The sequence below is a fragment of the Alkalihalobacillus sp. NPDC127517 genome (genome assembly GCF_050276055.1).
In the GTDB taxonomy this organism is placed as follows: Bacteria; Bacillota; Bacilli; order Bacillales; family Bacillaceae_D; genus Alkalicoccobacillus.
In genome coordinates, this window is the sequence record NZ_JBNNQX010000020.1 from 1 (window position 1) to 43580 (window position 43580).

43 protein-coding genes and 1 pseudogene are annotated in these 43580 nt (G+C 41.5%); 41 read left to right on the top strand and 3 right to left on the bottom strand.

Translation table 11 applies throughout. The features are described from left to right. Positions 1-236: 236 nt before the first annotated feature. Positions 237-1952, bottom strand: a complete 1716-nt coding sequence (locus ACQKKO_RS19435; RefSeq protein ID WP_498650131.1) for an Rqc2 family fibronectin-binding protein — start codon at positions 1950-1952, stop codon at positions 237-239. A gap of 123 nt (positions 1953-2075) precedes the next feature. On the opposite strand from ACQKKO_RS19435, the gene ACQKKO_RS19440 reads away from it, so the two are divergent. The 13 genes from ACQKKO_RS19440 to spoVM all read left to right on the top strand — a co-directional run bounded on the left by ACQKKO_RS19440 (position 2076) and on the right by spoVM (position 17393). Next, complete coding sequence (locus ACQKKO_RS19440) at positions 2076-4781, top strand: calcium-translocating P-type ATPase, SERCA-type (protein ID WP_498650133.1); 2706 nt, start codon at positions 2076-2078, stop codon at positions 4779-4781. Between the two features lie 458 nt (positions 4782-5239). Then, positions 5240-5503, top strand: a complete 264-nt coding sequence (gene remA / locus ACQKKO_RS19445; RefSeq protein ID WP_203087297.1) for an extracellular matrix/biofilm regulator RemA — start codon at positions 5240-5242, stop codon at positions 5501-5503. Between the two features lie 31 nt (positions 5504-5534). Then, a complete protein-coding gene (gene gmk, locus ACQKKO_RS19450; protein WP_498650135.1) occupies positions 5535-6149 on the top strand; it encodes a guanylate kinase in 615 nt (204 codons plus the stop codon). After that, positions 6150-6371 (top strand): DNA-directed RNA polymerase subunit omega, encoded by a 222-nt coding sequence (rpoZ, locus tag ACQKKO_RS19455; protein ID WP_203087295.1) that lies wholly within the window; start codon positions 6150-6152, stop codon positions 6369-6371. A gap of 80 nt (positions 6372-6451) precedes the next feature. After that, positions 6452-7666 (top strand): bifunctional phosphopantothenoylcysteine decarboxylase/phosphopantothenate--cysteine ligase CoaBC, encoded by a 1215-nt coding sequence (coaBC, locus tag ACQKKO_RS19460; protein ID WP_498650137.1) that lies wholly within the window; start codon positions 6452-6454, stop codon positions 7664-7666. Next, the gene (gene priA, locus ACQKKO_RS19465; RefSeq protein ID WP_498650139.1) at positions 7663-10059 is read left to right on the top strand and encodes a primosomal protein N'; all 2397 of its coding nucleotides are present in this window, start codon (positions 7663-7665) and stop codon (positions 10057-10059) included. The genes coaBC and priA overlap by 4 nt, the downstream gene beginning before the upstream one ends. Positions 10060-10084: 25 nt before the next feature. Beyond that, complete coding sequence (gene fmt / locus ACQKKO_RS19470; protein WP_498650141.1) at positions 10085-11020, top strand: methionyl-tRNA formyltransferase; 936 nt, start codon at positions 10085-10087, stop codon at positions 11018-11020. 1 nt (position 11021) lies between these two features. Then, the gene (gene rsmB, locus ACQKKO_RS19475) at positions 11022-12362 is read left to right on the top strand and encodes a 16S rRNA (cytosine(967)-C(5))-methyltransferase RsmB (RefSeq protein ID WP_498650143.1); all 1341 of its coding nucleotides are present in this window, start codon (positions 11022-11024) and stop codon (positions 12360-12362) included. Positions 12363-12396: 34 nt separating this feature from the next. Beyond that, positions 12397-13158: a Stp1/IreP family PP2C-type Ser/Thr phosphatase gene (locus ACQKKO_RS19480; RefSeq protein ID WP_498650145.1), complete on the top strand. Its 762-nt coding sequence runs from the start codon at positions 12397-12399 to the stop codon at positions 13156-13158. 5 nt (positions 13159-13163) lie between these two features. After that, the gene (gene pknB / locus ACQKKO_RS19485; RefSeq protein ID WP_498650147.1) at positions 13164-15218 is read left to right on the top strand and encodes a Stk1 family PASTA domain-containing Ser/Thr kinase; all 2055 of its coding nucleotides are present in this window, start codon (positions 13164-13166) and stop codon (positions 15216-15218) included. Between the two features lie 343 nt (positions 15219-15561). Beyond that, positions 15562-16443 carry a ribosome small subunit-dependent GTPase A gene (rsgA, locus tag ACQKKO_RS19490; RefSeq protein ID WP_498650148.1) on the top strand — a complete coding sequence of 294 codons (882 nt, stop codon included), beginning with the start codon at positions 15562-15564 and terminating at the stop codon, positions 16441-16443. A gap of 1 nt (position 16444) precedes the next feature. Next, positions 16445-17107, top strand: a complete 663-nt coding sequence (gene rpe / locus ACQKKO_RS19495) for a ribulose-phosphate 3-epimerase (protein WP_498650150.1) — start codon at positions 16445-16447, stop codon at positions 17105-17107. 205 nt (positions 17108-17312) lie between these two features. Next, on the top strand, positions 17313-17393 hold the full coding sequence (spoVM, locus tag ACQKKO_RS19500) for a stage V sporulation protein SpoVM (protein ID WP_203087528.1): 81 nt from the start codon (positions 17313-17315) through the stop codon (positions 17391-17393). A 42-nt stretch (positions 17394-17435) separates the two neighbouring features. On the opposite strand, the gene rpmB is transcribed toward spoVM, so the two are convergent. Then, entirely contained in the window at positions 17436-17624 is a 189-nt protein-coding gene (rpmB, locus tag ACQKKO_RS19505; RefSeq protein WP_143848813.1) for a 50S ribosomal protein L28, read from the bottom strand. A gap of 198 nt (positions 17625-17822) precedes the next feature. On the opposite strand from rpmB, the gene ACQKKO_RS19510 reads away from it, so the two are divergent. From ACQKKO_RS19510 to rnc, 12 genes are all read left to right on the top strand, one after another. Continuing rightward, a complete protein-coding gene (locus ACQKKO_RS19510) occupies positions 17823-18185 on the top strand; it encodes an Asp23/Gls24 family envelope stress response protein (RefSeq protein WP_203087286.1) in 363 nt (120 codons plus the stop codon). 21 nt (positions 18186-18206) lie between these two features. Continuing rightward, the gene (locus ACQKKO_RS19515; protein ID WP_498650153.1) at positions 18207-19901 is read left to right on the top strand and encodes a DAK2 domain-containing protein; all 1695 of its coding nucleotides are present in this window, start codon (positions 18207-18209) and stop codon (positions 19899-19901) included. Between the two features lie 29 nt (positions 19902-19930). Next, a complete protein-coding gene (locus ACQKKO_RS19520; RefSeq protein ID WP_498650155.1) occupies positions 19931-20794 on the top strand; it encodes a DegV family protein in 864 nt (287 codons plus the stop codon). A gap of 67 nt (positions 20795-20861) precedes the next feature. After that, positions 20862-21524: an L-serine ammonia-lyase, iron-sulfur-dependent subunit beta gene (gene sdaAB, locus ACQKKO_RS19525; protein WP_498650157.1), complete on the top strand. Its 663-nt coding sequence runs from the start codon at positions 20862-20864 to the stop codon at positions 21522-21524. A gap of 16 nt (positions 21525-21540) precedes the next feature. Further along, the gene (gene sdaAA / locus ACQKKO_RS19530; protein WP_498650159.1) at positions 21541-22425 is read left to right on the top strand and encodes an L-serine ammonia-lyase, iron-sulfur-dependent, subunit alpha; all 885 of its coding nucleotides are present in this window, start codon (positions 21541-21543) and stop codon (positions 22423-22425) included. Then, on the top strand, positions 22422-24473 hold the full coding sequence (gene recG, locus ACQKKO_RS19535; RefSeq protein ID WP_498650161.1) for an ATP-dependent DNA helicase RecG: 2052 nt from the start codon (positions 22422-22424) through the stop codon (positions 24471-24473). Before sdaAA ends, recG begins: the two co-directional genes overlap by 4 nt. A gap of 91 nt (positions 24474-24564) precedes the next feature. Then, complete coding sequence (gene fapR, locus ACQKKO_RS19540) at positions 24565-25131, top strand: transcription factor FapR (protein WP_498650163.1); 567 nt, start codon at positions 24565-24567, stop codon at positions 25129-25131. Between the two features lie 19 nt (positions 25132-25150). Further along, entirely contained in the window at positions 25151-26164 is a 1014-nt protein-coding gene (gene plsX, locus ACQKKO_RS19545) for a phosphate acyltransferase PlsX (protein ID WP_498650165.1), read from the top strand. Next, positions 26164-27111, top strand: a complete 948-nt coding sequence (fabD, locus tag ACQKKO_RS19550) for an ACP S-malonyltransferase (RefSeq protein WP_498650167.1) — start codon at positions 26164-26166, stop codon at positions 27109-27111. Before plsX ends, fabD begins: the two co-directional genes overlap by 1 nt. Further along, positions 27111-27854: a 3-oxoacyl-[acyl-carrier-protein] reductase gene (fabG, locus tag ACQKKO_RS19555; RefSeq protein ID WP_498650169.1), complete on the top strand. Its 744-nt coding sequence runs from the start codon at positions 27111-27113 to the stop codon at positions 27852-27854. The genes fabD and fabG overlap by 1 nt, the downstream gene beginning before the upstream one ends. Positions 27855-27954: 100 nt before the next feature. After that, positions 27955-28188: an acyl carrier protein gene (gene acpP, locus ACQKKO_RS19560; RefSeq protein ID WP_203087276.1), complete on the top strand. Its 234-nt coding sequence runs from the start codon at positions 27955-27957 to the stop codon at positions 28186-28188. Between the two features lie 139 nt (positions 28189-28327). Next, positions 28328-29116: a ribonuclease III gene (gene rnc / locus ACQKKO_RS19565; RefSeq protein WP_498650171.1), complete on the top strand. Its 789-nt coding sequence runs from the start codon at positions 28328-28330 to the stop codon at positions 29114-29116. A gap of 60 nt (positions 29117-29176) precedes the next feature. On the opposite strand, the gene ACQKKO_RS19570 is transcribed toward rnc, so the two are convergent. Next, positions 29177-29401: a DUF1128 domain-containing protein gene (locus ACQKKO_RS19570; RefSeq protein WP_498650173.1), complete on the bottom strand. Its 225-nt coding sequence runs from the start codon at positions 29399-29401 to the stop codon at positions 29177-29179. Positions 29402-29539: 138 nt separating this feature from the next. Here ACQKKO_RS19570 and smc point away from each other — a divergent pair, with 138 nt between their 5' ends. The 16 genes and pseudogenes from smc (at position 29540) to ACQKKO_RS19650 (ending at position 43369) form a co-directional block, all read left to right on the top strand. Beyond that, positions 29540-33106 carry a chromosome segregation protein SMC gene (gene smc / locus ACQKKO_RS19575; RefSeq protein ID WP_498650175.1) on the top strand — a complete coding sequence of 1189 codons (3567 nt, stop codon included), beginning with the start codon at positions 29540-29542 and terminating at the stop codon, positions 33104-33106. Positions 33107-33117: 11 nt separating this feature from the next. After that, positions 33118-34116 carry a signal recognition particle-docking protein FtsY gene (gene ftsY / locus ACQKKO_RS19580; RefSeq protein ID WP_498650179.1) on the top strand — a complete coding sequence of 333 codons (999 nt, stop codon included), beginning with the start codon at positions 33118-33120 and terminating at the stop codon, positions 34114-34116. Between the two features lie 94 nt (positions 34117-34210). After that, the gene (locus ACQKKO_RS19585) at positions 34211-34540 is read left to right on the top strand and encodes a putative DNA-binding protein (protein WP_203087271.1); all 330 of its coding nucleotides are present in this window, start codon (positions 34211-34213) and stop codon (positions 34538-34540) included. Between the two features lie 11 nt (positions 34541-34551). Further along, complete coding sequence (gene ffh, locus ACQKKO_RS19590; RefSeq protein WP_498650180.1) at positions 34552-35910, top strand: signal recognition particle protein; 1359 nt, start codon at positions 34552-34554, stop codon at positions 35908-35910. A gap of 97 nt (positions 35911-36007) precedes the next feature. Next, on the top strand, positions 36008-36280 hold the full coding sequence (rpsP, locus tag ACQKKO_RS19595; RefSeq protein WP_498650182.1) for a 30S ribosomal protein S16: 273 nt from the start codon (positions 36008-36010) through the stop codon (positions 36278-36280). A gap of 21 nt (positions 36281-36301) precedes the next feature. Continuing rightward, the gene (locus ACQKKO_RS19600; RefSeq protein ID WP_203087268.1) at positions 36302-36532 is read left to right on the top strand and encodes a KH domain-containing protein; all 231 of its coding nucleotides are present in this window, start codon (positions 36302-36304) and stop codon (positions 36530-36532) included. Between the two features lie 82 nt (positions 36533-36614). Next, entirely contained in the window at positions 36615-37037 is a 423-nt protein-coding gene (locus ACQKKO_RS19605; RefSeq protein WP_498650185.1) for a YlqD family protein, read from the top strand. Beyond that, a complete protein-coding gene (rimM, locus tag ACQKKO_RS19610) occupies positions 37021-37536 on the top strand; it encodes a ribosome maturation factor RimM (RefSeq protein WP_498650188.1) in 516 nt (171 codons plus the stop codon). The genes ACQKKO_RS19605 and rimM overlap by 17 nt, the downstream gene beginning before the upstream one ends. Beyond that, on the top strand, positions 37533-38264 hold the full coding sequence (gene trmD / locus ACQKKO_RS19615; protein ID WP_498650190.1) for a tRNA (guanosine(37)-N1)-methyltransferase TrmD: 732 nt from the start codon (positions 37533-37535) through the stop codon (positions 38262-38264). The genes rimM and trmD overlap by 4 nt, the downstream gene beginning before the upstream one ends. Before the next feature lie 149 nt (positions 38265-38413). Then, positions 38414-38767 carry a 50S ribosomal protein L19 gene (rplS, locus tag ACQKKO_RS19620; RefSeq protein ID WP_479821518.1) on the top strand — a complete coding sequence of 118 codons (354 nt, stop codon included), beginning with the start codon at positions 38414-38416 and terminating at the stop codon, positions 38765-38767. Between the two features lie 264 nt (positions 38768-39031). After that, a pseudogene (locus tag ACQKKO_RS19625) lies at positions 39032-39253 on the top strand (DUF3888 domain-containing protein); the annotation flags it as partial. Between the two features lie 267 nt (positions 39254-39520). After that, positions 39521-41008 (top strand): SNIPE associated domain-containing protein, encoded by a 1488-nt coding sequence (locus ACQKKO_RS19630; protein ID WP_498650192.1) that lies wholly within the window; start codon positions 39521-39523, stop codon positions 41006-41008. 152 nt (positions 41009-41160) lie between these two features. Beyond that, positions 41161-41385, top strand: a complete 225-nt coding sequence (locus tag ACQKKO_RS19635) for a hypothetical protein (protein WP_498650195.1) — start codon at positions 41161-41163, stop codon at positions 41383-41385. A 44-nt stretch (positions 41386-41429) separates the two neighbouring features. After that, the gene (locus ACQKKO_RS19640) at positions 41430-41876 is read left to right on the top strand and encodes a DUF4871 domain-containing protein (RefSeq protein WP_498650197.1); all 447 of its coding nucleotides are present in this window, start codon (positions 41430-41432) and stop codon (positions 41874-41876) included. A gap of 233 nt (positions 41877-42109) precedes the next feature. After that, the gene (locus ACQKKO_RS19645) at positions 42110-42574 is read left to right on the top strand and encodes a hypothetical protein (RefSeq protein ID WP_498650199.1); all 465 of its coding nucleotides are present in this window, start codon (positions 42110-42112) and stop codon (positions 42572-42574) included. A 243-nt stretch (positions 42575-42817) separates the two neighbouring features. After that, positions 42818-43369: a TetR/AcrR family transcriptional regulator gene (locus tag ACQKKO_RS19650; protein WP_498650201.1), complete on the top strand. Its 552-nt coding sequence runs from the start codon at positions 42818-42820 to the stop codon at positions 43367-43369. Positions 43370-43580: the final 211 nt, after the last annotated feature.

Here is a 43580-nt window from a genome sequence, read left to right on the forward strand (position 1 = left end):
TTGTGTGATTACTTGCATCTTAACGGAGGACTTTTTTTGTGTAAATAGGTCAAAAGAAAACCCACAGGAATGCTCCTACGGAACAGAACGCGGTGTAGACACTGTAGCGGCGCTTTTTCCGCGAAAGGGGCTGAGGTCGTTCTTGTGGGTGCGAGGGATTCTCCTGTAGCGGATAAATTGCTGCGTTCGTTTTCCATAAACAATTGACTGTGTTTTTCTCCGGTTCGTTTTTACCTTTACTTTTTACGCAAACCCATCACTTGATCTTCATCTGGTGTAACAAAAACGGTTGTTTGCTTGTCATAGGTTACATACCCAGGCTTTGCACCATTTGGTTTTTTCACATAACGAATACGCGTATAGTCTACTGGAACGGACGACGACATTCGTGCTTTACTGAAAAAGGCGGCGACTGTTGCTGCTTCTTGGATCGTTTCTTCGTCAGGCTCAAGCGAGCGAATGACTACGTGAGACCCTGGAATGTCTTTTGTATGGAGCCACATTTCATCTTGTCTTGCTAATCGGTTTGTTAAGTACTCATTTTGAGTATTGTTTTTACCGACTAAAAATTCAATACCAGTTGTTGACTGATAATGCTCCAGCTGAGGCTTCACGTCTTTTTTCTTCTTGTGTGGTTTTTTCGACTGCTTTTTCTTAATGTAGCCTTCTTCCATGAGTTCTTCGCGAATTTCCTCTAAATCCTTTGGAGATGCACTTTCCATTTGCTGCAATAATCCATCAAGGTAATCCATTTCTTTTTCCGTCAAACTCATTTGTTCTTGCACTGCTTGTATTGAATTTTTGGCCTTATTATATCGCTTAAAGTAGGCTTGGGCATTGTCAGAGGGATTTTTTAACGGATCAAGCTCAATCGTGACCGTTTTGCCTTCCTCGTCATAATAGTCAATGACTTCTGCACTTATATCACCTTTTTTAATTTGATAGATATTAGCCGTTACAAGCTCACCATACTTCTGATAGATCGCTGCTTGGTCAGCATCTGTTAACGTTTTACGCAGTTTTTTTAGTTTGCGTTTATTCTTTTGCCATTCATTTCGTAAGAACCGTTCCAGGTCAAAGGCTTGCTGTCTTACACGATCTCGCTCAGCTTTTCCATAAAAATAACGGTCAAGCATTTGGCTAATAGTAGGGTAGGATAATCGTCTTCCTTCAATATGTGTTAAGGGTACAAGGTAGAAATATTCTTTCTTATCCGTTAACACCATTTCAGGCTGATATGCATGATCTTTAATCGGTTGAATCACTTCTATAAAAGCCTTCGGTAAGCTTTCTCTGTTTACCATTCCTGCCTGGGATACAATCTCTTCAGCGAGCAAGGGAGATAATCCCGCAAACTGCTGGACAAGCTGAGATGAAATTTTTCCAGCGTTAAAGTCGACTTGCTTTAGTACATCTTCTTCGTTTGCATCTACGGGACTGACTTTAAATTGTTCAGGTGGGCGTTTATAAACCCCACCCGGTCCAACGGTACGATAACTGCTCTGGTCGAGCCTTACATGTTTGATGCTATCGATAATGATGTTGGTTTTTGGGTCTATGAGAATGATGTTACTATGACGACCCATAATTTCAATAATCAAACGTCGATCCTTTTCATCACCAAGCTCATCTCGATTCGTTACGTCAAGATGAATAATTCGGTCCATTTGATCTTGTTTAATATCCTTAATCACTCCACCTTCTAAATGCTTGCGTAACAGCATACAAAACATAGGTGGAACAGAAGGGTTGTCGTATTTTTCTTCAGTCAAATGCGCTCTTGCAAAGCTTGCATTGGCTGAAAGTAATAAGGAATGGTTTTTTCCATTTGCTCGAATGGTAAAAATTAATTCCGTTTTAAATGGTTGATAAATTTTTGATATACGGCCATTGGCCAATTGACTTGCACATTCATGAATGACAGCTCTTGTCATAAGACCATCAAAGGACATCGAATCACCTCTTAAAAAAACTCACTTCAACGAGTATAGCATGTTTTTCACCTTGACTGAATAAGATGGCTTGTATAAGAGACTGCTTGGCTTACTTAGTCAGGCTGTAGGTGAGGTGTCTAGATGAATTGGTATCGTGAAGAAGAAGAAGATGTCGTCAGTAAAACCGGCTCGAATGTAGAGGTTGGAATCACAAACAAAGAAGCAAAAAAGCGTTTAAATCAAGTGGGACCAAACAAGCTAGACGAAGGAAAAAAAACACCAGCGATTCTTGTATTTCTTGCCCAATTTAAAGACTTTATGGTGTTGGTGCTGCTTGCAGCTACGTTAATTTCAGGTTTAATTGGGGAAGTCATTGATGCTATTACAATTATGTGTATCGTTTTGCTTAACGGAATACTTGGCTATGTTCAAGAACGTAAGGCTGAGAAATCACTAGATGCACTAAAAGAACTTTCAGCCCCACAAATGACGGTCAAACGTGATGGTGAATGGGTGAAAGTTCCATCTGCTGACGTGGTTCCAGGTGATGTTGTCAGAATTGAAAGTGGGGACCGGATTGGTGCAGATATTCGTCTCCTTCAAACGAATGAACTTCGGGTGGACGAGGCGTCGCTTACTGGCGAATCTGTTCCCGTTCACAAAAAAAGTCAAAGTCTCCAATCTGAAGACATGGAAATTGGAGATCAAGAAAATATGTTGTTTATGGGAACGATGGTCACCCAGGGCAACGGACAAGGCATTGTTGTTGGAACAGGGATGAAAACAGAGATGGGGAAAATTGCTCATCTGCTCCAAACAACGGAAACATTGGTTACACCACTTCAACTGCGTCTAGAGCAGCTTGGAAAGATGCTCATTGCTGTGGCACTTCTTTTAACGGCTTTAGTAGTGGTTATTGGTTTATTACAAGGACATGAGTTAAATACAATGTTTTTAAGCGGCGTTTCCCTTGCTGTAGCGGCTATTCCAGAAGGTCTTCCAGCGATTGTAACGGTTGCCCTTGCACTCGGTGTACAACGAATGATCAAACGAAAAGGGATTGTCCGTAAATTACCTGCCGTTGAAACATTAGGCTGTGCCTCTGTTATTTGCTCGGACAAAACTGGTACATTAACTCAAAACAAAATGACCGTGACGAAGCTGTGGAGCGGTGGACGCTACTGGGATGTGACCGGAACAGGCTATGAGCCAAGCGGACAATTTCTAGAAAACGGGAAAAATGTTCTCCCTGAACAAAACCGAGAGCTTGCACAATTACTTAGCTTCGGTTTACTTGCAAGCCATGCAGAGATTGTTGAACGTAAAGACGAAAAACGATTTAAGAAGGCACATACTGAATATGTTCTTGATGGTGATCCAACCGAAGGAGCCCTTGTCGTAGCCGCTAAGAAAGCCGGTTACAGTCGAGAAGGTCTTACGAAACAGTATCAAGTGATTCATGAATTTCCGTTTGATTCAACGAGGAAAATGATGAGTGTCATCGTTCGAGATCGTTCAGGTAAACGAATCCTGATTACTAAAGGGGCACCGGACGTGATTTCAGCTCGAACAAGCCTGATTTTAAAAAGAGACCGAAGTGAACGAATGAGCGCACAAGGCAAACAAGAACTAGAGGAAGCTGTCGCAACAATGGCCGGGGAGGCACTTAGAACCATTGCGATTGCCTTCCGTGTGCTTGATCCACATGAAATGATACAAACAGCTGATCAAACAGAAAAAGAATTAACGTTTATTGGGATACAAGCGATGATTGATCCTCCTCGTCCGGAGGTAAAGGACTCCATTGCTGAATGTCGTGAAGCAGGAATTCGAACAGTTATGATTACGGGAGATCACAAAATCACTGCATCTGCCATTGCTAGACAGCTTAATATCCTTCCAAATGGAGGACTTGTGGTGGATGGTCAGACTCTTTCAAAAATGTCAGATGAAGAACTAGTCGAGCAAATTGATCGAATCTTTGTGTTTGCGAGAGTGTCACCACAACATAAGCTGCGTATTGTACAAGCGCTTCAGGCGAATGGACATATTGTGGCGATGACAGGTGATGGAGTAAATGACGCGCCTGCAATTAAAGCGGCAAACATAGGGATTGCAATGGGTATTACCGGAACGGATGTGGCAAAGGAAGCATCTTCACTCATTTTAAGTGATGATAACTTTGCGACGATAAAAGATGCGATTAAAGAAGGACGGAATATTTACGAGAATATAAGAAAGTTTATCCGTTACATGATGGCTTCAAATGTTGGAGAAATTCTCGTGATGCTTTTTGCGATGATTCTTGGATTACCGCTTCCGCTTGCTGCAATCCAAATCCTTTGGGTGAACCTTGTTACAGATGGTCTCCCTGCGATGGCACTTGGAATGGATCAGGCTGAAGGAGATGTGATGAAGCGTAAGCCGAGAAGCCAGAATGAAGGAGTATTTGCTAGAGGACTCACATGGAAAATTATTAGTCGAGGTTTTATGATAGGTTTAGTCACGCTTGCTGCTTTCTGGTTTGTATACCAGGAGCACGACGCAGACTTAACGCGTGCTCAGACCGTAGCCTTCTTAACTCTTGTCATGGCACAATTAATCCATGTATTTGATTGCCGCAGTGAATACTCGGTCTATCACCGAAATCCGTTTGAAAATAAATACCTAGTTGTAGCGGTCCTCATTTCAACGCTACTAATGCTCGCTGTTATCTACATCCCGTCCCTACAACCAGTGTTCCATACCGTGCCAATTTCACTCAGAGAATGGTTACTAGTCCTCGGCCTCGCCGCAATCCCAACTGTTGTCCTTGGAGGCTTCCAATTAATGAAACGTGCGAAGTAGATTGTAAATATCTTAGCAAAAGTTTCAATCAAAAAGAACATAAGACTGGTGACCTTAATATAGGGTCATCAGTTTTTTTTTTGTTGAATCCTAAATAGCGGAAATGGAAACGTAGACTCCTGTGGATACAGTGCGCGGTGAAGACACTGTAGTGGCGTTCTTCCACGGAAGGGGCTGAGGCCGTACCCACGGAAAGCGAAGTTTCCATTGTAGCGGCAGATATGCTCAAAACTTTACTATTAGTATTTTTTAGTTCAAAGTTAAAGTAGACTTGTTGTTAAGCGCGGTTTCCGTTAGAATAGAAGGGATGCGATCTCGTTACATAAATGTTTACTTATCCATTGTACAACGTATAAGTAGAAAGTGTTCGTATAATATAAGGAATTATTTGGTTATAATAATGAGAAAAAGAGCAAACGGAGAGACTAGATGGATCAAGTAGACAGGGGGATGCCACTTTGAGTATTCAATTAATTAATATAGGATTTGGCAACATTGTTTCAGCGAACCGGATTATCTCTATTGTGAGCCCGGAATCTGCACCAATAAAACGAATTATACAAGATGCGCGAGACCGTAACATGTTGATTGATGCAACCTATGGTCGTAGAACAAGAGCGGTGATTGTAGCGGACAGTGATCATGTGATCTTAAGCGCTGTTCAGCCGGAAACAGTCGCACAGAGGCTAACGGTTAAAGATGAAAATTCTGAGGATTCGTAAGCTAACAGTTTAAAATGGAGGTACGGTTCACATGAAAAAAGAGAAAGGCCTACTGATTGTGTTATCAGGCCCCGCGGGAGTAGGAAAAGGCACGGTATGTGGAGCATTAAGACAAGAGGAGACAGACATTCAGTATTCTGTTTCAGCCACTACTCGTAACCCGAGAGCTGGTGAAGTAGATGGAGTGAACTATTTCTTCAAGAGCCATGACGAGTTTAAAACAATGATTGCTGAGGATAAACTGCTAGAATGGGCAGAATATGTAGGCAACTTTTATGGAACTCCAGTTGATTATGTACGCGAAACATTAGATAAAGGGCAGGACATTATTCTAGAAATTGAAGTACAAGGCGCCATGAAAGTTAGGGAAAGCTTCCCAGAAGGTGTGTTCATTTTCTTAATGCCTCCGAGTCTTGCTGAGCTAAGAAATCGTATTGTTGGACGCGGAACAGAAACAGCTGAAGTCATTGATCAACGGATGACGGTTGCAAAAGAAGAGATTGATTTAATGAAGATGTACGATTACGTGGTTGAAAACGATGCGGTTGAGCATGCGGTTAGTCGAATTAAGTCAATAGTCACGGCTGAACATTGCAAACGTGTACGCTTAATTGAAAAATACAAAGAACTTGTGGAGGTTGAATAAATGTTATATCCATCAATTGATTCGCTTATGGAGAAATTAGATTCAAAGTATACGTTAGTAACGGTTTCATCAAGACGCGCACGTGAAATTAGTGAGGATGCTCGTCGTGGTCCATTAGTAGATAAGCCAAAATCATATAAGTCAGTAGGCATGGCACTTGAAGAAATCGTTTCAGACAAGCTGACGTTTGAACGTCTACAACCGGAAGACACTGTTGAATAAAAGACCAAACAACCTATTTTTGCGAAAATAGGTTGTTTTCTTATATGATGGAGGAACTATAGAAGAAAGAGGCGGGGAACATGTTAGAGGGCAAAAAAATCGTGCTTGGTGTAACAGGTGGTATTGCATCGTATAAGGCCTGTGACCTAACAAGCAAATTAGTACAAGCAGGTGCAGAGGTTAAAGTGATGATGACTAAGTCAGCGCAAGAATTCGTCCAACCTCTTACATTTCAAGCGTTATCAAGAAACCCTGTTTATACGAATACATTTACCGAACCGAATCCAGAGAAAATTGCGCATATTGATATCGCAGACTGGGCCGATCTGTGTGTTATAGCACCAGCTACTGCAAATGTTTTGGCGAAACTTGCACATGGACTTGCAGATGATATGGTCACAACAACAATGCTTGCTACTACAGCTCCAGTTTTTATCGCACCAGCCATGAATATTAATATGTATAATCATCCTGCTGTTCAAAGCAACATGGAGAAGCTTCAAGACTTTGGCTACCATTTTCTTGATTCAACGGCGGGCTATTTAGCATGTGGATGGGTTGGCAAAGGCAGAATGGCAGAACCGCTTGATATTGTCCAAGCACTGCGCGCGTATTTTACAGAAAAAGATTCGTTTTGGTCTGGTAAAAAGGTATTAATTACGGCTGGACCTACGCAGGAACAGCTTGACCCGGTCCGATATTTCACCAACTATTCTTCTGGAAAGATGGGTTATGCGATAGCGGAAACCGCTGTAGAAAAAGGGGCTGATGTTACCTTAGTCTCCGGCCCAACTTCTCTTGAACCACCTGTTGGAGTAAAGTTGATCAAGGTTCAATCGGCAGAGGAGATGCTTCAAGCAACAACAGAAGTGTTTAAGACGGCTGATGTGACAATCAAATCAGCAGCTGTAGCAGATTATACTCCCTCCATTACTTACGCCCAAAAGCATAAAAAAAAGGACGATCAGTGGGTCGTTGAACTTGAACCAACAACGGATATCCTAAAAACACTCGGTTCAACAAAATCAGCGGATCAATTATTAATTGGGTTTGCAGCAGAATCAGAGAACATCGAGCATTATGCGAAAGCAAAATTAGCCAAAAAGAATCTTGATCTTATTGTCGCCAATGATATATCCGCCAAAGGCGCTGGCTTTGATGGAGATACAAATATTATTTCAATCTATGATCGCTTGGGTGGAGAACAATCCTACCCCCTTGCAAGTAAAAAAGAAATGGCGCAGCATATTTTATTGGCGATTAAAGATTTTGCGAAGGAGCCTTATAACGAATGATTGCACGAACGATTGTCGATGTACCTGCTGCGCAAACAGATCGGTTATTTGACTATCTGATTCCATCTCACCTTGAGGACATCATTCAACCAGGCATGCGTGTTGTCGTTCCATTTGGTCCACGTCAAATTCAAGGATTTGTATTGGATGTCACCCAGACGAGTGATGTTAGTAAGCTCAAATCAGTCGAAGAAGTACTTGATCCAGTACCTGTTCTAACGGACGAGTTACTTAAGCTAGGCAAGTGGCTTGCAGAGAAGACGATTTGTTTTCAGATCAGTGCGTTTCAAGCGATGCTACCAGCCGCATTAAAAACAGCAGTTATAAAGGAGATTCATTTAAAAACAGATGTGACCGCTCTTCATCCGATGCTACAAACGCTTTTTAATGAGAAGTCATGTGTGCTCTGGAAAGAGGCAGTTGAAGGTCTAGGTGGACAGCTTGGGACCCTTCGTAAAGCGATGGAGTCGGGTCAGCTTGCTGTTCACTATGTTGTAAAAGAAAAAGGAAAGAAAAAAACAGAGAAATGGGTGAAGCTTCATCCTGAGGGTGATGACACACTGGTAAAACCAACAGCCCACAAGCAACAGGAATTGATTCGCTACCTATCAGAACGAAACGAACCAATCAAATCACAGGAGCTTCTTCAACTCACTCAGTCAACAAGAGCGGTCCTTAAAACACTAATTGACAAAGGGCTGATAGAAGAATGGGATAAGGAAGCGTATCGAGATCCTTTTCAAGGGATAGACGTTCCCTCTTCGCCTCCATTACCTCTAACAGATGAACAACAGCAAGCATTCTCATCAATCAAGAAATCGATTCATGAGGAAAAAAGCGAAACCTTTTTAGTCCATGGTGTAACAGGCAGTGGGAAAACGGAAATCTATCTGCAATCTATTGATCTTGTCTTAAAGCAAGGCAAAGAAGCAATTATGCTTGTCCCAGAGATTTCGTTAACTCCGCAAATTGTATCGAGATTTAAGTCTCGTTTCGGTGATCAAGTGGCAGTCCTGCACTCTGGTCTATCCGTTGGTGAAAAATACGATGAGTGGCGGAAAATTCACCGAAGTGAAGTAAAGGTTGTTGTTGGAGCGCGTTCAGCGGTTTTCGCTCCTTTTAAACATCTTGGTTTAATTATCATGGATGAAGAGCATGAGATGAGTTACAAGCAAGAGGATATGCCAAGGTACCATACGAAGGAAGTAGCGATCGAGAGAAGTCGGTATCATGGGTGTCCAGTTATTCTTGGTAGTGCTACTCCCTCGCTTGAGACGTTTGCACGGGCACAAAAAGGAGTGTACACACTTCTTTCTCTACACCATCGAGTAAACAACCGTCCAATGCCTACAGTTGATATTGTTGACATGAGAGAAGAATTGCGTGCTGGCAATCGTTCGATGTTTTCAGTGGCCTTGATGGAAGCATTAAAGAAACGCTTAGAACGAGGAGAACAAAGTGTATTATTTTTAAATAGACGAGGGTATTCCACATTTGTAATGTGTCGAGACTGTGGGTATGTGCCGCAGTGTGAGCATTGCGATATCTCGTTAACATACCATCGGAGTAATCATTCGTTAAAATGCCATTATTGTGGGCATGAAGAAGCGATGCCTGTTAAGTGTCCTGAATGTCTTAGTGAACACATCCGCTTTTTTGGCTCGGGTACTCAAAAGGTAGAAGAAGAACTGACACGCGTTCTGCCGGAAGCTCGTGTGATTCGAATGGATGTCGATACAACGAGAACGAAAGGCTCCCACCAACAGCTACTTGATGCATTTGGAAAAGGAGAAGCAGATATTCTCCTTGGTACACAAATGATTGCGAAGGGGCTCGATTTTCCGAACATTACCTTAGTTGGTGTGTTAGCTGCAGATACGATGCTTCACATCCCTGACTTTCGTTCGGCGGAGAGAACCTTTCAATTGATGGAGCAGGTGAGTGGACGCGCAGGTAGACATGAGAGGCCCGGAGAAGTATTGCTTCAATCATATACTCCGGATCATTACAGCATTCAACTCGTGAAAACACATGATTTCCAAACCTTTTATCAAACCGAGATGGCCCAGCGAAGGGTAGGGGAATACCCACCGTACCGCTTTATGGCACTTGTTACGATCTCAGATCCAGACTTACCAAATGTCATTGAGAAATCTCAAAAGATTACAGATTTTCTCAAGAGAACGTTGAGTCAAGAGACGGTGATTCTAGGCCCAGTAGTGTCTCCGATCGCCCGGATAAAAGATAGATATCGCTATCAATGCATGATAAAATACAAAAATGAACCTAAGCTGATCGAAGCATTGCAACAAATTTTGCAACACTATATGCGCGATACAACACAAGGTCAACTACAAATTAGTTTAGATATGCATCCTTACTTTTTTATGTAGGGTGAAAGGCAGTGTGAGAAACGTTATGAATATCGTATTTATGGGAACGCCAGACTTTGCGGTGCCTGTTCTTCAGACACTTCATTCCACATATCCAGTTAAAGCTGTTGTGACTCAGCCGGATCGTCCTGTGGGGCGCAAAAAAACATTAACACCTCCACCGGTGAAAGTGAAAGCGGAAGAGTTAGGATTACCGGTACTTCAACCTGAAAAAATTAAAAACGAGTGGCAGATAGTGGCTGAGCTTGAACCCGATTTAATTGTTACTGCGGCATTCGGTCAAATTTTGCCACAAGAGCTTTTAGATGTACCAAAGTATCAATGCTTAAATGTTCACGCATCACTTCTTCCTAAATACCGCGGAGGAGCACCAATTCATCAAGCCATTATTGATGGTGAGAAGGAAACAGGCATCACGATAATGTACATGGCTCAAAAGCTTGATGCTGGAGATATCTTAAGTCAAGAATCTGTGGTCATCGAAGACGATGATAATGTTGGAACACTCCATGATAAGCTTAGCGAAATTGGAGCACCACTTTTAATCCGTACGATTAAACAATTATTGAATAACGAAATCACCCCAATTAAACAAGATGATGAAAAAGCAACATTCGCAAGGAATATCTCACGTGAAATGGAAAAGCTTGATTGGTCTAAGAGTGCTAAAGACCTGTACAACCAAATTCGTGGGCTGTGCCCTTGGCCTGTGGCTTACACAACACTTGATGGTCAGAATTTAAAAGTATGGAAAGCAGAACTCGTAGAGCAAGAGTCAACCGAAAGCGAGTCGGGTGTCATTGTTAAGCTAAATGACGAAGGCTTATATATTTCAACTGGAGATCAACGAATCATTAAAATTACAGAATTACAGTCAGCCGGTAAAAAACGAATGGATGCAGCAGCGTTCTATCGCGGTGTCGGTCAAAAAGTGGCTCTTGGAACAAAGGTAGGAGAATAAGATGGGAAAAACAGTTCGTGAATCTGCATTAGATGTATTACTTAAAATTGAAAAAAACCAAGCATATAGTCATCTACTTTTAAATGAAACAAGAAAGAAAGCAGGATTGGATCGCCGTGATTCTGCGTTATTAACTGAGATCGTATACGGGACCATTCAGCGAAAGCTAACGCTAGATTACTATTTAAAACCATTAATAAAAAAAGATTTAGCAAAACTAGATACATGGGTTTTGGTACTTCTTCGTTTATCGATCTATCAAATGGTTTACTTAGATCGTGTACCGGAGCGTGCAGTTGTTCATGAAGCCGTAACAATTGCGAAAAGTTTAGGGCATAAAGGCATTAGCGGGATGGTGAATGGTGTTCTGCGAAGCTTTCAGCGAACGGAACGTCCATCATTTGATGCAATTAAAGATCCAATTGAGCGTTTATCAATTGAAACAAGCCATCCAAGCTGGTTACTTAAACGTTGGATTGATCAGTATGGACTAGAAGCAACAGAAGCGATGTGTATGGAAAACCTTACCCCTGCTCCTGTTACGATGAGAATCAACGCGGTGAAAACGACAAGAGATGCACTACTTAATCAACTTGAAGAAGAAGGAATAGAGGCTAAACCTGCAGAACTTACTGAGGACGGGATTATCATTGTAAAGGGGGCTGTATTTGAATCTCCTGCTTACCTAAGTGGACTGATGACAGCTCAAGATGAAAGCTCCATGCTGGTGGCACGAGCTCTTGCTCCAAAGGAAGGGATGAACGTACTAGATACGTGTGCAGCTCCTGGGGGGAAAACAACTCATTTAGCAGAACGAATGAACAATCAGGGCCATGTGTTGGCACTTGATCTCCATCCACAAAAGGTGAAGCTTATTAAGCAACAAGCAGGTCGTTTAGAGCTGTCGATTATTGAAGCACAAGCGCTTGATGCGAGAAAGCTCGTAGACCATACTGAGCGTTACGACCGAGTACTCGTAGATGCGCCGTGTACTGGATTTGGTGTGTTAAAACGAAAGCCTGATATTAAGTGGGCAAAATCTGAAAAAGACGTTCAACAGATTGCGACCATTCAAAAAGATATCTTGCAAGCAGCTAGTACGTGTGTAAATGTCGGGGGTCTTCTCGTATATAGCACGTGTACAGTGGATAAGGATGAAAATGAAGGAACAGTACAAGCATTCTTGACGGAAAACCCGCAATTTTCATTGGATTCTAGCTTGAAAGATCGATTGCCAAAGGCGCTTGATTCAGAGAGGTTTACGGATGGGATGGTCACTGTTCTTCCTCAGGATCATCATTCAGATGGATTTTTTATTACGGCCTTAAAAAGAAATGCATAAAGAAATAAGTAAGCTCATGAAAAGAGGTGGATGAATGAGTAACAGCCTAGATTATATTTTCTTATCGGATGTAGGACAAGTTAGGTCTCACAATGAGGACTCAGGTGGAATCTATCAAACAAAAGCAGGACTTCTTGCGTTTGTTGCTGATGGAATGGGAGGTCATTTAGCAGGTGATGTAGCAAGTGCGATGACGTCCCGGTTACTGAGTAAGGCGTGGGAGAAGCTAGATCAACCACTCACAGCTAATGAAGCGGAGAACTGGCTTAAGGAGCAATTTTCGTCAATTAACTTAGCTGTCCATGATCATGCGAATACTCATGAAGAATGTCAAGGTATGGGAACCACACTTGTGGCAGCGATTTGCACAGAAGAATACGTCGCAATTGGTCACATCGGTGACAGCCGCGCATACTTACGGACAGACGAATCGTTTTCTCAAAAAACAGCAGATCATTCATTAGTAGAAGAGCTGAGACGAACAGGTCAAATCTCTTCCGAAGAGGCAGAGAATCATCCGCGAAAGAATGTACTATTGCGGGCGCTTGGTACTGAGCCTCATATTAAAATGGATGTTATGATTTTCTCATTGGAAGCACCTTGGGATTTACTTTTATGCTCTGATGGATTATCCGATAAACTTTCAACCACAGACATTGAATCATTCCTTAGCTCAAATGATTCTGTAGAAGAGGTATCCAAACAATGTATTCAGGAAGCTAACAATCGTGGGGGCGAAGATAATATCTCCATTGCGCTGGTACGTTTTCCTGCAGATTCTGATGAGGTCGGGTGATCTGCATGATAGGACAACGAATTAGCGACCGGTATGTGATCATTGAAAGCATCGGTGGGGGCGGAATGGCCAACGTCTATCTGGCTCTAGATGTGATTTTGGATCGACACGTGGCGGTTAAAGTACTCCAGCCCCAGTTCTCAGATGATGAACAGTTTATTAAACGATTTCGAAGAGAAGCACAAGCGGCAACGAGCTTAGCTCACCCCAATATTGTGAATATTTTTGATGTCGGTGAAGAAGGCAACTTATATTACATTGTGATGGAATATGTTAAGGGTCAGACTCTTAAAGAGTTGATTCAACAAGAAGGTCCACTACAAGTGGACGTGGCATTAGGCTATCTTAAACAAATTCTAGCTGCGATGGCTCACGCCCATGCTAACCAAATTGTACATCGTGACATAAAGCCACATAATATTTTAATTAGTGAAGATGGGGAAGCAAAAGTAGCTGATTTTGGTATCGCACGAGCAATGTCTGCTGCGACCATTACGCATACGAACTCAGTTATGGGTTCTGTTCACTATCTATCACCTGAACAAGCTCGTGGTGGCCATATTACCTACCGTTCCGATATCTATTCTCTTGGCATCGTGTTTTATGAAATGCTCTCAGGGGTACTACCTTTTTCAGGTGATACAGCTGTCTCTATTGCGATTAAACATTTACAAAATGACATGCCATCCATACGTCAAATCAACCAGTCGATCCCGCAAAGTGTTGAAAATATGATCCACAAAGCCACGATGAAGGATCCTGCTGCACGATATCAAACGGCTGAGGAAATGGAAGAGGATACGTATACACTTTTAGATCCAGATCGATCGGATGAAACGCCGTATGCATTTAAGAAGGAAGAGGATCATGAAGTGACCAAGGCGGTACCGCTTGTTGGGAAGCTTCCTGAATCAGTTGATTTAGAAAAAACGATTGCAGCGGAACCAACAAAACCCATCCAACAGGTTACGGAAACGAAACCATCACAAGCTGAGCCAATCGCTAAACCAAAAAAACCGAAAAAGCGAAAAAAATGGCTGATTATCCTTATGCTCGCGGCTCTTTTCACTTTAGTTGTTGGGGCCACTGCATTTGCCATTTTACCAAGTGTTTTTCGTGTGGGAGAAGTAACCATTCCAGATATCATTGATGAACCCATCGAAGACGCAGAGCAAACGCTTGAAGATCTTCGTTTAACTGTAGATATTCAAGAGGTTGAAGATGACTCTGTGGAAGCAGGGAATGTGATCTCGGTGAGCCCACGTGTAGGGTCCTCGGTAAAAGAAGGCTCAACAGTTCGTGTGCAAGTGAGTGGTGTAGAAGAAGAGATCACATTACAAGACTATGTGGACTTACCCATTGATCAAGCAGAACGATTACTGGAGCAATTAAACGTTACAGTTGAAAGAGTAACAAGGGAAAACAATCAAAAACCTGAAGGAACCGTCATTAGTCAAACACCAGTTGTAGGATCAACCATTGTACCCTCAACCACTCCAGTCTATTTAACATATGCGGTTGAAAGTCAAATTCGTCTTTCAAATCTAGAAGGTGAAACGGAAGAAGAAGCTCGTTCTTATTTTAATGATGAGGGATTAAGAGGCCGATTTTCATTTGAATATAGCGATACGATTGCTGAAGGAAGAATCATTTCTCAAGACCCTGAACCATTTGAAATGCTTGATCCTGGAAGTAATGTAGAAGTGGTTGTATCCAGAGGAGCAGAAGGGGAGTCACCGGGAGGAACTGCACCTCCTGCAACCGATACGCCAGCTGATGACGAACCGGATGACGACGAAGAACCGAGTCGGGTCATTGATGTTAGTCAACCAGTTGAAGTTTCTCAGCAGGAACAAGAGGATGGAAAAGTATTTGATATCCGAATTGTTTATCGTGATGCATCAACGGAGGGAGAGGATGAAGTGTTTGTGGATGAAGAGATTTCTGAATCCAAAACATACACGATTCCGATTCGAGTAAGCCCAAGCTACTCTGGTTCATTTGATTTGTATATTAATGACGAATTAATCAAAAGCTCAAGTGAACGAACGTACGAATAATAGTAACTGATGATGCACTCGGGACATTACACAAACTGATTAGAAGATGTCGAATGATTTTTCAATCAAATCATTCGACATTTGTATTTAACAAAACGAGCGGTAGGAGAACCCGAGACTCCTGTGGATAAGTGCGCGGTGAAGGCACAGGAGCGACGGTTTTTCGCGGATGTGGCTGAGGCCGTACCCACGGAAAGCGAGGGAATCTCCTGTAGCGGTTAAATTGCTGAAATCGTGTTTTCATAAGCGGATTTATGTTTTGTCCCAGCCCCATCTCATTTGCTGAATTTTTCATACAAAGACACGCATCAACTCTAATAATTGAACGAGAAAGAAGGTTTTTATGCCAAATGGATTAATCGTAAAATCACTTAGTGGATTTTATTATGTACAAGATGGAGACTCGTATATTCAATGTCGTGGTCGGGGATTGTTCCGAAAGCAAAAGCGCAAGCCGTTAGTTGGAGACCGTGTTGAGTATGAGGCTGAAAACAACACAGATGGGTACATTATGGAATTGCTAGAGCGCAAAAATGAACTCATTCGTCCACCAATTGCAAATGTTGATCAAGTTCTTCTTGTGTTCTCTGCCTTAGAACCTAATTTTAGCACGCATTTACTTGATCGATTTCTCGTTCACATCGAAGCGAGTGGCATTGAACCAGTGATTCTCATTAGCAAAATGGATTTAGTAGACGGTGATCAGGAAGCGGAGATTCGAGACTATGTAGGGCATTATGAAGCCATTGGTTATCGCGTAAGGTTAACTTCAAAAGAAGACGAGCAAGGTGTCACTTGGTTGTTACCAGATCTTGACCATCGTGTATCCGTAGTAGCAGGGCAATCCGGAGTTGGAAAATCCTCGTTACTGAATACTTTGAAACCAAATCTACAAATTGAAACCGATGAGATCTCTACTCATTTAGGGCGTGGGAAGCACACAACGAGACATGTTGAGCTTTTAAGCATTGGTTCTGGATTAGTAGCCGATACACCTGGATTTAGCTCTGTTGAATTTACAGAGATTGAAGCAGAGGACCTAGGACTGTATTTTCCGGAGATTGCTATGCGAATCCCAGATTGCAAATTCCGTGGATGTCTGCATACATCTGAACCTAAATGTGCAGTTAAAGATGCGGTCCAAGAAGGTGCAATCCAATCCTACAGATACGAGCATTATCTATTATTTTTAGAAGAAATTCATCAGAGAAAAAGGAGATACTAATATGATTAAAATCGCTCCTTCTATTTTATCAGCCGATTTTGCAAAACTTGGAGCAGAAATACAAGATGTTGAAGCAAGTGGTGCTGACTACATCCATGTGGATGCAATGGATGGACATTTTGTACCAAACTTAACGATTGGCCCGTTAATCGTTGAAGCCATTCGCCCGTATACATCCCTTCCGTTGGATGTTCATTTAATGCTCGCAAATCCAGATCAATACATAGAGGCTTTCGCTAAAGCGGGAGCAGATATTATTTCGGTCCATGTTGAAGCATGTACACATCTTCATCGGACCATTCAATTAATCAAACAGCATGGTGTAAAAGCAGGTGTGGTTCTAAACCCAGCAACGCCGGTCGGGTCTGTTGTGCCCATCCTAAAGGATGTTGATCTTGTCCTACAGATGTCAGTGAACCCTGGGTTTGGCGGACAGCAGTTTATCGAGGGAGTTTTAGGCAATATTTCAGAGCTTGCTGCATACAGTAAACGTGATGGGTATTCCTTTGAAGTAGAAGTAGATGGAGGAGTTAATACTCAAACAGCCAAAGCTTGCCTTGACGCTGGTGCTACTGTCCTTGTTGCTGGATCAGCCATTTTTGGTGCATCTGATCGTCGGAAAGCGATCCAAGATATTCGCCACTCGCAATCTGTAGAGCAATAATAGTTCTGTTTTTGGATTTTAGGGCATAGCATGGTGGTAAAGAATAGCTTGGCTGTTCTCGGAAGACAAAGTAGGCTTTATTCATTCATTTTTGGGGGAAAAAGCTTAGTGTGACGCAAGCGTTCGTTTTGGTAAGGGCTTTAAAACATCCCGTTGTTCCGTTGTGATCAGCTGTGTTGGCGAATTTCGCTAAGGAGGAGGAGCCATGAAGTTTTATACCATCAAGCTGCCCAAGTTTCTCGGTGGATTTGTGAGGGCTGTACTTAGTTCATTTAAAAAAGCCTAGCAAAAAAGCACCGAATATACGGTGCTTTTTTGCTAGGTTCAATTAAACACGTTGTACTTTTCCTGATTTAAGCGCGCGAGCTGAAACGTATACGCGTTTCGGCTTACCGTCTACAAGAATACGTACCTTTTGTACGTTAACTCCCCAACGGCGCTTAGTTTTGTTTAAAGCGTGAGAACGCTTATTACCAGTACGGGCTTTTTTGCCTGTAATATGACAAACACGGGCCATGACTTGCACCTCCTTATTCATTCCACCTTACGATGAGACCAATTCATACTCGAATATCTTAGCATAGGCATAAAAAGAAAGCAATAGAAAGTGATAACTTTATCAAGGGAGAATCCTTGACACCCCTATTGTTTCTTTCCTAATCGCCTAATGTATAGTAAAATGAAGCTAATGTGCAGTTCTTAAAGGAGGATACATATGTCTATTGAAATGAAAACTCAACTTGGAATGGTCGATGTTTCAAGAGATGTTGTCGCAACGGTAGCCGGTGGAGCAGCAGTTGACTGCTATGGAATCGTTGGAATGGCTTCACAAAAGCAAATAAAAGATGGGTTGTCTGATTTACTGGGTAAAGAGAATTTCCGTCGAGGCGTCGTAATTCGCGAGGTAGAAGAGGACATTCATATTGATATGTATATTATCGTAAGCTACGGTACTAAAATTTCTGAAGTAGCACATAACGTACAAACAAAAGTGAAATATCAACTGGAACAAATGCTTGGGTTAGATGTTGGTTCTGTTAACATCTTTGTACAAGGTGTTCGAGTGTTAAACACTTAGGGGTAGTTAGGAGGAAATGTTGTGACGGTTAAGAGACTAGAAGCAAATAAGCTCGCTCATATGTTTATTGAGGGAGCGGATAATTTATCGAGGCACGTTAAGATTGTGGACTCCCTAAATGTGTTTCCAGTCCCAGACGGTGATACAGGGACAAATATGAACCTTTCAATCACATCAGGTGTGAAGGAAGTGCAAGCACAAACAGCAAAGGATGCAGGGACGATCGCTGCTTCCTTTGCTAAAGGTTTGTTAATGGGAGCTAGAGGGAATTCAGGAGTCATTCTATCACAGCTTTTTAGAGGGTTTTCTAAAGCAGTAGAAGGGAAACAAACACTAAATGCTGAAGACTTCGCTAAAGCGTTTGAGAAAGGCGTTGAGACAGCATACAAGGCTGTGATCAAACCAGTAGAAGGAACGATTCTAACGGTTGCCAAGGACTCAGCCAAACAAGGCTTAAAGTCAGCCAAAAAGAACGATGATATCATTGTTGTAATGAGTGATGTTGTAAAAGAAGCGAAAGCGTCACTAAAGCGGACACCTGATCTCCTTCCAGTACTAAAGGAAGTAGGCGTAGTTGATTCTGGTGGACAGGGCTTACTTTACATTTATGAAGGGTTCCTTGCTGTTCTTGAAGGCAAAAAATTAAAAGATCAGCAACCAGTCACACCAAATATGGACGACCTGGTTAAAATTGAGCACCATCATCAACTAGCACAAAGCCATATGGCGACCGAAGATATCGAGTTTGGCTATTGCACGGAAGTGATGGTTCGTTTTGATCAAGAACGTTTGAAAAAAGACGCGTTTATCGAAGAAGATTTCCGCAATGAATTAAGTGAAATTGGTGATTCATTACTTGTAGTGTCTGATGAAGACTTACTTAAGGTTCATATTCATGCTGAATATCCGGGTGAGGTTTTATCACGTGCACAGCGTTATGGTGATTTTATTAATATTAAGGTCGAGAATATGCGAGAGCAGCATACGCATCTTCTGGATGAAACACAGGCGTTTTATGGTGATTCCGAACAAGCGGAGACACAAAAAGAAACGTCTAAAAGTGAGTTTGGAATTGTAACCGTTTCGATGGGCGAAGGAGTTTCTAAACTTTTTAAGGGGTTAGGTGCTCAAGAGGTCATTCAAGGTGGGCAAACCATGAATCCAAGCACCGAGGATATTGTTAGTGCAATCAACAAAGTAAATGCGAAAAATATATTGATTCTACCAAACAACGGAAATATCATTATGGCAGCCGAACAGGCAGCTGACGTTGTGGATTCAAAGGCCATTGTCATTCCATCAAAAACGGTTCCTCAGGGACTTGCAGCTTTACTTGCATTCAATCCTTCAATTGATATTGAGAAGAACGCGTCTCATATGAACGAAGCGATGAAAACAGTAAAGTCCGGCCAAGTAACCTATGCCGTTCGGGACACACAAATCGAAGGCCTACAAATCCAAAAAGATGATTATATTGGAATTGCCGATAAAAAAATCGTGAATACCCATAAAGATTTAGTTGAAGCGGCTAAGGAGCTTCTTTCACATATGATCGATGAAGAGAGTGAAATGGTTACGGTTTTGGCTGGTGAAGATGTGTCAGAACGTGAAACCAAAGCATTAATTCAGTATCTTGAAGACACATTTACCGATGTTGAATTGGATATTCATCAAGGGGATCAGCCATTATATTCTTATATTTTTTCTGTTGAATAAAAGCTCAGCAGAAAAGGAGGGGTGTACCAATGTCAAAGATACGAATTGTTACAGACAGTACAGCCGATATTCCTCGTGAGCTTGTGGAGCAATGGGGTATAGAAGTGATTCCTTTAAACGTAGTGTTTTCTGAAGAAGAAACCTATGAAGACGGAGTGACATTAAGTCCAAGAGATTTTTACGAGAAGCTGGAAACGGATGACGTTATGCCAACAACATCTCAGCCGACTCCTCATCAATTTGAGCAACTCTATCGGTCTATTCATTCAGACGGTGCTGAGGTTATTTATTCGATTCACTTATCATCAAAGCTAAGTGGAACGTTTCAATCAGCAAGCATTGCTAAACAAGCTTTAGAAGATGAACTTGATATTCGAGTGATTGATTCGAAGCAGGCTTCTTATGCGATTGGCATTATTGTCGCTGAGATGGCAAGAATGGCTAAGGAAGGCCAGTCTGTTGACGTTTTAGATGAACGATTAGAACATTTATTACAAGAGACAACAGTTTATTTTCTGGTAGATACCTTACAATACCTTCAAAAGAACGGACGTATTGGAAAGGCTTCGGCCATTTTAGGTTCTTTATTAAAGGTTAAACCGATTCTTTCATTATCTAAAGAAGGCGAAGTCTATCCATTTGATAAGGCGCGCGGACCTAAAAAAGCAGTAGCTCGCATTATTGAAGCGATTAAAGATCAATATGGCGATGATCCAATTCATATTGGAGCTTCGCATGCTTTAAATGAAGAGCTTGCGAATGAACTAATTGAACGAGTGAAACAGGAATGTCAGGTGGAGTCTGTTGTGAATACATCGATTGGAGCGGTTATTGGTGCCCATGTGGGGCCGGGAACGGTGTCAATCTCTTGTACAAAAGCTTCGAACAAATAAATTCTTTAAAAAGACTGACGCTTCCATTCAGGTCAGTCTTTTTTTACGAAAGAGAGAGGGATTATATATGAAATATCGGACCGTTTTTGATATTATTGGTCCTATTATGATTGGTCCTTCTAGCTCGCACACTGCAGGTGCTGCTAGAATTGGTCGTGTCGCACGTACGCTGTTTAACGGCGATCCAACAGAGGCAAACATCTATTTATATGGCTCGTTTGCACAAACGTATAAAGGCCATGGAACCGATGTAGCAGTCGTTGGGGGCATCCTAGATTTTGATACAGACGATCCGAGAATTCGAGAATCAGAATTATTGGCCAAAAAAGCCGGAATCGCGGTTTCATTTCATGAAGAAGATGCCGTCACGGATCACCCGAATACCATGCGGATTGTCCTGGAAAACGAGCAAAAATCAATGGAGCTGGTTGGGATTTCTATCGGTGGAGGTAAAATTGAAATCATTGAGATGAACGGATTTAAACTACGTTTATCTGGAAATCACCCAGCAATTTTTGTTGTGCATCATGATCGTTATGGAGTGATTGCAGCCGTCTCAAACTTACTAGCAAAATATGAAATGAACATCGGTCATATGGAAGTGTCACGAAGAGAAAAAGGAGAAGAGGCTTTAATGGTAATGGAAGTTGACCAAAATGTTGAACAAAAGTTACTTGATGAGCTTTCTTCGTTACCTAATATTAAACTCGTTTCAAATATTCACGAATAAGAATTGGAGGGATATCATGTTTCGGAATGCAGCTGAATTAATAGAAAGAGCCGTATCTGATGAGATTTCCATTGCTGAAGTGATGATCCGTCAAGAAGTGGAAGAGACAGGACGCTCGCGTGAGCAAGTGATCGAGCGAATGCGTGCAAACTTGGACGTCATGAAAGCAGCGGTAAAGAGAGGAACAACGGAAGATATCAAATCCGTATCAGGTTTAACAGGTGGAGATGCTAAAAAGCTACAAGCTTATATTGCAAAAGGCAACACGCTTGGTGGAGACAACTTACTTGATTCTGTTAGTAAAGCGATGGCCACAAACGAAGTCAATGCAGCGATGGGAACCATTTGTGCAACGCCTACAGCCGGAGCAGCTGGAGTTGTACCTGGTGTACTTTTTGGCATGCAAAACAGATTGCAACCAACAGATGATGAGATGATTGATTATTTATTTGCGGCAGGAGCGTTTGGTTTTGTGATTGCCAATAATGCGTCAATCTCAGGAGCAGCTGGTGGCTGTCAAGCAGAGGTCGGTTCTGCCTCAGCGATGGCAGCAGCGGCGCTCGTTCAGCTTGCTGGTGGAACGCCAGAGCAATCAGGAGAGGCGCTCGCCATTGCATTAAAAAATTTGCTTGGACTTGTCTGTGATCCAGTAGCTGGATTAGTAGAAGTACCTTGTGTGAAGCGTAATGCAATGGGTGCATCTGTGGCCATTACTGCTGCTGACATGGCGCTTGCTGGCATTACCAGTCGAATCCCTTGCGATGAAGTGATTGATGCGATGTATCGTATTGGTCAAACGATGCCGGTAGCATTAAAAGAAACAGCTCAAGGTGGACTTGCAGCTACGCCAACTGGAAGAAGACTCGAAGCTGAAATATTTGGAGTGTCAATGGACAAATGAGTATAAATCCTCACAAACGCCCGATTACAGACGTAACTGGCATCGGGGAAGAGAAGGCAAAGCTGTTTGAAGGATTAAAGCTTAAAACAGTTGGTGATCTTCTTGAGTATTTTCCTTTCAGATATGAAGATTACAAAGTCAAAGATCTTCAGTCTGCTGAGCATGACGAACGCGTTACGGTAATTGGAACGATTCATAGTGAGCCGTCCGTCCGGTATTATGGAAAAAAGAAAAACCGTTTATCCTTTCGGATGCTTGTAGGAAAATTGCTCGTTACCGTTACGTTTTTTAATCGAGGGTTTCTAAAAAAACAATTATCATTAGGTGCGGAGGTAACGGTTTCTGGTAAGTGGGATCGTCACCGTATGACTATAACTGGTACGGAGATTCACCAAGGTGCCATCCAGCAGGAACAGACAATTGAACCTGTGTACTCTGCTTCAGGAACGGTTACAAGTAAGATGATTAAAGGGGCTATTGCTCAAGCATTAAAGCAATTTGGTTCGGAAGTACCTGAACCACTTCCTGAAGCCGTTCGAACGAAGTATAAGCTTGTATCGAAGCATGAAGCAGTCACCCAGCTTCACCACCCGACTGATCAAGGGGCTGTTAAACAAGCGAGAAGACGCATGGTGTATGAGGAATTTCTTGCATTTCAATTAAAGATGCAGCTATTTAGAAAAGTTCAACGAGAGCAAAGTAGTGGACAAGCGATAGAGGTTAACCAAGAGATTCTTAACACATTTATCGGTTCCTTACCTTTCCCATTAACAAATGCACAGCAACGTGTTATTCAAGAAGTTGTTCGGGACTTAGCATCCCCTTACCAGATGAACCGATTATTACAAGGGGATGTTGGCTCTGGGAAAACCGTTGTTGCCGCAGCGTGTCTGTATGGTGTAATGTGTGAAGGTTATCAAACAGCGCTAATGGTTCCAACAGAGATTCTGGCTGAACAGCATTTAGAATCGTTAAAGGGTTGGCTTGAGCCGTTAGGGAAACGAGTGGAATTATTTAGCGGTTCTCTTAAAGGAAAACGCCGGCGAGAGTTACTTCAAGATTTAGCAGATGGCACCATTGATCTGGCTGTTGGTACTCATGCGTTAATTCAAGATGACGTGATCTTTAACCGGCTCGGTTTTGCGATTACAGATGAACAGCACCGATTTGGTGTTAATCAGCGAAGACTGCTCCGCAGTAAGGGAGAGCATGTAGATGTACTATTTATGACAGCGACCCCGATTCCACGCACATTGGCTATTTCTGTTTTTGGTGATATGGACGTCTCGATTCTTGATGAGATGCCAGCTGGTAGAAAGCCTATTGAGACCTATTGGGCGAAGCATGATATGCTTGAGCGCGTGCTTGGGTTTGTTGAGCGTGAGCTACAACAAGGCCGGCAAGCCTATGTCATTTGTCCACTTATTGAAGAATCTGAAATGCTTGACGTTCAAAATGCGTTGGATGTGCACCAAATCCTAACTGGGTACTTTAAAGAACGTTTTGCTGTAGGCTTAATGCACGGTCGGTTAAGCTCCGATGAAAAAGACGAGGTCATGGGTTTATTTGATCAAAATAAAACGCAGGTGCTTGTATCGACGACCGTTGTAGAAGTAGGGGTAAACGTACCAAATGCAACCATGATGGTTATCTATGATGCGGATCGTTTTGGGCTGGCTCAGCTTCACCAATTACGTGGTCGTGTAGGGCGTGGCGATGCCCAATCCTATTGTGTGTTACTGGCTGATCCTAAAACGGAAAATGGCCGTGAGCGGATGCGAATTATGACTGAAACAAACGACGGATTTGTTTTATCAGAACGAGATCTTGAACTACGCGGACCAGGAGATTTCTTTGGAGCTAAGCAAAGCGGATTGCCAGACTTTAAAGTAGCGGATGTTGTCCATGATTACCGCACGCTTGAAGTGGCAAGACAGGATGCGCAGGCGTTGGTTGATTCAACCCACTTCTGGGAAGATCCTGAATATCAATGGCTAAGAGAGTATTTAGAAACAACTGGAGCGCTCGATCAGGGTAAATTAGATTAGCAGTTGAAATCAATGAACATTCATGTTTATACTACTCTTAGGACCTAGTCATAAGAGTAGTTTCGGTCAGGGAAAAGGGGGACAGCTAAGAATGAGACGTAAAAAAAAGGATAGGCAAGCCCTTCTTCAGGAGACCTTACAGCAGCATCCGTTTATGACAGACGAAGAACTTGCGACTCATTTTGAAGTGAGTATTCAAACGATACGATTAGATCGTATGGAGCTGTCCATCCCGGAGTTGCGTGAACGTATTAAAGGTGTCGCAGAGCGACAATTAGATGAATTACAATCCATTTCAGCAGAAGAGGTTTTTGGTGAAATCATAGATTTACAATTAGATGAAAGAGCCATCTCGATATTCGAAGTAAGTAAGGAAGAAGTGTTTAGTAAATCAGGAATTGCTCGTGGACATTATTTGTTTGCGCAGGCGAACTCTCTAGCTGTTGCTGTCATTAACGATGAACTGGCGCTAACAGCTAAAGCAACAATCAGGTTTAAGCGTCAAGTAAGAAGTGGGGAACGGGTTGTTGCCAAAGCGACGGTCACTCGTCTTGAAAAGGAAAGAACAATGGTTTCCGTTGAGAGCTACGTGGAAAAAGAAAAGGTGTTCCAAGGGGAATTTATTATGTACCGTTCAAGTCCAACAAACGTGTCTTGAACGTGAAGGAGGAAGCTGAGTGAAAATTGCTCTAGACGCTATGGGTGGAGATCATGCACCTGGCGCACAAACAATCGGTGCAATGAGAGCCGTTAAAGAATTTAAAGAGCTTGAAATCACGTTGATTGGCGATGAGGAAGCCATCCGATCACATCTCACAAATGAAGAACGAATTTCAATTATACATACAACTGAAAAGATCGAAGACACCGATAAGCCAACTCACGCTGTCAGAAGGAAAAAGGACGCTTCCATGGTTCTTGCTGTGCGTGAGGTAAAGGAAGGCAGAGCAGATGCCTGTATCTCATCCGGGAATACAGGTGCATTAATGACTGCAGGTCTCTTATATGTTGGTCGAATTAAGGGAGTGGATCGCCCTGCACTTGCCCCTATGCTGCCAACAATGGGTGGAAGTGGCTTTCTGCTTTTAGATGTTGGGGCAAACATGGATGCCAAACCACAGCATCTTCTTCAGCACGCGGTGATCGGTAGTACGTATATGCAGCTTGTCAAAAATGTATCAAAGCCTCGAGTTGGTCTTCTGAATGTAGGAACGGAAAGTGGGAAAGGGAATGAGTTAACAAAAGCAACCTTCCCACTACTTGAGCAATCAGACCTTCATTTTATTGGCAATGTAGAGGCACGTGATTTGTTAGAAGGCGTCGCTGATGTAGTTGTTTGTGACGGATTTTCGGGAAATCTCGTTTTAAAAACAATTGAAGGAACGGCTGCTTCGCTCTTTGGATTAATCAAACAAGAGCTGACTAAATCCGTGAAAAATAAGCTGGCTGCAGGTGTTTTGAAGCCGACATTTCGCGATATCAAAACTCAGATGAGCTATTCTGAATATGGTGGAGCTGGATTATTTGGTTTACGCTCACCCGTTATTAAAGCGCACGGTTCTTCTGATGAAACGGCGGTATTCCATGCCATTCGTCAAGCGAAGTTAATGGTTGAGCAGCAGGTTGCCGCCCTAGTTAAGTCGGAGCTTGCAAAAATGCCTCAAGCAGAGGAAGAAAAGGGAGAGTCATAATGGGTAAAATTGCATTTTTATTTCCAGGACAAGGATCACAAAAAGTGGGGATGGGAGCTGAGTTGTATGAAACGGAAGCATCCAGCAAACACATTTTTGACCTTGCTGATGAAACATTAGGATATTCACTAAGTTCAGTGATGAAAGAAGGTCCAGAAGAGACGCTAAGACGCACTGAGAATACTCAGCCGGCACTTGTAACAATGAGTCTGGCAGTACTTGAGCTAGTCAAAGAAGCCGGAATTAAAGCGGATTATGTAGCGGGTCACAGCTTAGGGGAGTACAGTGCACTTGCAGCTGCAGGCGCGATGTCATACGAAACGGCGATTGAATCTGTGCATAATAGAGGACTCTTTATGGAAGAGGCTGTCCCATTTGGAGTAGGTTCAATGGCGGCAGTACTAGGTCTTGATGCTGAGAGTCTTCGCAAAATAAGTGACGAAGTAGCAGGTAACGGCGAAGTAGCAGAGCTTGCAAACTTAAACTGTCCTGGTCAAATTGTCATTTCAGGTACGGCAAAAGGTGTGGAGCAAGCGGGTGAGCTAGCACGCGCTGCCGGAGCCAAGCGAGTATTACCATTACAAGTAAGTGGACCTTTCCATTCCAGCTTAATGAAGCCAGCTGCTGAAAAGCTAGCTGCCCTTCTTGCAAACAAAGAGGTTCAAGATATACAAACACCTGTCATTGCGAACGTTACGGCCAAGGGAGTCACATCTGGTGAGGCTATTCGTGAGCAATTAGTGGAACAGGTCTACTCGTCTGTTCGCTGGGAAGAAAGTATCAAGCACTTAATAGACCTTGGAGTGGATACATTTATTGAAATCGGCTCGGGAAATGTGTTAACAGGACTCATGAGAAAAATTGATCGCAGTGTTGCAGCTTACGCGGTATCTGATCGCAAAAGTGTGGAAGACGTGGCAGCGAAACTAAAGGAGGATGTAAACTAATGTTAAAGGATCAAGTAGCAATCGTTACTGGCGCATCCAGAGGGCTAGGACAAGCCATTGCAATGGAACTCGCTGAAAAAGGCGCAAAAGTCGTTGTTAACTATGCTGGAAGCAAGGAAAGAGCAGAGCAAGTAGTAGATGATATTAAACAATTGGGTGGAGAAGCGATTGCTGTGCAAGCGGACGTAGCAGATTCTGAGCAGGTTCAAGCGCTTATTAAGCAATCTGTTGAAACGTTTGGTCGAATTGACATTCTCGTGAATAACGCCGGAATTACAAGAGACAACTTACTGATGCGCATGAAAGAAGATGACTGGGATGCAGTTGTAAACACCAATTTAAAAGGTGTATTTAACTGTGCAAAAGGTGTGTCCAGACAAATGATGAAGCAGCGTTATGGACGAATTATTAATATCTCTTCAGTGGTTGCTGTGATGGGGAATCCAGGACAAGCCAATTATGTAGCGGCCAAAGCTGGTGTGATTGGGCTGACAAAATCAATGGCTAAAGAGCTTGCTAACCGCAACATTCATGTAAATGCTGTAGCACCAGGCTTTATTGAAAGTGATATGACTGAGGTACTGAGTGATGAAGTAAAAGCTCAATACCTGACTCAAATTCCTCTTGGAGCTCTTGGTGAAGCAAAACAAGTAGCATCTGTTGTTCGTTTTCTAGCAAGTAGTGATGCGGACTATATGACAGGTCAAACACTACATGTAGATGGCGGATTAGTGATGCCCTAGATGAAAGAGACGGCAAAGTGCTTCTTGACAGGTTCTTAAAATGCCGTTAGAATTCATCTAGCTGAGATACAAGCTATTTTTTGAGAGGAGGTGAATGAACATGGCAGATACACTTTCACGTGTGACTAAAATTGTTGTCGACCGTCTTGATATTGATGAGGCGCAAGTTAAACCTGAGGCATCTTTCAAAGATGATTTAGGTGCAGATTCACTAGATGTGGTGGAACTTGTAATGGAACTTGAAGACGAATTTGACATTGAAATTTCTGATGAAGAAGCAGAAAAAATTGCAACTGTTGGAGACGTTATTACTTACATAGACAGCCAGCAGTAATCTAGTTGATCCCATGTGGCTTGTGCCATATGGGATTTATTTATGATCTGCAAGCTGACTTTTGTAATTTTTGCTTAGCTTTTTGCAAAAACTTTGATACAATTTAGGTGTAAGTTTATTTTCCGTGTTGGAGGTCACCATGCCACATCAATCAAAGCCTTATCGTAAATCAAGAAACCATGACAAAAAAGGCGGTGGACGTCGTCTCATTTTGTCCGAAGAACAAAAGCGTCAATTTGATGACCTGCTAGTCCGAACCGGATTAACGTTTGAAAACCGTAAGTTATTAATTCAGGCTTTTACGCATTCATCTTATGTGAATGAGCATCGCTTATATGCCGCGACTGATAATGAGCGACTAGAATTCCTCGGAGATGCTGTTCTAGAACTTGCCGTTTCCCAATACCTGTACAAAAAGTACAAGAACATGAGTGAAGGTGACATGACGAAGCTACGTGCTTCCATTGTATGTGAACCATCACTTGCTAGATTTGCAACAGAGCTAGACTTTGGCAAACTTGTTCTACTTGGGAAAGGTGAAGAAGTAACTGGAGGGCGTGTTCGTCCTGCACTACTTGCAGATGTATTCGAAGGATTTATTGGTGCGCTTTATCTAGATCAAGGCTTGGACGCCGTTTATTTGTTTCTTAGTCAAACGATGTATCCAAAGATTAATGAGGGTGCTTTTTCGCATAAAATGGATTTTAAGAGTCAACTGCAGGAATTCATCCAACGAGATGGACTTGGCGTTCTTCAGTACGTAATCGTACAAGAGAGAGGTCCGGCACATGACCGGGAATTTGTCTCGGAAGTGCAACTAAATGGTACGTCGCTTGGGGATGGGATAGGTCGTTCCAAAAAAGAAGCAGAACAGCTTGCTGCGAAACTTGCGCTTGAGAAGCTAAACGCAAACACCCGAAGCAGGTAATGGTACAGATTATTGCATGTAAAAAAGGCTGTCGATGTACTCGCAGCCTTTTTTACATGGTTATGATTTGCGTAGTTGGCCAAGCTCAGACACAATGGCTTCCATTTCTCGAACAGAAACAGAGCGTTGCTTTTGCACCCATTCGAAAATGTCGCGAATGTCTTCATAAGAAGAAGCATTAAACTTTTCGGCATTAAGGGCTCCAGCATTAACGGTTTGAAGCTTGTTTTCAATTTCTTTAAGCATATAATTCATATTTTCAGCTGTGTTCATTGATAAGTCCATCTTGGACCTCCTTTATCATTACATAAAGCTAATCCTATCATAATCGCAACCGTTTGTCTTAACCCTTTAGAAATCTCTTAAACCGTTCTAAAGTATGATAAACTAAAATCTAAAGTGTCTAGAGCAAGGAGGGAATGCATGTTCCTCAAACGATTAGAAGTGAAAGGATTTAAGTCCTTCGCTGAACAAGTAAATGTAGAGTTTGTGCCAGGTGTAACGGCTGTAGTCGGACCAAATGGCAGTGGGAAAAGTAACATCTCAGACAGCATTCGTTGGGTGCTGGGTGAACAGTCTGCAAAATCATTACGCGGGGCAAAGATGGAAGACATCATTTTCGCTGGTAGTGATTCCAGAAAATCAGTAAATGTAGCTGAAGTAAGTTTGATTCTAGATAACGAGGATCAACATTTAAATATTGATTACAGCGAGGTCAGTGTCACGAGGCGAGTCTATCGCTCAGGTGAAAGTGAGTATCTCTTGAATCGCCAGCCCTGCAGGTTAAAAGATATTGTGGAGCTGTTTCTTGACTCAGGACTTGGCAGAGAAGCCTATTCCATTATTGGCCAAGGGAAGATTGAAGAAATCTTAAGCAGTAAGTCAGACGATCGTCGCCTTATTTTTGAAGAAGCAGCAGGCGTCTTAAAATACAAAACTCGTAAAATCCAAGCAGAAAAACGATTAAACGAAACGCAGGAAAATGTCAATCGTGTAGAAGATATCTTACATGAGCTTGAATCTCAGGTTGAGCCACTACGCGAGCAATCATCCATTGCAAAAGAATTTATTGAGGCAGAAAAGAAACGTAAAAAAGAAGATATCACCATTACTGCTGCTGAAATCAATGACTTGCACGCACGATGGACTGAAGCCAAACAAAAGCTTGCATCGTTTAAAACACAGCTTGAAGTACATGAAAAAAACATTCAGCAATCAGAAGAAGCGATCACTTCATGTCGTGAAGAGTCCAAAGCAGTAGCCGAAGCCTTACAAACCGCTCAAGAGCGACGGCTCCATGTAAGTGAAGAATTAGAAAAAAACGAAGGCCGCAGAGGTGTCCTGCAGGAGCGTCAGAAAAACGCGGTCTATAATATCGACCAGCTTACAGAAGACATTGCAGATAAATCTTCTAAGCTTGAGGGCCTACAAGAGACAGTGGCAGAAAGACAAGAGCTTGTTGAAAAAGAAAAAGCAGAACTAAATCGGTGGAAGGCCGAGTTACGTTCTCTTGAAGGTATACTTCAGGGGAGTGGACCTGGAATCGAAGCAAAACTTGATCAGCTTAAGGCTGATTACATTGAAGTTCTAAACGAACAGGCTTCCATTCGTAATGAACAGCGTTATTTAGAAGAACAAAAACGCCAGCAGTCCTTTAAGCGCGAACGATTACTAAAAGAACATGCCGATTCTAAAACAAATCGGAAGGGCCTAACGCAACAAGTAACTGACGCACAAGAGCTTGTGACAAATATGGATAATGAGCTGGATCAACTTACCCGTCAGGAACAAACCATTGCCACTAATCAAGCAAAGCTTGAAGAGGAATATCAACAAAATGAATCGAAGCTTTATGAAGCCTATCGTATTTTACAAAAGTCAAAATCAAGAACGGAAGCCCTTCGTGAGATGGAATCTGATTTCACTGGATTTTATCAAGGTGTAAAAGAGATTCTTAAAGCGCGTGACGGCCATCTTCAAGGGATTCACGGTGCAGTGGCCGAACTCGTTCGTACAGAGAAGCAGCATGAGCTTGCGATCGAGACGGCGCTCGGTGCACAAGCTCAGCATGTGGTCGTAACAAACGAACAACATGCTAGGGGTGCGATACGCTTTTTAAAACAAAAACGCTTTGGTCGAGCCACCTTCCTACCAATGTCGGTCATCAAACCACGCATGATGCCTGATGCTCAGTTACGGATTATTGCAAGTGAAGAAGAGTTTGTTGGACTGGCCATTCATTTGATTCGCTATGATGAAGAGTATCAACATGTGCTTTCTAATTTACTTGGTTCCATTGTCGTTGCCAAAACGCTTGAAGGGGCAAATAAGCTTGCCACGATGATTGGTCATCGCTTTCGCATCGTCACTCTAGATGGTGACGTCGTGAACCCAGGTGGATCGATGACGGGTGGTAGCGTTAAGCAGAATCAGACGTCACTTGTTGGACGAAAGCGAGAGCTGGATGATTTAACTCATCAAACAGAAAAGCTTGAGCGAACAGTGTATCAGTTAGAGCAGCAAATGCAGCAACAAAAACAAAAACGAGCAGAACAGCGCACAGAACAGGCTAATCTGCAGCAACTGATTCAAGCAAAACGTTCAGAATGGCAGGAGCAGCGCTCTCGCTTGAAGGAGCTTGAGCTTACAACGGCTAATATGGAACAACAGTATTCGAGAATGGATCGCGAAGAAGCAGCGGCGGCAAGAGAAGAACAGGCCGTTCTAGATCGTTTAGACGCCCTAGCACAATCGCTTATAGAAACGAATAAACGTGAGCAGCAATGGAAGCTTGAAATTGAAGAATTAGAGTCGCAATTAAAAGAACAACAGAACTCCAGAGAAGACCTTCAAGAAAAGCTTGTACGCGTGAGAATTGGCGAAGCTGAATCCAAACAGCGTGTCAAACACGTTAGTGAGCAGTTCGAATTTACAAGCCACCAGCTAACAGATCTAAAAACGGAGCTTAATGATTTACGCGAAGAGTTTGACTTACTCTCTTCCTCCATGAATAGTGGATCCAATGGTGAAGAACAGTTAATTGAACAAATTCATTCGTTGCGAAAAGAAAAAGAGAGCGTTCAACATCAACTGAAATCACTTGAAGAGAAGCGTGCTAAGCTTGATGACCACTATGCTGAGCTTGAAGAGCAATTAAAAAGAAATCAAAGTCATTATGCCCTAGCACACGATGACTACAAGCATCAAGACGTTCGCTTAAATCGACTCGATGTTGATCTTGAACATCGCCTGGAGAAGCTTCGCGTAGAATACGAGCTTTCCTTTGAAGCTGCCGTTAAAGACTATCCACTCGAAGGCTCGATTGATGACGCGAAAACACGGTTAAAGCTTTTAAAATTAACAATCGATGAGCTAGGACCTGTCAACCTTGGTTCCATTGAAGAGTTTGAGCGAGTGAACGAGCGCTATTCGTTTTTACTTGAGCAACAACAAGATCTACTCCAAGCAAAGGAAACCTTACATCAGGTTATTGCAGAGATGGATGAAGAAATGACGAATCGCTTTTTACACACATTCACTCAAGTGAGAGGACATTTTCAAGAAGTGTTCCGTGAGCTGTTTGGTGGTGGTGAAGCCGATCTTGTATTAACGGATCCATCGAATATTCTCTCAACTGGTGTTGATATTATGGCTCGACCTCCTGGCAAAAAGCTGCAGCATTTAGCTTTGTTATCTGGTGGGGAACGTGCATTAACGGCAATTGCTTTGTTATTCTCAATCTTAAAGGTACGACCGGTACCTTTCTGTGTACTTGATGAAGTGGAAGCTGCACTTGACGAAGCAAACGTCAGCCGATTTGCGCAGTACTTAAAGGATTTCTCAGAGGCTACGCAATTCATCGTGATCACGCACCGAAGTGGAACGATGGAGGAAGCAGATGTGCTTTACGGAGTAACGATGCAGGAATCAGGTGTATCAAGACTTGTTTCGGTTAGACTGGAAGAAACAAAAGAACTAATTGAAAGCTAGGAGGAAGCAACATGAGTTTTTTTAAGAAGCTAAAAGACAAAATTACCAATCAAACAACGGAAGTAACAGACAAGTTTAAATCAGGTCTTGAAAAAACAAGAGAATCGTTTGCAGGTAAAATGAATGAACTTGTTTATAAATACCGTAAAGTAGATGAGGACTTTTTTGAGGAGCTTGAAGAATTACTCATTAGCTCTGACGTAGGAGTTACGACTGTGATGGAGCTTGTTGAACAGTTAAAAGATGAGGTTCGCTTGCGAAACTTAAAGGATACAAAAGATGTTCAACCTGTCATCTCTGAGTTACTAGCGAATATGCTTGATGAGGGAAAAGAAGCGCAAGAGCTGAACCTGCAAGCAGATGGACTTACGGTTATTTTAGTGGTTGGTGTTAATGGGGTAGGTAAAACAACATCGATTGGAAAAATGGCTCACTACTTAACGCAAGAGGGCAAAAAAGTCATGCTCGCAGCAGGAGACACATTCCGTGCTGGGGCCATTGATCAGCTTGAAGTATGGGGGGAGCGGGTTGGTGCAGATGTGATCAAGCAGCAAGCTGGTAGTGACCCAGCTGCAGTGATGTATGATGCCATTCAGGCAGCCAAGTCACGAGGCGCAGACGTACTTCTTTGTGACACAGCAGGGCGACTGCAAAACAAAGTGAATTTAATGAACGAGCTTGAAAAGGTTAAGCGTGTCATTGAACGTGAAGTACCTGGTGCCCCTCATGAGGTTCTGCTTGTATTAGACGGGACAACAGGTCAAAATGCGATGGTGCAAGCTAAAACATTTGGCCAGTCAACAGATGTAACAGGGATCGTTTTAACGAAGCTTGATGGTACTGCAAAAGGTGGAATTATTATGGCGATTAAGCGTGAGCTTGATATTCCAGTTAAGTTTGTTGGACTTGGTGAGCAGAAGGATGACTTGCAGCCTTTCCAGGCAGATCAGTTTGTATATGGCCTGTTTAAAGATGTACTGGACTCTCCTGAAGACGTACAATCGAGTTAAATTGACATGTTAAGAAAAAAACTTGACACAAGAGCGGCTCTCCTGTAATATAAATTCTCGTAAAGGGGAATCACTTAACAAGGGGTGAAGCTTCGTGCTAGATAAAACGCTCAGAATGAACTATTTGTTTGATTTCTATCATTCCCTGCTCACTCTGAAGCAGCGCGAATACATGTCCCAGTATTATTTAGATGATTTTTCCCTTGGAGAGATTGCCGAGCAATTCGAAGTTAGTCGTCAAGCGGTTTATGACAACATCAAACGGACAGAAGCGATGCTTGAAGAGTATGAAACCAAGCTTGAGCTCCTTGAGAAGTTTGAGAAACGGACAAGTTTGCTGGCTCAATTAGAAACAGCTATTCAAGAGAACGCGGCTCCTTATGAGATGCAGAGTCTAATAGATACGATTCGGAAACTGGACTAGGAGGCGGTAACATGGCATTTGAAGGCTTAGCTGAACGGCTCCAGGGTACCCTGACAAAGATTCGCGGCAAAGGGAAAGTTAGCGAGCAAGACATTAAAGAAATGATGCGTGAAGTTAGGCTTGCCCTTCTAGAAGCTGACGTAAACTTTAAAGTCGTTAAACAATTTATTACTGATGTAAAAGAAAAGGCACTTGGCCAAGAGGTAATGAAAAGCTTAACTCCTGGTCAACAAGTCATAAAAGTTGTAAATGAAGAGCTCACTGCACTTATGGGTGGGGAGCAAAGCAAACTGGCTGTTTCCACTAAGCCACCAACGGTCATTATGATGGTTGGGCTCCAAGGTGCAGGTAAAACAACGCACACAGCCAAGCTTGCAAATCATTTACGCAAAAAGCACAATCGCAAACCATTGTTGGTTGCTGCTGATATCTATCGTCCAGCTGCAATTAAACAGCTTGAGACGTTAGGGAAGCAAATTGACATGCCTGTTTTTTCATTAGGTGATCAAGTGAGCCCTGTTGAGATAGCCAAACAGGCTGTCGCCAAAGCAAAAGAAGATCATCTTGACTATGTGTTAATTGATACAGCGGGTCGCCTGCATGTGGATCAAGAGCTAATGGATGAATTAAGTCAAATTAAGGAATCCGTTAACCCTGATGAGATCTTGCTTGTAATTGACGCAATGACTGGTCAAGATGCGGTAAATGTTGCTGAGACATTTAACGAGCAACTTGGTTTAACAGGTGCTGTCCTTTCGAAGCTAGATGGTGATACAAGAGGTGGAGCTGCGATCTCGGTAAAGGCGGTCACGAATATACCAATTAAGTTCGCTGGTGTTGGTGAAAAAGTGGATCAGCTTGAACCGTTTCATCCGGACCGAATGGCTTCCCGGATCCTTGGAATGGGAGATGTCCTATCTCTGATTGAGAAGGCTCAATTTAATGTTGATGAAGACAAAGCGCGTGAGCTTGAGAAAAAAATGCGTAACGCTGACTTTACTTTTGATGACTTTTTAGAGCAGCTTGAGCAGGTTAGAAGCATGGGACCTCTTGAAGATTTACTTGGAATGATGCCTGGCATGAAGAAAAACAAAGGCATGAAGGATTTGCAAGTAGATGAAAAGCAAATTGGTCGAGTTGAAGCGATTGTTCGCTCAATGACCAAAAAAGAAAAGCAAGACCCTTCAATCTTAAACGGAAGTAGAAGAAGAAGGATTGCTAAAGGAAGCGGCACAACCATTCAGGATGTCAATCGTCTGTTGAAGCAGTTTGAAGATATGAAAAAAATGATGAAACAGATGACTGGAATGCAGACTGGAAAAGGAAAGCGTCGTGGAAAAGGACTCGGTGGCCTGAAACTGCCATTTTAAAAAAATCTATTCTGCTCCATAAGATAAGTCTTGTAGGAACGTGGAATTGATGATATTATACTAAATTGTGTAAATAATCTTGGAGGTGTACAGCGAAATGGCTGTTAAAATTCGACTTAAACGTATTGGTTCAAAGAAAGCTCCTGTCTATCGTGTAGTAGTTGCAGATTCTCGTGCTCCACGTGATGGACGTTTCATCGAGGAAATCGGAACATACAATCCGATTGCTCAACCTGCTCAGTTTTCTGTTAAAGAAGACAAAGCATTAGACTGGATGTTAAAAGGTGCTAAGCCTTCTGACACAGTTCGTAACCTTTTCTCAAAAGAAGGTTTAATGGAAAAGCTTCACAACGCTAAAAACCAAAAGTAATTTGACCCGAGGTGATCTGTGATGAAAACGTTGGTTGAACATATAGCTCAATCACTTGTTGATGATCCCGAATCTGTGAAGGTTGAAGAACATCAAGAAGGTCAGACAGTTTATCTGCGATTAACGGTTCATCCGGATGATATGGGAAAAGTGATTGGTAAAAACGGACGAACAGCAAAAGCTCTGCGCTCAGTTGTTTATGCAGCTGTGAATAAGCAGGGGAAGAAAGTAAAGCTGGATATCGTTGAATAAGAAAGGGTGGGGGAAACCTCTCCCTTTTCTTGTATGTCTATCGTTAGGTAATCTCATTGTTTTATGAATGGAGTGTGATGACATGCAGTTTTTGCAAACCGTTTCCATTAAACAAGTATTAACCGAAACCAAAAAAGATACATTAACGAATGAGCTCCATGCAGAACAAGAGCAGCTCACACGTGAAATTGAGCAGTTTCATTTTCAAATGCATAAATCGATTAAAAAGACAGATTCCACCTCTCAGGAATATCAGCTTCGCAAGCGTTATGAGCAGGAAATGAATAAACGAATGGAAAAGAAAAAGGGAATTGAGTTCAGACTTCAACAGCTTGAGCGGCTTCCCATTGGCTCTGAGATTACAAGCGGTCAAGCGCAGGCTATTGTTGAACTAAATGTAGGTGATCCTTGGCCTGATGTAGAGCAACCACTTGAGGTCGTTGTGAAGGATGGAATCATTGAACAATTTCGAGAAAGTAGGAATTCGGATGACGGAATGGTATAAAGTAGGACAGCTTGTAAATACACATGGTGTGCGTGGAGAGGTTAAGATCCTCTCAACAACGGACTTTCCCGATAAACGATTTGCTAAAGGAAGTCAGCTTGCCATCAGACAGGAAAATGGACAGTATAAAACATTAACTGTTGCCACGCATCGTATTCATAAGCAATTTCATTTACTTACATTTGAAGGCTATACCAATATTAACGAGGTTGAAGGGTATAAAGGACTTACCCTATATATATCCGCTGATAAACAAGAAGAGCTTGAAATCGGTGAATACTATTATCACGAAATCATTGGCTGCATAGTCGTAGACGAAGAAGGGTTAAAAATCGGACGAGTGATTGAGATTTTAAGCCCCGGTGCAAATGATGTGTGGGTGGTTAAACGAGAAGGACAAAAGGATCTTCTAGTCCCTTACATTGAGTCTGTGGTAAGAGAAATCGATATCACGAACAAGACGATCACCATTCACTTACTTGAAGGACTTGATGTATGAGAATTGATGTTTTAAGTCTGTTTCCTGACATGTTTACAGGAGTCTTTGGTCAGTCTATTTTGAAACTAGCTCAAGAAAAAGGACTTGTCTCTTTAAACGTAACAGATTTTAGAACCTATTCAACGAATAAGCACAGCCGTGTAGATGATTATCCATATGGTGGCGGTGCGGGTATGGTCTTAACGCCTCAGCCGATTTTTGATGCTGTAGAAGATGTGAAGCAGCCAGACTTAAAAGTAAGAGTGGTTTTGCTCTGTCCTCAAGGAGAGCCTTATACGCAAGCAAAAGCAGAGGAACTCGCCAAAGAAGAGCAGCTCATCTTAATCTGTGGTCATTACGAAGGCTATGATGAACGTATCCGTGCGCATCTTGTGACAGACGAGATTTCACTAGGTGACTATGTGTTAACCGGTGGGGAGCTTGGCGCAATGGTTATTGTTGATAGCGTGACCCGTTTACTTAAAGGAGCCCTAGGGAACGACGAATCCGCAGAAACGGACTCCTTTTCAACAGGCATGCTTGAGCATCCACAGTACACACGTCCAGCAGAGTTTCGTGGACTCCAAGTACCTGAAGTCTTACTATCCGGTCATCACGGCCGTATTGAAGAATGGCGCACAAAGGAATCACTCAAGCGAACATTCGAAAGACGACCAGAGTTAATTAAGGAAGAATCTCTGACACAAAAGCAGCAAACATGGATCAAAGAGTGGGAACAAGGGATGTAAGGTAAAAAAGCTTGGCATTTCATAAAAAGAATCTTGTATCACACTTTTATCTATGCTAGTATAGATCTTGTGGCAATTCGCCCGTTATTAAGATGTTCCGCTGCGGCTATCCGACAAGAATGTCTGTTTGGAAGGAGGGGAATACGACTATGAGCAACATTATTCAAGAAATTACAAATGAGCAGCTTCGCACGGATCTTCCAGATTTCCGTCCTGGAGACACGTTAACGATTCACGTTAAGGTTGTTGAGGGAACTCGTGAGCGTATCCAGCTTTTTGAAGGCGTGGTTATCAAACGTCGCGGATTTGGAATCAGCGAAACATTTACAGCTCGCAAAATTTCTTATGGTGTAGGAGTTGAGCGTACATTCCCATTACATTCACCGAAAATCGAAAAGATCGAAGTGAAACGTCGCGGTAAAGTACGTCGTGCTAAGCTTTACTATCTACGTAACCTACGTGGAAAAGCTGCCCGCATCAAAGAACTTCGCAGAAAAGCATAATCATTGGTCTACAATGATAAAAAAGGAACGTCCTTCGTATGAAGGGCGTTCTTTTTGTTTGGGAAATGTCTATGTGAGACTCGTAGGAACCTAACCTTAAACATACGAGGAATCTTTGAATGAACCGATCTTTTTCAAGTCTACTTACTCTTTTCTTTATTGTAACGATGCCAAATCCATTAAGTGCAAAACGACTCTACATCATATTAATTTAAAAGACTTTTATGGTTCGTATATCAATCTGCTTGATCATATGCTTCAAAGGAAATTCGTAAGCGATATCCGAATCTTAGCTTTGATTTATATGATGTGGACATCGAATCGATTCAATGGTGTGTTGAAGGAGGGTACTCATTTGAGATAGCCGTGATCTATCAAACAGATGAAGGACAGCATAATCCACCATACGGTTTAGAAACTCTTACCTATATGATCTCGGTTGGAAACGTAGACCTCATTTATTATAAACATGAAGATGTAGTGTAATAAATGCTTCATAAACCAGAATACTCTTTATTTAGAACGATTGTCGTGGGATCAGTACAGATCCGATTGTATCTTGAAATGGAAAGAGAGTTTCTTCTAAAAGAAGCTATCTTTTTTGCTGGAATTAAAGTAGTATATTAAATTTTTAGAGGACCATTTAAATTCCATAGTGAAACATTTGATGATAAATAAGGATTATAATAAGTATATATTGTATACTTAATCAAAAATATACTGACGATCAAAAAAATGGAGGTAAAATGAATTATGACTGAAAAACGATGGTATTTATCAACCTGGTTTATTTCTATATGTTTTGCATTATGGTTATTAGTGATTCCTTTAATCTTAGGGATTGTACTATTAATAATAAAACATTTAGGAGATAAAAAGAGAAAAGCGTATTGGAAAGATAATGGTCTAGATGATTTAGAAAAAGTTAAATTAAAAACAGAGAAGCTAACTAAAGAATCAGAGAATCTAAAGAAGGAAAATGAAAAAATAAAACAGGATATAATAATTGAATCTGGAAATTTAGAAAAAGAAATTGAAAAAGTAAAAGAGAAAGTTAAGCATGAAGAAATGGCACTCTCTAAAGATAATGATTTAATTAAACTAGAAATTGAGAATGAAAATAATAAACTTAAATCGTTAAAAGCTGAGTTAGTTTCCTACGAAGAAGAGCACCTCAATCAGACATTTGGATTTTATGAACCTAAGTATGGGTTTGAAAACAGTGAATTATTTAAGAATGAATTAAATGATATTAGACAGAAGCAAAAGATAATGGCAAATGTAGATGAAGCTACGATTTCAAGGAGCTGGCAAGTTGATGGAAGTGTAAAAAAAGGCGAAGCCATGAGGAAAAGTAACGTTAAACTTGCAGTTAGGGCATTTAATCAAGAGTGCGATACAGCCATTTTAAAAGCAAAGTTTAATAATATAGAAGTAATAGAAAAACAAATTAAAAAAGCAAAAGAGCAAATTAATAAGCTCAATTCACGTAATGGTATTGAAATTAGAGATGAATATCTAGCTTTAAAGATTGATGAGTTATATTTGGTCCATGAATTTCATCTTAAAAAAGAAGAAGAAAAAGAGGAACAACGAATATTAAAAGAACAGATGCGTGAAGAGAAACGAATTCAGGCTGAAATTGAACGTGAACGCAAAAAGCTTGAAAAAGACGAGAAACATTTTAAGCAAGCCTTGGAAAAGTATGATAAGCAAATGGAAACTGCTAGTGAAGAATTAAAACAGGAAATTCAGATGAAAATTGAGGAAATTCAAGAGAGGGTAATTGATATTCAATCTGAAAAAGAAAAAGTGGATTTTAGAGAACAAAATGCTAAAGCCGGTTATGTTTATATCATTTCAAATATCGGTTCGTTTGGAGCAGACGTTTTTAAAATTGGTATGACAAGAAGGCTAGAACCAATGGATCGAGTAAATGAACTTGGAAGCGCATCAGTACCTTTTAATTTTGATGTACATGCAATGGTGTTCTCCGATGATGCACCTAAGTTAGAACGTGCCCTTCATAAAGCATTTGAAAATTATCAAATAAATAAAGTAAATCCTCGAAAAGAATTTTTTAGAGTTGATATTAACGAAATAGCTAAAGTAGTAAGACATAACCATAATAAAACAATTGAGTTTACTAAATTGGCTGTTGCTGAAGATTATAGAAAGTCACTCCAATTGATTCAAGAAGAAGTTGAGGAGAAAACTCTAGAAAAAATAGCTGTAAGTTAATTGGATCAATCAATTTGCGTATTCAAAATAAGGGTTCATCTCCACTAGTCCATTTGAAAGCAGGGACATGATGAAACATGCAAACCTTTTAGTGACGTTGGTTGTCATTTTAGTGGTTAGTCTTCCTTTTATCGCGGGTCACAGGCTGATATATGGGAGCTCTAGCTATATGGAGATACGAACATCTAGTAAATGATGAAGGTTACGCACCGAAAGATATTTTAGCGGTCAAAACGGAATATAACGTTAAAAACAGTGCAGGTCAAACGTATTTAACCTATGTGGATCTTAAACAAGACTATAAAGAATATGAGCATGTCTATGGCTATAACAAGGAAAAGGGTGTGTGGAAGCAAGGACGGTTTCCAAAAAATTAAACGATACTTATCACCATTAAAATCATTCAGATTGGAGCGTTCAAATGAAAATTCCTTTTCTAATAAGCGGATGTGCCGTTCTATTGATTGTTACAGGTTGTTTTAAAGGTGAGAATCAAGTGGAAGTCAGTCCGACTTTTGATAATGAGTTTGGTGAGATGTTTGGGATTGATCAGAAGGTTGGAATTGTAGGTGGACCCGTTCTTGCTGGAGAGAGTCAAAAATGGATGTGGCATTTCTGGGGAGAAGAGGCTCCGAATCAGTATTTTAGCGCTGTTGCGACCAATCTAGAGTCTAAGGAAGAAGTAAATCCAATTATTCAAAGCGCAATTCTTACACAAAGAGATAGCCTTGAAACGATTAGTCACAGTCCATCTGAAGTCCAATTCCCTTCAGAAGGCATTTGGAAAATTGAAACGTATATTGAAGATGAATTTTTTGATGAGTTTGTTGTAGAGGTACATCCAGAAGGTACTGAATTAACGTATTAAATTATAAGAGCCGTACATACGTGTTTAAAAATAAAACAATAATTCTCGTTCTTTCACTCGTAGTGATGGGGGTAGGAATTTTTATTTGTCAATCAGCCATTTCAGATGTTAGTGAACTGGCTTTCCTTGAACAAGAGTTAAAAAAAGGCTAGAGGGAAGACAGGGCTCAAAATATTGCAGACAGTGAGAAGGAACCTGATTGGAGAAACCTAAAGACTAAGGAAATTAAAGCCATGATTCGAAATGGAGAAAGTGTAGCCGGTCTGAATGAAGCAAGAGATGAGGATGACTGGTGGAGAGAAGAATTAGCGAGTGACATTAGCAACTTTCATACTAGCTTTAATAATATGTTTTGGGAGTGGGAAGCGACCATTGGTTTTGACGAGGAAAATGCTGTTTACTTAAACGGAATTAAAGAAAACCTTATATCATTTAGCAAAACAACGGAAGGTCATAAACTGAATAAGGATGTTGTAAATGCTGCTTCAGCCGTTGAAAAAGCGATTGAAACCGAGGATCTCAAAGGATTAGAGATTGCTCATACCATCGTGCATGATTTAGATATCTTCTATAATGGCTATGAGGTGAATCAGGAAAAACCATCAGCCGATTCCTTTGATGACACACCATTTATGGTCACACATTATAACGATGATGATACGAGCGAAGTGGAAAGTTACGTTCAAAACAGTAATTAATGTTTGCTTTACCATTGCCATACTCATGATAATCATTGAAATCTATTCCTACAAACTATATAAAAGTATGAAATTAAATAAAAAAGAGATTCAACCATTATGACATGAGGATCTCTTTTTAATCAATTGCATTTATACAGACCTGTTTGTATAATCAGAGACAGAAGATAGAATTACTGTTACTGAAATATTTCTGCTTTTTTATAGATAGGTGTTATGTATAGTTTCTAGGAGATGATGACAATGAGTAAAAGAACACAGATTCTTGATGTAGCGACTGCTCTCTTTTATAGAGACGGGATTCATGCTACGGGGGTAGACAAAATTGTGGCTGAAGCTGGGGTAGCAAAAATGACCATGTATAACCACTTTCCTTCTAAGGATGACTTAATCCTTGCTTATCTTGAGAAGCGGGACACAGAATGGAGATCTTGGTTTGTTGAATCGGTTAATGAATTAACGAAAGATCCAACTGAAAAATTACTAGCATTATTTGATGTATTGGATAGCTGGTTTAATGGACCTGACTTCAATGGTTGTGCATTTCTTAATACAGTTGCTGAATTTTCAAGTGTCACACATCCATTTCATGAGGCTGCGGTTGAACATAAAAAGATCTTAAAAGATTATATGTTAGAAGTGGTTCAAGCAACAGAAGCAACAAACGCAACAGAGCTTGCAGATAGCTTATACCTTCTTGTTGAGGGATCGATCGTCACGGAATTAGTGTTCCAAAAAGGGGATTCAGCCAAAAGAGCAAAGGCTGGGGCTAGGTTAATGCTCTCCAATATTTAATTTAGATCACTGACTACTTAAGAAGAGGCTGGGACAAAACTAAAAATCAACTAGAAAATGGCGAATGATTCTACAATCGAATCATTCGCCATTCGTGTTTTTATTTGAACTAGCGTAAGGAGAACCCGAGACTCCCTCCGAAAAAGTTAATGTATCAATGGTTTTAAGGTTTTTAAAGAGATAAAAATATTTTTTATGAATCAATCAATAT

What these genes read in the sequence shown, in the direction of transcription:
- ACQKKO_RS19435 (WP_498650131.1), bottom strand. Translation starts at nt 1,952, where the DNA reads ATGTCCTTTGATGGTCTTATGACAAGAGCTGTCATTCATGAATGTGCA.
- ACQKKO_RS19440 (WP_498650133.1), top strand. Translation starts at nt 2,076, where the DNA reads ATGAATTGGTATCGTGAAGAAGAAGAAGATGTCGTCAGTAAAACCGGC.
- gmk (WP_498650135.1), top strand. Translation starts at nt 5,535, where the DNA reads ATGAAAAAAGAGAAAGGCCTACTGATTGTGTTATCAGGCCCCGCGGGA.
- rpoZ (WP_203087295.1), top strand. Translation starts at nt 6,150, where the DNA reads ATGTTATATCCATCAATTGATTCGCTTATGGAGAAATTAGATTCAAAG.
- coaBC (WP_498650137.1), top strand. Translation starts at nt 6,452, where the DNA reads ATGTTAGAGGGCAAAAAAATCGTGCTTGGTGTAACAGGTGGTATTGCA.
- priA (WP_498650139.1), top strand. Translation starts at nt 7,663, where the DNA reads ATGATTGCACGAACGATTGTCGATGTACCTGCTGCGCAAACAGATCGG.
- fmt (WP_498650141.1), top strand. Translation starts at nt 10,085, where the DNA reads ATGAATATCGTATTTATGGGAACGCCAGACTTTGCGGTGCCTGTTCTT.
- rsmB (WP_498650143.1), top strand. Translation starts at nt 11,022, where the DNA reads ATGGGAAAAACAGTTCGTGAATCTGCATTAGATGTATTACTTAAAATT.
- ACQKKO_RS19480 (WP_498650145.1), top strand. Translation starts at nt 12,397, where the DNA reads ATGAGTAACAGCCTAGATTATATTTTCTTATCGGATGTAGGACAAGTT.
- pknB (WP_498650147.1), top strand. Translation starts at nt 13,164, where the DNA reads ATGATAGGACAACGAATTAGCGACCGGTATGTGATCATTGAAAGCATC.
- rsgA (WP_498650148.1), top strand. Translation starts at nt 15,562, where the DNA reads ATGCCAAATGGATTAATCGTAAAATCACTTAGTGGATTTTATTATGTA.
- rpe (WP_498650150.1), top strand. Translation starts at nt 16,445, where the DNA reads ATGATTAAAATCGCTCCTTCTATTTTATCAGCCGATTTTGCAAAACTT.
- spoVM (WP_203087528.1), top strand. Translation starts at nt 17,313, where the DNA reads ATGAAGTTTTATACCATCAAGCTGCCCAAGTTTCTCGGTGGATTTGTG.
- rpmB (WP_143848813.1), bottom strand. Translation starts at nt 17,624, where the DNA reads ATGGCCCGTGTTTGTCATATTACAGGCAAAAAAGCCCGTACTGGTAAT.
- ACQKKO_RS19510 (WP_203087286.1), top strand. Translation starts at nt 17,823, where the DNA reads ATGTCTATTGAAATGAAAACTCAACTTGGAATGGTCGATGTTTCAAGA.
- ACQKKO_RS19520 (WP_498650155.1), top strand. Translation starts at nt 19,931, where the DNA reads ATGTCAAAGATACGAATTGTTACAGACAGTACAGCCGATATTCCTCGT.
- sdaAB (WP_498650157.1), top strand. Translation starts at nt 20,862, where the DNA reads ATGAAATATCGGACCGTTTTTGATATTATTGGTCCTATTATGATTGGT.
- sdaAA (WP_498650159.1), top strand. Translation starts at nt 21,541, where the DNA reads ATGTTTCGGAATGCAGCTGAATTAATAGAAAGAGCCGTATCTGATGAG.
- recG (WP_498650161.1), top strand. Translation starts at nt 22,422, where the DNA reads ATGAGTATAAATCCTCACAAACGCCCGATTACAGACGTAACTGGCATC.
- fapR (WP_498650163.1), top strand. Translation starts at nt 24,565, where the DNA reads ATGAGACGTAAAAAAAAGGATAGGCAAGCCCTTCTTCAGGAGACCTTA.
- fabD (WP_498650167.1), top strand. Translation starts at nt 26,164, where the DNA reads ATGGGTAAAATTGCATTTTTATTTCCAGGACAAGGATCACAAAAAGTG.
- fabG (WP_498650169.1), top strand. Translation starts at nt 27,111, where the DNA reads ATGTTAAAGGATCAAGTAGCAATCGTTACTGGCGCATCCAGAGGGCTA.
- acpP (WP_203087276.1), top strand. Translation starts at nt 27,955, where the DNA reads ATGGCAGATACACTTTCACGTGTGACTAAAATTGTTGTCGACCGTCTT.
- rnc (WP_498650171.1), top strand. Translation starts at nt 28,328, where the DNA reads ATGCCACATCAATCAAAGCCTTATCGTAAATCAAGAAACCATGACAAA.
- ACQKKO_RS19570 (WP_498650173.1), bottom strand. Translation starts at nt 29,401, where the DNA reads ATGGACTTATCAATGAACACAGCTGAAAATATGAATTATATGCTTAAA.
- smc (WP_498650175.1), top strand. Translation starts at nt 29,540, where the DNA reads ATGTTCCTCAAACGATTAGAAGTGAAAGGATTTAAGTCCTTCGCTGAA.
- ftsY (WP_498650179.1), top strand. Translation starts at nt 33,118, where the DNA reads ATGAGTTTTTTTAAGAAGCTAAAAGACAAAATTACCAATCAAACAACG.
- ffh (WP_498650180.1), top strand. Translation starts at nt 34,552, where the DNA reads ATGGCATTTGAAGGCTTAGCTGAACGGCTCCAGGGTACCCTGACAAAG.
- rpsP (WP_498650182.1), top strand. Translation starts at nt 36,008, where the DNA reads ATGGCTGTTAAAATTCGACTTAAACGTATTGGTTCAAAGAAAGCTCCT.
- ACQKKO_RS19600 (WP_203087268.1), top strand. Translation starts at nt 36,302, where the DNA reads ATGAAAACGTTGGTTGAACATATAGCTCAATCACTTGTTGATGATCCC.
- ACQKKO_RS19605 (WP_498650185.1), top strand. Translation starts at nt 36,615, where the DNA reads ATGCAGTTTTTGCAAACCGTTTCCATTAAACAAGTATTAACCGAAACC.
- rimM (WP_498650188.1), top strand. Translation starts at nt 37,021, where the DNA reads ATGACGGAATGGTATAAAGTAGGACAGCTTGTAAATACACATGGTGTG.
- trmD (WP_498650190.1), top strand. Translation starts at nt 37,533, where the DNA reads ATGAGAATTGATGTTTTAAGTCTGTTTCCTGACATGTTTACAGGAGTC.
- rplS (WP_479821518.1), top strand. Translation starts at nt 38,414, where the DNA reads ATGAGCAACATTATTCAAGAAATTACAAATGAGCAGCTTCGCACGGAT.
- ACQKKO_RS19630 (WP_498650192.1), top strand. Translation starts at nt 39,521, where the DNA reads ATGACTGAAAAACGATGGTATTTATCAACCTGGTTTATTTCTATATGT.
- ACQKKO_RS19635 (WP_498650195.1), top strand. Translation starts at nt 41,161, where the DNA reads ATGGGAGCTCTAGCTATATGGAGATACGAACATCTAGTAAATGATGAA.
- ACQKKO_RS19640 (WP_498650197.1), top strand. Translation starts at nt 41,430, where the DNA reads ATGAAAATTCCTTTTCTAATAAGCGGATGTGCCGTTCTATTGATTGTT.
- ACQKKO_RS19645 (WP_498650199.1), top strand. Translation starts at nt 42,110, where the DNA reads ATGATTCGAAATGGAGAAAGTGTAGCCGGTCTGAATGAAGCAAGAGAT.
- ACQKKO_RS19650 (WP_498650201.1), top strand. Translation starts at nt 42,818, where the DNA reads ATGAGTAAAAGAACACAGATTCTTGATGTAGCGACTGCTCTCTTTTAT.